The sequence below is a fragment of the Streptomyces sp. NPDC055103 genome (genome assembly GCF_053607625.1).
Window position 1 is genome coordinate 55,564 of sequence record NZ_JBSGTX010000003.1, and the last position, 54,341, is coordinate 109,904.

Genomic DNA, 54,341 nt, shown 5'->3' on the forward strand with positions numbered 1-54,341 from the left:
ACACCCCGGCCCCCGCACTTTCCCTTTGCCGCCCCTCGGGGGCCCCCGGGGGGGGGGGGGGGCGGGGGGGGGGGGGCCCCGGGGGGCCCCGGCCCCCGGTCGCCCTCCGAGTGCGAACAGCGGGCTCCGCCGCCGGGTCAAGGGTGGACGTAGGCCATCGGCTTCGCCGACTTGCCCTTGACGCGGTGGTGGAGGCCGCCACACTCGGAAAGAGGGCGGCCGCACCAGAAGCCCGTCGGAAGCCGTCACCCCACGGGGCCGCCCCCGCGCCTTCTCAGTCGAACCAGCGGTCCCTTGCCAGTTCCGTCGTTCTCGACGGGTCCTCCAGGAGGGCCGCTACCTCGAAGCGGCGGGGCCATTGGCCGGCCGACCAGGCCAGGCCGGCCGCTACGCCTTCCAGGGTGGCGGCGTGGAGGATGCCGTCCGGGGTCACCCGCCAGTCCAGTTCCACGCCCGCCGCGCGGAGTTCCTCGTGTTCGATGTAGGTGGCCGGGGTCGCCGGGCCCAGGAGGGCGTGGACCGAGGGCGGGACCTCGTGTTCCTCGCCCACCGTCGTCACCTCCGCCTCGAACGTCTCGCTCAGGCGGCGGACCTGCAGCAGTTCCGCCAGGTCCGCTGCGCGGGACGGCGCGACCGGGAGCAGAGGGGTGTCCCCGGTGAGGGGAAGCAGGTCCGGGGCGTCCGCCACGAGCGCTTCCGCCGCGTCCACCACCACCAGTTCCCCGTCCACCACCGCCCGCAGCTCGTCCGGGAGCGTGACCTGGTCCGGGTCCAGGTCCGCCAGCGCCGTGTAGAGCGCGTGCAGTTGGGGCGCCGTGACCTCGCGGGTCGGGTCCGCCAGGCGGGCGAGCAGTTCCGCCGCGCCGCCCGGTTCCTCCAGGAGCGCCCCCACCGACGTGCGGACGCCCAGCGCCCGCAGGACCTGCTCGTCGTCGAAGCCGGTCGCGTCGGCGGAGTCGTACAGGCCGATCAGCAGCGGGTCCGAGCCCTCGGCTCGCAGGCCCGCCGGGCGACGGCCGTCCAGGACCGGGTGGTCCCTGAGCCACCACGCCGTGTACGAACGGACCGTCTCCGTCGTGCCGTCCGGGAGGAGGATGCGTACGGGTTGGGTGAGGGCGTCGCGGAGTGGGGGCTGCGCCAGGAGTGCCAGCGCCTGCGGCCAGGCCTCGTCGTCGACCAGGTCCAGGTCCCGTACCGCCACGATCTCCGTCGCCACCGGCGGCACCGGCGACTCCGGCAGGCGGTCCAGGACGTCCTCGCACCACACGTCGACCGCGTCGAGCAGCCCGGCGTCGTCCGGCTCCGGGTAGTCGCCCTCCCTGGGCTCCACCTCGTCCGGGTCGAGCACCAGGTCCGTCGCGCGGATCAGGGTGAAATTCACCAGGACTCCGCAGGCCGCCAAGGGCTGTTCGCCCCAGCGGGACGCCAGGTCCGCCTCCACGTACGCCAGTTCGTCCTCGCGCATGACTGCCGCGAAGGGGGAGCCCGGCAGGACCAGTTCGCCCGCCGGGGAGAGTTCGCCGTCCTCGTCCGGGAGGGCCAGCGCGCCGAGCCACGGCTCCTCGCCCGGGTCGAGTTCCGCGTCCCTGACCAGTGCGAGGACCGTCTCCGCCAGGTCCTCCGCGTCCAGGGTGTCCGCGTCCTCGTCCCAGATCTCCCCCGCGTCGAGGGAGGCCGCGACCGCCGCCCGCACCTGCGGGGTCGTCAGGACCGCGCGGGGCGTGGCCGGCAGGGCGCCCAGCTTCTCCAGGAGCGGGTGCGCCGCCTCCGGGTGCGCCACCTTCAGGCCGAGGCGGGTCAGTTCGGCCGGGGTCCGCTCCTGCGGGAGGAGGACCTGGCGGGGGCCGATCGTCGTCCGGATCCGGACGTCCTCGTCGGCGTCGGCGTCGTTCGCCAGTGGCACCGGGAGGCCTGTCAGCCGGTCCGGGTCGACACCCGCGAGGGAGTCGTAGAGCCGCCACCACCACGTAGGGGCCCGGTCCACGCCGGCCAGCCGGTCGATCGCCTCCGTCAGCGGCACCCGGCCCACCCCGAGCGTACGGAGCTCGGGGCGCCGCTCCAGGCCCGCCGGGAGGAGCGTCGGGAAGACCTCGGCGAGGACGTCGACCGTCTCGGCGCCCGCGCCTTCCACCGCCTCCGCCTCGATCGGGCGGAGCGCGGGGAGCTCTTCGGAGGGGGACGCCGGTGCCAGGAACGCGACCCTCGGCAGCCGGTCGAGGATCGCCTCGCGCAGCGCCCCGTCGAGCGGCCCCTTGCCGAGCGGGCCGGGGACGAGGTCGAGGGTCGCGGTGGTCACCGGGTGCCAGTCGGCGAGGAGTTCGGCGTAAGCGTCGGCCGCGCGCTGCACCAGGAAGTCGGTGAGCGGGCCGGGCGCCGGGTGGCGCCGCGCGGTGTCCAGCGGCAGGGAGGCGATGAGCAGCGCGGGGATGCCGAGGGGCTCGTCGGTGGGCGTCGGGGCGTGCACGACGGGTTCGGTACGGGGGTGGCGCGGGGCGCCCTCCGCGTCCACGGGTACGGCCCAGGTGACGGACCAGTGGGGGCGGAGGCGCTCCTCCACCGGCCGGTCCTTGAGGAGTTCGGCGTCGATGGGCCCGGTGTGGGAGACGGTCCGCCAGCGGTGGGTGCCGGTCGCCGTGTCGTCGATACGGATGTAGCCGTCGTCCTCGGACCGGCGGAGGGTGCGTACGCCTTCCGCGGTCTCCACGACGATCTCCGCGAGGCCGGGGAGCGTGAGGAGCAGCGCGTCGTCGACCGACGCGAGGAGGCGCTCGGCCAGGTCGCGGGCGGCGGCGTCGCGCAGCGGGAGGACGACGACCGTGTCGTAGCCGTCGGGCGCGGTGCCCTCGGCGGGCAGCGGGAGACGCAGGAGGGGTACGTGGCCGTCCCGGCGGCGCAGTTCGTCGCCGAGGCCCGGGCTGTACCGGGCGGACTCGGCGGCGAGTTCACGGGCCTCCGCGAGGGACCAGCGGACGCCGCCGTGCCGGCCGAGGACGGCGGGCTCGTCGGTCACGGCGAGGACGGCGGCGAAGCCGACACCGAAGCGGCCGACGGCACCGGGGCCCTGCTCGCGCTTGGCGGAGGCGCGGAGCGTGGACAGCGACTCGGCGCCGGTGGCGTCCAGCGGGGCACCGGTGTTGGCGGCGGCGAGCATCGCGGGGCTCTCGTCGTCCGCGGGGTGCAGGGTGAGGCGGAGGCGGCCGGTGACGCCGGCGCGGTGGGCGGCGTCGGCGGCGTTCTGGGCGAGCTCCACGACGAGCCGGTCGCGGTAGCCGCCGAGCGCGAGGTCCTCCTCGGCGTTGGCGTCCTCCCGGAACCGGGCGGGCGAGGCGCCCCAGGCGTCGAGCACTCCCCGCCGCAGCCGTGCGGTGCCGAAGGGATCGGTTCCGTCGGTCGTCGTCCGGACGCTGACGCTCACGTCTGACTCCACTCTGCGGGGCGGTGATCGGGGGCCGATCGGGGTGGTGATCACGTACTGATCGGGGGGTGGCGCTGCCGGACCCGAAGGCCCGGGGCCCGAAAGGTACCGCGCTCCGCCCCGCCCCGGCCGCCGGGGCACGACCCCGCCCCGGGGCGCGCGGAAGCACGTCCCGGGGAGTCGTGACGAGTGGCCTTACGAGCGCCGTTACGCGGGGCTCGCGACAGGCGTCACGAGTGCCTCACGCGCGGCCCCACGAGCGCCGTTACGAGTGGCCCAGATCCTCGGAGAAGTCGTCGGGTTCCATCGTCGAGCCGGAGTCCTTGGCCGGGCGGAGCGGGAAGTCGTCCGCGGCCATCGAGTCGAGGACCGGGAGCGCCGGGCGCGGCGGCTTCGGCATGACCGCGGCCTCCGAGTGGCCCCCGCAGCCGTACGCGAGGGAGACGACGCGGCCGTCGGCCGGGGAGAACTCGTTGGCGCAGACGCCGAAGGCCTGCTTCAGCGAGCCGGCGAGCGGTACCAGGAACGCACAGGACTCGCAGGACGCGGGTGCCGCCTGGGCCATCGGGGTCTTCGCGCCGAAGTTCTCGTCCCAGCGGTCCGCGGCCACGTGCAGGCCGTACCGGGAGAGGACCCGGGCCCGGCGCATGCCGAGCTCCTCGGCGACCGAGGCGATCGTGCCCCGCGCGGGGGTACGGGAGACGATCTCGGCGTCCTCGGCGTCGAGGTGGTCCGCCAGCTCCTCCGAGACCGCCGAGTTCGGTGGCGGCGCGTCCTCGCCCGAGTAGCCGGGCTCCAGGCGCAGGTCGTCCTGCTCGGTGGGCAGCAGGTCGCCGGGGCCCATGTCGCCGGGGCGGAGGCGCTCGCTCCACGGCACCCACTCGGGCGCGAGGAGGGCGTCGGCGCCTGGCAGCAGGACGGTTTCGTCAAGGGTGATGTTCTTGGCGCGGGAGGCGCGGGTGACGGTCACCGCCCAGCGCCAGCCGCGGTAGCCGGGCTCCTCGCACTCGAAGAAGTGCGTGACGACCCGGTCGCCCTCCGCGACGACCTCGATGTGCGCGCCCACGATGCCGGGCGCGGCCGCCTCCTCGGCGGCCTCCCGGGCGAGGTCTACCGCCTCGACGCACAGGCGGTCGGGGGTACGCGTGGCTCGCGGGGTACGCGGGGTACCGCTTCGCGTCGTCGCAGCACTCACAGGTCTCGCTTCTCTCCTACGCCGTCTCACGGGTGCGCCGGCCGAGGGGCGGGAGCGAAGCCACGGGCGGCGGGCGGAGCGGACCAGGGGGCCGCATCGACGTCCGCGCACCCGACTTGTCTCGCATGTCTCGGGCACACCTATCGCCATCCATTCTGCGGGATGCCGAAGAGGCGCGCGGCCGAGAACTTCCGCCGGTGACGCGCTACGCACGCTACCCCGTTCGCGGGCCTCCGCCCACCTGCCCGCCTCAAGTGGCCCGGATCCCGGACGGTCCGGGGGCTTGGGGGGACCGGTTCCCGGGCCGATACGGACCGGTCCAGACCCGTCTCGCGAGCGGGCCGATCTCCGGCTCGCCGGGTCGTTTTCCGGCTCGCCGGGGCGTTTTCCGGCTCGGCGACCGCGCCGGAACAGGCTCCATACAGGCTCGCAACCGGCTCAAGTACCGCCGCCGTACCGCTGCCGGACCCCCTCCGTTCGCCGCGCCACGGTTCGTCCGGCTCGCCGGTGGGGCACTATGACGGAGTGGCAGCCGCACGGTCTCCCGCACGATCCGAAGATCATGCCGGACCGCTCAGCCGAGCGGGCCGGAAGGTCGGTCGCGCCCTGCACCTGCCCTTCACCGGGACCGCGAAAGGCATCCGTAAGGCCACCCACGCCCATGGCGCGGGCGAGTCGGGGCTCGGGAAGCTGATCGAGCTGCACGCCGTGAACGGCGCCGGCGACGTCATGATCACCGTCGCTCTCGCCTCCACCGTCTTCTTCTCCGTGCCCACCGACGAGGCCCGCGGCCGCGTCGCGCTCTACCTCGCCGTCACCATGGCCCCCTTCGTCCTCCTGGCCCCCGTGATCGGCCCGCTCCTGGACCGCATCCCGCACGGCAGGCGCGCGGCGATGGCCGGCGCGATGCTGACCCGCGCGGTCCTGGCGATCCTGATGTCGGGCGCGGTCGCCACCGGCGGCCTGGAGCTGTACCCGGCGGCGCTGGGGGTACTGGTGGCCTCGAAGGCGTACGGGGTGGTGCGCAGCGCGGTCGTCCCGCGCCTGCTCCCACCGAAGTTCTCGCTCGTGAAGGCGAACTCCCGGGTCACCCTCGCCGGGCTGCTCGCCACCGGCATCGCCGCGCCCGTCGGGGTGGGGCTGCAGCAGATCGGGCCCCGGTATCCGCTGTACGGGGCGTGCGCGCTGTTCCTGCTCGGGGCGTTCTGGGCGCTGCGGATGCCGCCCAAGGTGGACTCGGCGAAGGGCGAGCGGCGGGCGCACCTGCTGACGCACGGCGAGCGGAAGCCGAGCCTCCGGACGGTCGGTCCTTCGGTCCTGCACGGCCTGGAGGCGAACGCGGCGAGCCGCATGCTGTCGGGTTTCCTGATCTTCTTCCTGGCGTTCCTGCTGCGCGAGCATCCGCTCTCCGGGCAGAGCGCCGCCGTCTCCCTGGGCATCGTGGGTGTGGCGGCGGGCGTGGGGAACGCGTGCGGCACGGCGGTCGGCTCGCTGCTCCGGGACCGGGGGCACGGGCCCGAGGTGATCATCGCCACGATGATCACCGTCGTGTGCGGTACGGCGATCTGCGCGGCCATCTTCTTCGGCGGCGCGATGGTCGCCGTCCTCGGGGCCGTCGCGGGCCTCACGCAGGCCCTGTCGAAGCTGTCGCTCGACGCGCTGATCCAGCGGGACGTGCCGGAGGTGGTGCGGACGTCGGCGTTCGCGCGGTCGGAGACGGCGTTGCAGATGGCGTGGGTGGTGGGCGGCGCGATCGGCATCGCGCTGCCGCTGAACGGCCGGCTCGGCATGGCCGTGGCGGCCGGGATCCTGGCCCTCGGCGCGCTGCTCTCCGTCCGTGGGCTGCTCGCGGCGGCCCGCCGCCGCCCGGGCGGCCCACCGGGGCCGCAGGGCCGTCCCCAGGCACGGGTGGCGTAATACGAGCACGGCGGGGAGGTCTCCCGAGGTCACCGAGCGGCGGCACGCCGTACCCCGGCGTGGCGCGGGCGCGGCGGCCCGATAGCCTTCGGCTCATGACCGTTGCGTTCTTCTCCGGCTCGCGCCGCCGGGCCGCCGTAGCCCTCGGGGCCGTCTCCGCCGGGCTCCTCGTACTCACCGCCTGCGACAAGCCGACTCCGATCGCGACTGTCACGGTCGGGTCCGACTCGATCCACTCCGAGGCCGCCTGCTACAACGACGGCGACGCCATCAAGGAGTCGCAGATCCAGCAGTGCCTCAACAAGAAGGCCGAGAAGTCCATCACCGTGGCGATGGACGACAAGATCCGCTTCGGGGTCGACCCCGAGATCGCGGACAACGGCTGGACGATCTTCCTCGGCGGCCAGCAGGCCGAGCCCGAGCCGTACAAGAAGACCTACCGGACCATTCCGGCCAGCGCCTTCTTCTCCAGCCAGACCGGCGAGGCCACCGACAAGACCCAGGTGACCATCGTCGAGAACACCGGCAAGAAGCTGACCGGTATCTGGCACTTCCAGCTGAAGAAGGAATCCTGACCCGCCGGTGGTCCATCGGACGGTCCACCGGATCCTGATCGTGACGGCCGTGGCGGCGGAGGCGGACTCCGTCGCCGCCGGCCTCGGTCCTGACGCCCCGGACGCGTTTCCGGGCACGGCTCCGGGCACGGGGCTGGACTCAGCCCCAGCCACAGCTCCGGGGACCTCCTGGGAGCCCCTGACGCTCCCGGGCGGTCTCACCCTGCGCCGCCACGCCGACGGAGTCGATCTCCTCGTCGGCGGGGTCGGCCCGGCTGCCGTGGCCGCCGCGACGGCTACGGCACTGGCCCACGCCTCCGCCCCCGCCCACGCCTCCGCGTCTCCGGCGGGTGAGGGCTCCCCGTACGACCTCGTCGTCTCCGCCGGAATCGCCGGCGGATTCGCACCCCACGCCCCGATCGGCACCGTCGTCGTCTCCGAGGCGATCGTCGCCGCCGACCTCGGCGCGGAGACCCCCGACGGCTACCTCGCCGTCGAGGAGCTCGGCTTCGGGCGGTCCACGCACCCCGTACCGCGCTCCCTCACCGGCCCCCTCGCCGCCGCGCTGCGCGCCGGCGCCCGGCCGCACACCGTCGCGCCCGTCCTCACCGTCTCCACCGTCACCGGCACCGCGGGACGCGCCGCCGAGCTGGCCGCGCGCCATCCGACGGCCGCGGCCGAGGCGATGGAGGGCTTCGGCGTCGCCGAGGCCGCCGCCGCGTACGGCGTGCCCGTCGTCGAGATCCGGGCCGTGTCGAACGCCGTCGGCCCCCGCGACCGCGCCGCCTGGCGCATCGGCGAGGCCCTGGACTCCCTCCGGCAGGCGTTCGCCCTGCTGGGCCCCGCTCTCTCCCCGTTCTCCCTGGAGGCGAAGTGAAGCTGAAGATCGCCTACTCGCCCTGCCCGAACGACACCTTCGTCTTCGACGCCTGGGCCCACGGCCGCGTCCCGGGCGCCCCCCGGCTCGACGTGACCTTCGCCGACATCGACGTCACCAACGGCTGGGCGGAGGGCGGCGCCGACGACCACGACGTCCTGAAGGTCTCGTACGCCGTCCTGCCGTGGATCCTCGACGAGTACGCGCTGCTGCCCTGCGGCGGCGCCCTCGGCCGGGGCTGCGGGCCCCTCGTCCTCACCAGGGAGGCGGGCAGCGGGGCCGACCTCGCGGGGAAGACCGTCGCCGTGCCGAGCGAGCGCTCGACCGCCTACCTCCTCTTCCGGCTGTGGGCGGCCGAGAGCGTCCCGGGAGGCGTCGGGAACGTCGTCGTCATGCCGTTCCACGAGATCATGCCCGCCGTCCGCGACGGCAAGGTCGACGCCGGGCTCGTCATCCACGAGGCCCGCTTCACCTACCAGGAGTACGGCCTCCACTGCCTGGCCGACATGGGCGAGCACTGGGAGGCCACGACCGGGCTCCCGATCCCGCTCGGCGCGATCGTCGCCCGCCGCTCCCTGGGCGAGGAGGCCCTGCGGCTGCTCGCCGATTCGGCCCGCGCGTCCGTACGGATGGCCTGGGACGACCCGGTGGCCTCCCGGCCGTACGTCCTGGAGCACGCCCAGGAGATGGACCCGAAGGTGGCCGACCAGCACATCGGTCTCTACGTCAACGAGTTCACGGCCGACCTGGGCGAGCACGGCTACGCGGCGGTCCGCGGGCTGCTCACGCGCGCCGCGGCCGAGGGACTCGTACCGCCCCTCGGCCCGGACGCGCTGGCGTTCCCGTAGAGGACCCGCTCAGACGTCGAGCTGGTCGGCGACCGCGCGCAGCAGGCCGGCGATCTTCTTGCCCTGGGTCTTCTCCGGGTAGCGGCCGCGCTCGAGCGCCGGCGTGATGTTCTCCAGGAGCGTCGTCAGGTCCTGGACGATGGACGCCAGTTCGTCGGGCTTGCGGCGCTGTGCGGCGGCGACGGACGGGGTCGGGTCGAGGATCGTCACGGAGAGCGCCTGGTCGCCGCGCTGACCGGCGACGACACCGAACTCGACCCGCTGGCCTGGCTTCAGTGCGTCGACTCCGGCAGGGAGCACCGACGAGTGCACGAAGACGTCGCCGCCGTCGTCGCGGGAGAGAAAGCCGAAGCCCTTCTCACTGTTGAACCATTTGACCTTGCCGGTAGGCAAAGCACGCACCCCATTCCACCAGTCAGCCGAAACACTGTCGTCGCAGGTCAGGCCGTCCAGCGCTTGCTCGTGCCTGCCGTCGCTCGAAGCCTCCCCAGCTCTGTACCCCCCGTCAAGCAGCTCCACCCATCCCGGCCGGCAGTCGTGGCCGGGATCGATCGCGGCTCGCCGGGGGCGAGAAGGCACGCACATCACAGCACACGCACGGGACCCCCCGAGAGGGGATTACCCCCGGACGCACGACAAACCCTTTGACAGGTCGGGCCTCCGGAGGCGCCGCCAAGACGCTGCCGGATTGTTCCTCCGGCCCGGGAACTACCCTGGCCGGATGCGTACTGAATCCCCCGCCGTACCGGTGAACGACAGCGCCCCGGGTGACGGCCTCGTCAAGGTCGGTGTCGTTCTCTTCGGGGTCGGGGCGGTGGCGACGCTGGTCACGGTGGCTCCGCTGTTCCTCGGGACCGAGCCGTTCCCCACCGTCGCGTACACCGTCTCCATGCTCATGGGCGTCGGATTCGCCGTCGCCGCCGCCGGGGTGCTGCGGTCGATCGCGGCCCAGCGGCGGCAGGCCCGGGAGGGTGCGGCCACGCCGGTTCAGGCGCGGTAGGCCTCCAGCCACTCGCGGAAGTCCGTCAGGTCCGTGAGGACCACGTCCGCGCCGGCCGCGCGCAGCTCCTCGGGGGCGCAGGGGCCGGTCGCCACGGCCACCGCGACGGCGCCGGCCGTGTTCGCGCCGCGGACGTCCCCGACGTGGTCGCCGACGTACACCTGGGCGCCGTGGGCGCGCAGGGCCTCGGCCTTGCCCTCGGCCCAGAGGCCGCCCACGACGGCGTCCGGCTCGATGCCGAGGTGCGTGAGGTGCAGCTCGGCGTGCGGGCCGTTCTTGGCGGTGACGACGATCGTGCGGCCGCCCGCGTCCCGTACGGCCTGGATCGCGTCCCGGGCACCCGGCATCGGCGGCGAGGGCTCGATCGCGTACGCCGGGTAGAGCGCGCGGTAGCGGGCCACCATCTCCGTGACCAGCTCCTCGGGGAACCAGTGCGCCATCTCGTGTTCGAGGGGCGGGCCGAGGCGGGTGACGACCAGGTCGGCGTCGATCTCGGCGCCGGTCTCCGCGGAGAAGGCCTCCCAGGCCGCCTTGATGCCGGGGCGGCTGTCGATCAGCGTCAGGTCGAGGTCGAAGCCGACGGTGAGCGGGGCCGGGGGCGTCGACGGCTGCTGCTGCTGCTGCTGCTGCGAAGGCTTCTCGGTCGTCGTCATGGGGCCATTCTCGGGTACCTCCGGGCCCGGGTGTTCGAATAATCGGTGCTGCTTACACTGAGGCCTGCCTTACCGAACCTCCCAGCTCCCGTATCGAACCTCGCGCCCCCGCTCTTCCGCCGATGGGTCCCCATGCCAGCCGCTTTTCCCTCCAGACGGGTCCTCGCGACCTCGGCGGCTGTCGTCGCCCTGCTGCTCGCCGTCCTCCTCAGCCTCGCCGTGGGCGCCCGCGCCATCGCCCCCTCGACCGTCCTCGACGCCCTGCTGCACGGCGGTACGGGCGACGACGCCGAGGTCGTACGGCAGCTCCGCGTCCCCCGCACCCTCATCGGGCTGATGGTCGGCGTCGCGCTCGCCCTCGCCGGCACCGCGCTCCAGGGCATCACCCGCAACCCGATCGCCGACCCCGGCATCCTCGGCATCAGCCAGGGCTCGTCGGTGGCCGTCGTCCTCGCCATCGCCTTCTTCGGCGTGCACGACCTCAGCGGGTACGTGTGGTTCGCCTTCGTCGGCGCCGCGCTCGCCTCGGTCGCCGTCTACGCGATCGCCTCCGGCGGGCGCGGCGGGGCGACGCCCGTGAAACTGGCGCTCGGCGGGGCCGCGATCAACGCGCTGCTGCTCTCCGTCACCACCGGCGTCCTCACGACGCGGGCCTCGGCGCTCGACGAGTTCCGGTTCTGGCAGATCGGCTCGCTCGACGGGCGCGACGCCGCGATCGTCGGCCAGATCTGGCCCTTCCTGCTGATCGGCGCGGTCCTCGTACTCTCCGTGGCGCGCGGCCTCGACGCGCTCGCGCTCGGCGAGGACGTGGCCAAGGGCCTCGGGCAGCGGGTCGCGACCGTGCGGATCGTCGGCGGTCTCGGCGCGACCGTCCTGACGGGCGCCGCTGTGGCCGCCGCCGGGCCCGTCGCCTTCGTCGGCCTCGCCGTCCCGCACATCGCGCGGGCCGTCGTCGGCTCCGACCACCGCTGGGTGCTGCCGATGGCCGCGCTGATCGGGCCGGTGATGCTGCTCGTCGCGGATGTCGCCGGGCGGATCGTGTTCCCGCCGGGCGAGGTGCCCGCCGGGGTGATGACCGCGCTGATCGGGGTGCCGTTCCTGGTCACCCTGGTGCGGCGGAAGGCGGTGCCGGCATGACGGCCTCCCTGGTGAGGCCCGCCGGGTACGGGCTCGTGCGCGCCGGGCGGGGGTCGTTGCTCGTCCACCGGCGTTCGGCGCTCGTCGCCACCGGGCTCCTCCTGCTGCTGGCCGCCGCCTCCGTCGCGTACCTCTGCGTCGGCGAGCGGTTCGTCGGCCCCTCGGAGGTCGTACGGATCCTCCTCGGGCAGCCGTCGCCTTCCGCCTTCGTCGTGGCGGAGCTGCGCGAGCCCCGGCTCGTCGTTGCCCTCGCCGTCGGCGCCGCCTTCGGGATCGCGGGCGCGCTCATCCAGACCGTCGCCCGCAACCCGCTCGCCAGCCCCGACATCATCGGCATCAGCCAGGGCGCGGGGGCGGTCACCGTCGCCGCGATGACCTTCGGCCTCGCCTCGTACGGCGTGCTGCCGTACGTGTCGATCGCGGGCGGGATCCTCGCCGCCGGGCTCGTGTACGTGTTCGCCTGGCGCGGCGGGCTGCACGCGACCCGCTTCGTGCTCATCGGCATCGGCTTCGCGATCGCGCTGCGGTCCCTCATCACCCTCTTCATGACGAAGGGCGACTACCTCGTCGCCCAGCAGGCCCAGGTCTGGATGACCGGCTCCCTCAACGGGCGGGGCTGGGACGAGTCCGCGCCGATCCGGTGGACGCTGCTCCTGATGCTGCCCGCCGTGCTGTGGGCCGCCCGCGCCCAGCGGACGGTCTCCCTCGACGACGACACGGCGACCGCGCTCGGCGTCCGGCTCGGTCGGGTCCGCCTCGGGCTCGTCGCCGTCGGTGTCGTCCTCGCGTCCGTCGCGACGGGCGTCGCCGGACCGGTCGACTTCGTGGCCCTGCTGGCCCCGCAGATCGCCCGCCGCATGACGCGGACCGCGCAGATCCCGCTGCTCTGCTCCGCGCTCACGGGCGCCGTCGTCGTGGTCGTCGCCGACCTGCTCGCCAGGCGGCTCCTCTCCCCCGTCGAACTGCCCGTGGGTGTCCTCACGGCGGCGGTCGGCGCCCCGTACCTGATCTGGCTCATCGTCCGGAGCCGAACGGAAGGCAAGGCATGACGAGCACGAGCAGCACGAGCGAGAGTGCCGGCAGGGGTGTGGACCGGGGTACGGGCGCGGGCACCGGGACGGGCGCGGGTGCGGGCGCGAGCAGGCTGGCCGCTCGCGGGCTGACGCTCGCCTACGAGGACCGCACCGTCGTGCACGACCTCGACCTCGCGATCCCCGACGGCAAGGTGACCGTGATCGTCGGCCCCAACGCCTGCGGCAAGTCCACCACCCTCCGGGCGCTCGGGCGGCTCCTCAAGCCGGCCGGCGGAGCCGTCCTCCTCGACGGCGAGGAGCTGGCCAAGCTCCCCACGAAGCGCATCGCCCGCTCCATCGGGCTCCTTCCCCAGACGCCCGTCGCGCCGGAGGCGATCACCGTCGCCGACCTCGTCTCCCGGGGCCGCCAGCCCCACCAGGCCTGGTGGAAGCAGTGGTCGGAGGAGGACGAGCGGGCCGTCACGGACGCCATGGCGCGTACGGACGTGACCGCGCTCGCCGACCGGTCCGTCGACGCGCTCTCGGGCGGCCAGCGCCAGCGCGTCTGGATCGCGATGGCGCTCGCCCAGGAGACCGACCTGCTCCTCCTCGACGAGCCCACCACCTATCTGGACATCTCCCACCAGGTGGAGGTCCTCGACCTGGTGCGCCGCCTCAACCGGCTGCGCGCCCGGACCGTCGTCCTCGTCCTGCACGATCTCAACCAGGCCGCCCGGTACGCCGACCACCTCGTCGCCATGAAGGCCGGGTGCGTGGTCGCGGAGGGCCCGCCGGAGGAGGTCGTGACGGCGGAGCTCGTACGGGACGTCTTCGGCCTGGAGGCGGTCGTCGTCCCGGACCCGGTCACGGGCTCGCCGCTGGTGGTGCCGGGGGCGCCGTGGCACGCGGAGACCGGCGCGTAGAGCCGGGTCAGTGCTTGCGGGAGCGCCAGAGGAGGAACAGCGCCGAGGCGACCGCCGCGCCCCGCAGGACCCAGGGCCAGGTCTCGGCGATCGCCGCGCTCATCGCGGGGCCGCCGGGGGCCACGGCCTCGCCCCAGCGGCCCTCGACGCGGCCCCACAGCCAGACCACGCCCGTCGCGGCGGCCAGGCCGGGGACGACGAGGACGGCGCCCTTGACCTCGCCGGGTGTCAGACGGCGGGAGGCGTACGCGATGAGCCAGCCGGCGGCGAGCGCGACGAGCGAGCCGAAGACGGCGCCGCCGAGCAGGAGCAGCGCGGCGAGCAGGACGAAGGGGTTCGCGAGGCGGGGACGGGCGGGGACGGCCTCCGGCTCGTCCAGCTCCTCGTCCTCCTCCAGGTCGGGGGCGGGGGCCGGCTTCCGCCGCAGGACGACGCGGGCGAGACGGCGCCACCGGCGCGGAGCGGCCTCCTCCTCGCCCTCGGACTCCTCCTCGTCGGCCTCGGGGGCCGGGGGCTCGAAGAGGTCCGGCCGCTCGATGCCGCCGACGAAACCCGGGAGCCCCTCGGTCACGTCGATGTCGGTGGCGTGGGTGGCGTCGGTACGCCACCAGTCGGGGTCCAGGCCGCCGCCGGCGCGGGACGACGGCTCGGAAGTGGGGGAAGGCGGGGAGGACGGGGACGGAGGGGACTGCGGGGACTGCTTGGCGGAAGGCTTCACGGACTTCGCGGCAGGCTTCGCGGGCTTGGCAGAAGGCTTGGCAGAAGGCTTGGCGGAAGGCCTCGCGGTCCTCGCCGTACCGGAGCGCGGGGACGGCACAGGTGCCCCGCCCTCCCCCGCGGTCCCGCCCGGGCCGTCCTCCGCCCGTTCCACCACCTCGTCCGGCGTACCCAGCGCACCGAGGATCCCCCGTACCGCCGCCGGGCTCTCCTCGCCGTACGTGGCGCGCTGCCGGTCGATCTCGTTCCGCAGCGTCGACACGAGCCGCGCGCGATCGTCCGCCGGCAGCTGCCGCTGCTGTGCCAGATCGCCGACCCGGCTCAGATAGTCGTAGACCAACTGGTCGCTCTCGATCCCCACAGTGCCCCTCCACAGCCGGTTCGCCCGGTACGCCCCGACGTTAGCGCGCGGGCAGGGGCTAACGTGGTGCGGATGGGGATCGGTGAGCTCGACCGGGAGGCGCACGTGGCCGAAGCAACTGGCGCCGCCGCGGCGCCGCGCACGCTCGCGGAAGCGCTGCGCGCGCGGGGCGACGACGGCCTGGCCGCGCTGCTGCGCGCCCGGCCCGACCTCCTGAGCCCCGTGCCGAACGACCTGACGCAGCTGGCGACCCGTGCCGGTACGCGCGGTTCGGTGATCCGGGCGATCGAGCGGCTCGACCGGTTCGCGCTCCAGACGGCCGAGGCGCTCGCGGTGGCGCCCGACCCGACGCCGTACCCCGTGCTCCTGGCGCTGCTCGCCGGTGACGAGGGCGATCCGGAGATCGAGGCGGCGCTGCCGGGCGCGGTCGCGCTGCTGCGCGAGCAGGCGCTCGTGTGGGGCGAGGAGGAGCGGCTGCGGCTCGTGCGGACCGCTCGGGAGCTGCTCGCGCCGTCGGCGCAGCACCCGTCGCCGACCGGGCTCGGGCCGACGGTCGCCGAGGCCACGTCGGGGATGTCGCCGGGCCGGGTACAGGAGATCATCGCGGCGGCCGGGCTGACGTCGACGCACGATCCGGTGTCGGCGGTGGCGGTGTTGACGGAGCTGTTCACCGACCGGACGCGGATGGGCGAACTGCTCGACACGGCGCCGCCGGAGGCGCTCGCCGTGCTCGACAGGCTGGTGTGGGGCCCGCCGTACGGAGAGGTGACGGCGAACCCGGCGCCGCCTGTGCGCTGGCTGCGCGACCGGGGGCTGCTGCTTCCGGTGTCGCCGCGGACGATGGTGCTGCCGCGCGAGGTGGCGCTGCACCTGCGGGGCGGGCGGGCGCACCGGTCGCCGGAGCCGCTGCCGCCGGAGCCGGTGGTGCGGCGCGAATACCGCCCACAGGTTGTGGACAGCGCCGCCGCCGGGCAGGCGTACGTGGCGCTCGCGACGATCGAGGAGCTGCTGAAGTCCTGGGACCGGGGCGGCCCGCCGGTCCTTCGCGCGGGCGGCCTCGCCGTACGCGACCTCAAGCGGATCGCCGCGGCCCTGGACGTCTCCGAGGCGATCGCCTGCTTCTGGCTGGAGCTCGGTTACGCGGCGGGGCTGCTCGCCTCGGACGGCGAAGCCGACGAGCGGTACGCGCCGACGCCCGCGTACGACGACTGGCTGGACCTGCCGCCCGCCGAGCGGTGGGCGCGGCTCGTCACGCCGTGGCTGAGCGCGACCCGCACGTCCGGTCTGGTCGGCGACCAGGACGCGAAGGGCCGGACCCTGTCGGTGCTCGGCCCTGACCTGGACCGTTCGTCCGCGCCCGAGGTCCGCCACCGGGTGCTGCTTCTGCTCGCGACCCTTCCGCCGGGCGCCGCGGCCGACCCCGAGTCGCTGCTCGCCCGGCTGCGCTGGGAGCGGCCGCTGCGGGGCGCGGAGGGCTCGTCGTCGGCCAGTGGGGCAGGCCTGCGGTCCCGGATCGCGCGGTGGACCCTGGAGGAGGCCGAGCTGCTCGGGCTCACCGGGCGCGGCGCCCTGTCCGGCCCCGCCCGCGCGCTCCTGAACCTGCCGCTCGCCGAGGCCGCGTCGCCCGCCGAGCCGGGCGGCGGGGTGGAGGTTTCGGTGGCCGCGACGCGGGCGGCGACACTGCTCGCGCCGCTGCTCCCCGAGGCCGTCGACCACGTCCTCCTCCAGGCCGACCTGACGGCCGTGGCGCCGGGGCCGCTGCGGCGGCACCTGGCCGACGCGCTGGGGGTCCTCGCGGACGTGGAATCGAAGGGTGGTGCGACGGTCTACCGGTTCACGCCCGGCTCGGTGCGGCGCGCGCTCGACTCGGGGCAGACGGCGACCGACCTGCACGAGTTCCTCTCGAAGCACTCGACGACACCCGTCCCGCAGCCGCTCGCCTACCTCGTGGACGATGTCGCGAGACGCCACGGGCATCTGAAGGTCGGGGCGGCGTCCGCGTACGTGCGGTGCGACGACGACACCGTCCTCGGCGAGATCCTGGCCGACCGGCGGTCCGCGCCCCTGGGCCTTCGCCGCCTCGCGCCGACGGTGCTCGCGGCGCAGACGGACCCGGTGTCGCTGCTCGAAGGGCTGCGGTCGATGGGCTACGCCCCGGCCGCCGAGTCCGTCGAGGGCGACGTCCTGATCGCCCGCGCCGACGCGTACCGCACTCCGGCCCGTACGGCCCCGGTCCCGGTCCCCGACGGCCCGCCTACGCCGGACACCACGCTCCTCGGGGCAGCGGTCAAGGCGATCCGGGCGGGCGACCGGGCGGCGACGGCGGTCCGCAAGGAACCCACGACCCCGACGACCGCCGGCGCCCTCCCCCGCACGTCGGCGGCCGAGACCCTGGCCACGGTCCAGGCGGCCGCGATGACCGGCTCGGCGGTCTGGATCGGCTACGTCAACGCGGAGGGCGCGGCGAGCCAGCGGGTCATCGCCCCGGTCCGCGTGGAGGGCGGCTTCGTGACGGGCTACGACCACACGGCCGACGAGGTCCGCACGTACCCCCTGCACCGCATCACGGGCGTCGCGGAACTGGCGGACGACCAGGTCTAGGGAGTGTCCGACCAGGTGTCCGGCCCTGATCGGCCGGACGGCTCCGGACAGCTCCGGACAGCTCTCCCTAGGAGTCGACGTTCCCGGTGAGGAGCATGACGAGGAAGACCATCCACCCGACCGTGGAGACCATGTAGGGGAAGAGGACGGCGGCCCCCGTACCGAACGCGGCGAGGACGACCCGGGCCCGCCGGCGCCGCCGGGTCCGGGCGAGGAACCAGCTCGGAACGAGCAGCGCGAAGGCGACGACCAGGCTGCCGACCAGCATGAACGGCGCGGCGGCCCACATGTCCTGCGTCCCGGAGACGGCGTACGCGCCCAGGGGCGAGACGAGCGTCCCGACGAGCGGCGCGGCCCACCACCGCGCGTCCGGCTCGTCACCGGCCGCCGCGACGACGAACGACGGGTGGGGTCCGCGGGCGGAGGTGCTCCGGGCGTCCCGGGCGAGGTTCGCGTTCATGTCCCCATCCCACAGCGTCCGCCGTCCCGCCCCCAGCGCGCGCGTACTCATCCGGCGTACGGCGGGTACTCAGGGCGCGGCGCCTCCGGGACGACCGGCCGTCGCCTCGCACCACGCGGGGCTTCGCCGTACAGCTGCCGGAGGAGGGGTCCACGCCCCGCCCAGGATCGGCCGCCATGCGCCACACTGGAGGATTGGCCGCCGTCATCGGGAGCGGCCCGGGAAGGACTGATCGCGCGTAAATGGGCCTCTCATCGTCCAAGCGATCAGGGCGGATGCACATATCTAGCACGCCAGGGCACACAGCGGAAAGCCCCGTCCGGCTGCGTTGCTCGCCATCACCGAGCGGGGCCGCCTGGTGGGCGTCACACGCGCTGCACGCCGCTGGTCGGGACAAGCCACTCTCGCCCCCCACCCTCGGGCCACAAGAACGCCGTGGGGCGCTTGCGGCGCTCTCCGGGTGACTCGGCGGGGTCTTCGTAGTCCCGGATCACGTCACGCAGGATGCCGACCCGCCCGACGCCATCCCTGACCGGCTTGCCGATGTCCGCCCGGGTGACCATCAGTGCCCCTCGGGGTGGCGCCGCATGTAGACGTTGCAGTCGGTCACGGTCGTCCAGTCACCCACGACGCGAGAACGGTCCCGCACGGCTGCCAACTCGACGCAGCCGGCGCAGCCTTCAACGGGGGTCGGCTCCAGGTCCAGTCGCAGCGGCAGTTCAACCGGTGGGGTGCTGTATCGCGTGGGTTCGGTCATGGCGTGAGCGTCACCCACCCTCGCGGACGTATCTCCCCCCGCACGCCGCCCAGTTGAGACGTTCGACGCTAGGGTCGAAGAAAGCCCAAAAGGCCACGGCGAGGGGATTGACTTGAGCGCCGCTCTTCAGTCCGCCTATGGAAGGCGCAGGCATGTCCACGCGCCAGTTAGCGTACCGGGTGGGGGTATCCGCGAAGCAGGTGGAACGATGGCTGAGCAATGCTGATCTGACACCACACGCAAGGAACCGAGCGGACGCCTGTCGGGCGCTGGGAGTGGACGAAGAGATGTTGTGGCCGAAGGCTGTACAGGAACGCGTGAAGACCGGCACCGATCGAGAGCTGGTCCACAGCTACCCGTACCGGTCCGCGTGCCCGTCAACGATCTGGACGGAACTCGTCGAGTCGGCACGCACGGAACTCTTCCTCGCCGGCTACACGAACTACTTCTTCTGGACCCAGGTGCCCCACTTCGCGGACACGATCCGACGCAAGGCCGAGGCGGGGTGCCGAGTGCGATTCCTCGTGGGCGACCCGGACGGCGAGGTGACCCGACAGCGGGAGACAATCGAGGACGTGGCCCTGTCCGTCTCCACCCGCATCAGGATCACCCTGGAGCACCTGGACCGGCTCGGCCCGCTCGAAGGGGTTGAGGCACGCGTCTCCGCCCCACTGGACGCCATCAACCACGTGAGCCTGTCCGTGTTCCGCTTCGATGACGAAGCCCTGGTGACACCGCATCTCGCCCGACTCGTAGGCCATGACTCACCACTCCTGCACCTACGCCGCCACAACAGCGGGGGCATGTTCGACCGATTCGCAGAACACGGCGAGGAACTGTGGGACCGGGCTGCGTCTCGGGGCCCCGAAACCCGTACGTGAACGGACCCGCCACGCCCCTGGCCACCCTTACCCCTCAGATCCGAACACGAGAGAGACCGTCCACCGTCAGGGGAAGACGGCCTCTCCGATCGGGTTGGGCTGCTCGGCTTCGCTCAGCGCCCGGTAGAGCGTCGCGCGGGACACCCCGATGGCGCATGATGACCGCCATGGATAGCGCGGGCGAAAAGATCAAGATCTGGTTCCGGTTCGTTCCCCGCGAGGGATGGTTCCCTCAGGACACTGAGGGCTTGTGGGCCACGAAGCTCAGCGCGGACACGGCTTGCGTGCAGAACACCCCCTTTCTTCAGGACGGGGTGTCCGAGGGCGACACAGTGCGGTTTCAGACCGACCCTGACGGGCTCCACTGGGGTATTGGGCGGGTCAGCGCCTCCGGCAACTGCGCGATTCGCGTCGTAGCCATCCCCTCCGGCCCGCTGGGGCACAGCCCTCTTGCAGTACATCAGCGGCTTTCGCCGTTCGGGCTCGGAGGCGAGGTCTTCAGCGAGGACTTCCCGATGGTGGCCTTCAGCGTGCCGGCCGACGCCGATTTCGCTGGGATCAAAGCACTGTTGACGCGGGGGCAGGAAGAAGGCTGGTGGCACTACGAAGTGGGCTGCGCCACCGAAGCATGGTGGAATGCCTGACCTCTGCGGAATCGCAGCCCCTCTCGCACAAAGGCCCTGATCAGCCATGTGAGAGTTTTCCCTCCCTGCCGCTCTGGCGGGAAGAGGGGAGGGGGTACCTCCCTGGGGCCACGTCCGGCAACACGACACCCCGCCCCCTTCTCGGACTGAGCGCGCTTCGCATCACGCAAGGCTGCCGCTGTCGTCCGTCCTGAGCGCGTCAGCAAAGCGGGCGCCCACGATGACGGGATGACGGATGAGGCCCTTGATCTGTTTTTCTCTTATTTTTCTATGTGCAATCAAAAAAGTAGGGAGAACCGTCATCTCGTCATCGCTCTGCCGCTGAGGGAGTAGCGAGCCGACGGCGACGACAGGGAGCGGGCACGGCCCGCCACCAGGGCTTCCCCAGTGACGGGCCGCGAACGGCGCTCAGGCGGGCTCAGGACAGCTCAAGCTCCCGGGCTACGGCGCGTTGTATGACCGCCTCGACGTCCTTGCCGTCAGCGTCCGCGCGGCGGATCTCGCCGTCCTCGCCGAAGTGGACAGCGAGGCGGGACACGTCGAGCTTCGGGCCGCCCTTCCGGGACATGCCGACTTCCACGAACGCCCCCGCGTTCAGCAGCAGATCACGCTTGCCCGCCGTGTCCGCGTCCTTCCAGAGCTGTGCGTGAGTCCGGCCGGTCGGGATCGCCTCCACTCCCGCAGGCTTCGCGGTGCGCTGCCTCTCGTTCAGCGAGGCCAAGCGCTCCTCCAGCTTGGCGTACTGAGTCGCATACCTCGCGGCGCCCTCATCGCCCTTGAACAGTCCACGGTCGTACCGGTCCTTCTCCAGGTCTTCCAGCGCCTCTCGGGCCTGCCGGATCTGCGGGCGGAAGTCCTCACCCACGTGCTCCACCATGCGCACCACGGGGAACGCGCCGAACTTCTCCAGGAACAACGCCGTGACGTGCTCCTCCATGCCCTCACCCGCGATGCTCACGCCGTAACAGGTGAGCGCAGCGCCCGCCTGACGGGCCTTCAGGCGGCCGATGCACCGATAGCGGATACGACCCTTGGCGACGTACGTGTACATGCGGTTGTGGCACACCGCGCAATAGGCGATCCCCCGCAGCAGGGCCGTTCCCTCGCGTCGCCGGTCGCCCGGATTGGCTCGCCGGCTCAGCTCGTCCTGCAATGCCTGCCAGGTGTCCATGTCCAGGATCGGCGTGCGGTTGACCAGCGGCAGCCCGTCGGTCATCAGGATCGGCTTGCCGTCCTCAATCACCTGCCCGAGCAACTGAGGGTTACCGAGAAGGCTCCGCAGCGTGGAGGGGTACCACCGCTTGGAGTCGCTGCGCTTGCCCGTGGTCTGCCGCGAGGAGTGGCCGGGCGAGGGCTTGTCGGACTCCGTGAGATCCACTGCGATCTTGAGCAGTGAGTCCTTGTCCAGGACCCGTTCGACGATCTCGCGGATCGTCTTCGCTTCCTCGGGGTTGATCTCCAGGACCTTCCCGGCACCGTCGGGGTTGGGGACCACGCAGTAGCCGTACGGCACCCTGCCGCCCGTATAGCGACCCTCCCGGCGCAGGTGCTCGTGGGCGCTGGAGACGCGCATGCCGATCGTGTCGGACTCCAGCTCCGCGAAGACCGCGATCACCTTCGCCATGGCGCGACCCATGGATGACGTGAGGTCCAGGGGTTCGCTGGCGGATGCCAGGGCCACGCTCTCCGCCTGCGTGATCTTCATGATCTCCGCGAAGTCCACCGTGGACCGGGCCAAGCGGTCGATCTTGAAGAACACGATCACGTCGAACTCGGCGAGACGGGACAGGATGCGCTGCAGCCCCGGACGGTCAAGGCCGCGCGAGTAGCCGGACACGTCGATGTCCTCTTCGACGGATATGACCTTCCACCCTCTGGCCTGGCACAACGCCTCGCACGCCGCCCGCTGACGCTCCGGCGAGGTAGACTCTTCTGTTTCCCGCGAAAGGCGGACATAGATGGCCGCGCGCATTCCCGACGCGTTGGCCGGGATGCCCTTGGGGCGACGGGCACGGGGCATGGCCCTGGCCGTGGCAGGCGCAGATGTGGTGTCTGTCACAACACGATCCTATCGCTGGAGGTATGTGTGTCCTGCCTGATCGTCCAAAGCGACAAGACGCTGCTCCTGGAGGTCGACCATGAGCTCGCCGAGGTGTGCCGGCGGGCCATCGCGCCGTTCGCGGAGCTGGAGCGGGCGCCCGAGCACATCCACACGTACCGGCTGACGCCGCTCGGGCTGTGGAACGCGCGGGCCGCCGGGCACGACGCCGAGCAGGTCGTCGACGCGCTCGTCGAGTACTCCCGCTACCCCGTGCCGCACGCGCTGCTCGTCGACATCGCCGAGACCATGGACCGGTACGGGCGGCTGACGCTCTCCAAGCACCCCACGCACGGGCTCGTCCTGACCAGCACCGACCGGCCCGTCCTGGAGGAGATCCTCCGGTCGAAGAAGGTGCAGCCGCTGGTCGGCGCGCGGATCGACGAGGACACCGTCGCCGTGCACCCCTCCGAGCGCGGGCAGATCAAGCAGACGCTGCTGAAGCTCGGCTGGCCCGCCGAGGACCTCGCCGGGTACGTCGACGGGGAGGCCCACCCCATCGAGCTCGCCGAGGACGGCTGGACCCTGCGTCCGTACCAGCGGCAGGCCGTCGACGGCTTCTGGCACGGCGGTTCCGGCGTCGTCGTGCTGCCCTGTGGTGCGGGGAAGACGCTGGTCGGGGCGGGTGCGATGGCGGAGGCCAAGGCGACCACGCTCATTCTCGTGACCAATACCGTCTCCGCCCGTCAGTGGAAGAGCGAGCTCGTGAAGCGGACCTCGCTCACCGAGGACGAGATCGGCGAGTACAGCGGGACCAAGAAGGAGATCCGGCCCGTCACCATCGCCACCTACCAGGTCCTCACGACCAAGCGGAAGGGCATCTACCCGCACCTGGAGCTCTTCGACTCCCGCGACTGGGGTCTCGTCGTCTACGACGAGGTCCACCTGCTGCCCGCGCCCGTCTTCAAGTTCACCGCCGACCTCCAGGCGCGGCGGCGGCTCGGGCTGACCGCGACCCTGGTGCGCGAGGACGGGCGTGAGTCCGACGTCTTCTCGCTCATCGGACCCAAGCGGTTCGACGCGCCGTGGAAGGAGATCGAGGCGCAGGGCTACATCGCGCCCGCCGACTGCGTCGAGGTCCGGGTCAATCTGACCGACTCCGAGCGGCTCGCCTACGCGACGGCCGAGCCGGAGGAGAAGTACCGCTTCTGCGCGACGACGGCGACGAAGCGGAAGGTGACCGAGGCCCTGGTCAAGAAGTTCGAAGGCCAGCAGATCCTCGTCATCGGACAGTACATCGACCAGCTCGACGAGCTCGGCGAGCACCTGGACGCGCCCGTCATCAAGGGCGAGACGTCGAACGCGCAGCGCGAGAAGCTCTTCGACGCGTTCCGTACGGGCGAGATCAGCGTCCTCGTCGTGTCGAAGGTCGCGAACTTCTCGATCGACCTGCCGGAGGCGACGGTCGCGATCCAGGTCTCGGGCACCTTCGGCTCCCGCCAGGAGGAGGCGCAGCGGCTGGGCCGGGTTCTGCGGCCGAAGGCCGACGGGCACCAGGCGCACTTCTACTCGGTGGTCGCGCGGGACACGATCGACCAGGACTTCGCCGCGCACCGGCAGCGGTTCCTGGCGGAGCAGGGGTACGCGTATCGGATCGTCGACGCGGATGAGCTGCTGGCTCCGTAGGGTCTGTCCGTCTCGGTACGCTGACGGCAGGACACGCTCGAAGGCAGGAGGAGGCAGGGATGTCTCACCGGGAGATCTACGAGGTCATGTTCACCGAGGCGGCGGGCACTGCCCGTGACCGGCTGGATCCGGCGCGCCGGGCCTCGTTCGACAAGGCTGTCGAGATCCTCTCGCGCGATCCCTACACGGAGCACTCGCAGCCCATAGGAGTGGGCGAGCAGGACCGGGAGATCCGGCTGACGTCACACATCGTGGCGGAGTACATGGTGTCGCGTGGCCGCCTGCTCCTGGTCGTCCTGCGCATCTTCGACGACGCCGACATCCTGCTCCCCGACGACTGACAGGCGTCCTCCGGTCCCGGCCTCGGGCGGGCCGTAGTCGCCGAGGAGGACGACGCCGGCCGCCGCGCCGCCGAAGGCGCGTATCGCGCGGAACGCGGTGGCGAGCGGGCGGGTGCGGGGTCGGGGAACGGTGGTCACGAGGGTGAAGGTCGTCGCGGTCATGTCTCCATGATGGAATCCGGACATTCCGAACACATCGACCTGGGGGTGGAACCGGGGTCCCCCTCATGGCGGATCCCTACCCCTACGGGTCCGGGGGAGTGAAATAGATTCGCCCCTCGCGCCTGGGCGGAGTTACACTCCCCAGCTTCCCCGCCTCCCTCCGTGGAGCGCCGCCGCCCGGTCGGAAACCGGCGGCCACCTCGACGTGTCCGCGTATCCACCTGCTCGGAGGCTTCACCGTGCCCGTTTCCGACCCCGTTTCGGACCCCGTTTCCAATCCCGCGCTCGATCCCGCGCTCGATCCGCTCGCGCGTGAGCGCGCCCATCTGTCCTCCTCCCGCGCGGCCCTTCGCGCGATGCGCGAGGACGTCGAGGCGCTCGACATCAAGAACGTCACCGCGAACTGGGTCAACTCCGTCGTCCTCGGGCGGCAGATCGAGGACCGGATCAAGGAGCTCGCGGACCTCTCGGACACCCCGCTGTTCTTCGGGCGCCTCGACTACCTGCACACCACGCAGGAGGGGCAGCGCTTCTACATCGGGCGCCGGCACGTCCACGACGCCGACGGCGACCCGATGGTGATCGACTGGCGTGCCCCGGTGTCGCAGCCGTACTACCAGGCGTCGAAGAAGGACCCGCAGGACGTGGGGCTGCGGCGGCGCTTCGGGTACACGGCCGGGGACCTCACCGCGTACGAGGACGAGCACCTCTCCGACCCGGCCGAGCTGGAGCAGACCAGCCGGCTGCTCCAGGCGGAGATCGAGCGGCCCCGCGTCGGCCCCATGCGGGACATCGTGGCGACGATCCAGCCCGAGCAGGACGGGATCGTCCGCTCCGACCTGTCCGGGACGGTCTGCGTGCAGGGCGGACCCGGCACCGGGAAGACGGCCGTGGGCCTGCACCGTGTCGCGTACCTCCTGTACGCGCACCGGGAGCGGCTCGCCCGCACCGGCACCCTGGTCATCGGGCCGAACCGGTCCTTCCTCCACTACATCGAGCAAGTCCTCCCCACCCTCGGCGAGTTGGCGGTCCAGCAGGCGACCGTCGACGACCTCGTCGCGCACGTCGAGGTGCGGGGCACGGACGAGGCGGCGACGGCGGTCGTCAAGGGCGACGCCCGGATGGCGGAGGTGCTGCGGCGCGCGGTCCGTTCGCATGTCTCGCTGCCGAAGGAGCCCCTGATGGTGGTGCGGGGCTCGCGGCGGTGGCGGGTGCCCGCGTACGAGATCGAGGAGATGGTGCGGGAGCTGCTCGACCGGGACATCCGGTACGGGGCGGCCCGCGACGCGCTTCCGCAGCGGATCGCGCACGCGGTCCTGGTGCGGATGGAGGAGGCGGGCGAGGCGCCCGACGACCGGGTGCAGAACGCGGTCGCGCGGAACCCCGCCGTGAAGGCCGTCGTGAAGGAGTGCTGGCCGCTCGTCGAGCCCGCGAAGCTGGTGCTGCGGCTCCTCGGCGACGCCGAGTTCCTGGCGGAGCATGCCGAGGGGCTCCTCACGGAGGACGAGCAGAAGCTGCTGCACTGGGCGAAGCCGGCGCGGAGCGTGAAGACGGCGAAGTGGTCGGCGGCGGACGCGGTGCTGATCGACGAGACGAGGGACCTGGTCGAGCGGACGCACTCGCTCGGGCACGTGGTCCTCGACGAGGCGCAGGACCTGTCCCCGATGCAGTACCGGGCGGTGGGCCGGCGGTGCACGACCGGTTCGGCGACGGTCCTGGGCGACCTCGCGCAGGGCACGACGCCGTGGGCGACGGAGAGCTGGGCGCAGGCCCTGACGCACCTGGGCAAGCCGGAGGCACTGGTGGAGGAGCTGACCGCCGGTTTCCGTGTGCCGCGTGAGGTGATCGCGTACGCCTCACGACTGCTTCCGCACATGTCGCCGGGGCTTGCGGCGGTCGAGTCGGTCCGGGAGAACCCGGGCTCGCTGGCCGTCCGGCACACGGAGGACCCGGAGGCGCTGGACGCCGCCGTCGTCGCGGCCTGTGTCGAGTCCCTGGCCCACGAGGGCTCGATCGGTCTGATCGCCGCCGACGCGCGGATCGCCCCGCTCGCGGAGGCGCTGACGGCCGCCGGTCTCGCGTACCTCTCGCCGGGCGAGGAGACCACCGCCGAGTCCCGGCTGACCCTGGTCCCGGCCACGCTCGCGAAGGGCCTGGAGTACGACTACGTGGTCCTGGACGAGCCGGCGGCGGTCGTCGACGGCGAGCCGGACGAGCGGACGGGCCTGCGGCGGCTGTACGTGGCGCTGACCCGCGCTGTGTCAGGCCTGACGATCCTTCACTCGGCCCCGGTTCCGGAGCAGTTGGGCGCCCTCAGGCTCTAGGGCGGCCGGACGCCCTGGCGGTGAGGAGGCGGAAGCGCATGCCGTGCCGGGCGTACAGCCGCCAGAGTTCGATCACGGCGATCAGGGTGGTCGCGGCGGCGCCGCCGAGGGCAGCAGGACGGTGGCGTCCGCCCAGCGGGTCAGCGGGAAGAAGACGTCCTGGAGTCCTTGTGCCGCTTCGGGACGTGCGTGACCCCCGTCATGCGGCGGATTGTGACAGCGGTGGCCGGAGGACGACATCGTTCCGTCAGGGGAGGCGGCGGAGGACGGTCTCGCGGACGGTCCGGGTGGTGCGGGATCCGGTCAACTCGCCGGGCATCAGGGGGCGTCCGCCGGGTCAGGCGAATTCCGGCAGGACTTCCGACCAGGTCCGGTGGGCGACCGCGGCCAGGACCGGGTTCGTGACGCGGTAGTAGTGCTCGGTCACCAGGCCCCAGCACAGGGCCCAGCCGCGGCCGCGCGCCCAGGTCGCGTCGTCGACCTCCGCGGCCTCGCGGAAGAGGGGGCGGGTCTCGGCGGTGAGGAGCGTCCAGGCGGGCATCGTGTCGCAGGCCGGGTCGCCGACGCCGAGGCCGCCGAAGTCGATGACGGCGCCGAGGCGGCCGTCTCGGGTGAGGACGTTGCCGGGGAGCAGGTCGCCGTGGATCCAGACGGGTGCGCGGTCCCACTGCGGGAGCGCGAGGACCGACTCCCATGCGGCCGTGGCGAGTTCCGCGTCGACGGTGCCGTCGGCGCCGAGGTCGCGGATCGCGCCCTGCATGTGGCCGGCCTCCCAGTCGGTGACCGGGCCGCCGCGGAAGGAGGCCGGTCCGCCGGTCGCGTCGACCGCGCGGAGGGCGGCGCCGAAGCGGCCCAGCTCCACGGCGGCGTGGGCGAGGTCGGCGAGCGGTGCGTCGAAGGCGTCGGCACCGTCGAGCCAGCGGTAGACGGACCAGGGCAGCGGGAACTCCGCGCCGCCTTCGGCCCGCCCCACCGGGACGGGCACGTCCAGCGGCAGGTGCGGGGCGAGGAGCGGCAGCCAGCGCTGCTCCTTCTCGACGTGACGGGCCGCGTACGGGACGCGGGGCAGCCGGACGACGAGGTCGTCGCCGAGCCGGAACATCGCGTTGTCCGTTCCCGCCGAGTGCACCGCCCGCACCGGGAGTGCGGCCCACTCGGGGAACCGTCCGGCGACGAGTCGCCCGACGAGCTCGGTGTCGATGTCGAGCTCGTCGGGTTGCATCTTGCCGGTGGCTGCCATGCCGCGGAGGCTAGCGAGCCCGCCAGTCCCTGGCCACGTGTTTTCCGTGCGGAGGGGGCGGGACAGGGGCCGTACCCGCCACCGGGAGCGGGACCGTACCCCGCCACCGGGAGCGGGACCATACCCCGTACCCCGTACCCCGTACCCCGTACCCCGTCACCCGCCCCGCACGTCCGCCCGTCGTTACGCGTCGACCGCCTCGCGCCAGGCCCGTACCGCGTCCGCCGAGACGGGGGCCGCCCAGCCCTGGGGGCGGGCCGCGCCGCCGATGTGGAAGGCGTCGAGGCCGGCCGCGCGCAGCTCGGGGAGGTGGTCGAGGCGCAGGCCGCCGCCGACGAGGATCTGGGGCTCGTAGCCCGGTTCGCCCGCGCGGGCGGCCTCGGCCTTGAGGGTGGCGAGGCCGTCGTCGACGCCGGTGGCGGAGCCCGCCGTGAGGTAGGTGTCGAGGCCCGGCAGGTCGGCGAGCCGCTTGCGCAGCCCGTCGCGGTCGGCCGTGCGGTCGACGGCCCGGTGGAAGGTCCAGCGGGCGCCGTCGAGGACGGTGATGAGCCGCTCGACGGCGACGAGGTCCGGTGCGCCGTCGGGGGTGAGGAAGCCGAGGACGAACTCGTCGGCGCCGGCCTCGCGGAGCTCGGTGGCCCGGGCCACGAGGGCGTCGATGCCCTCGGGGCCGCCGGCCGAGAATCCGTCGGTGAGCCTGAGCATCACGCGCAGCGGGATGTCGACGGCCGCGCGGATGGCGGCGAAGCCGGCCCTGGACGGGGTGAGCCCGTCCGCCGCCATGTCGGTGACGAGTTCGAGCCGGTCGGCACCACCGGTCTGGGCAGCGACCGCGTCCTCCTCGTCGAGGGCGATCACCTCAAGGACTGCACGGTTGCTCATCGCTGCCCATTCCTCCATGAATGACGGCTACAGGTCTAGTCCAATGACCAGACTAGCCGTGCGTGTGCTCTCCCGCATCGTCCGTGGCCTCACCGGCCGCGGGAGTGGTCGCAGCGGGCGCCGCCACGGGCGCCTTCCCGGGCCCCGCGGTGACCGTGAAGGCCGCCGTGCGGACCTTGCCCTCGTGCTGGAAGTCGAGGAAGAGACGGTACGTCCCCGCGCTGGGCGCCGTCGCGGTGAAGGAGACGTCCGGGCCGGGACCCCCCTCGTTCGGGTGCACGTGGAGGTAGGCGAGGTCGCCGTCGCGCAGGGCGACGAGGTGTCCGTACGCCCCGAGGTAGGGCTCCAGGTCGGTGACGGGCTTGCCGGCCTTGGTGACGGTGAGCTTGAGCTCGCCGGCCTTGCCCGGGTCGAGCGTGCCGCCGAGGCGGACCTGGTAGCCGTCGACGGTCGCGGTCGGGGCGACGGCCGGCATGGGCAGCGGGGTGTACGCGCCGGGTACGGAGAGGTCGGCGCCGAGCGTGATGCCCTTGGCGCCGGGGGCGGCGGGCTTGAAGTCGGCGAAGGCCTTGTAGCCGCCGGCGGCGGGCAGGTCGACGGGGGTCGTCCAGGTGCCGTCCGCGGCCTTCACCGGGTGCAGGTGGCGGAAGGTGTTGAGGTCGCGCGAGGCGACGATGAAGTGCAGTTCCTTGCCGTGCTCGGTGGTGAAGGCGGTGACCTTCCTGCCGGCCGCGTCCTTGATCGAGAACTTCAGGACGCTCTTACCGGTGGCGGGGGTCGGCGTCTCCAGGGCGAGGGTGTAGCCGCTGTCGGAGACCTGGAGTCCGCCGGGGAGGTTCGCCGCGGCGGCGGGCGCGTCCGCGGCGGCGCCCGCCTCGTGGCCGGCGTGGCCGTCGGCGGCGCTCGCGCTGCCGGTCGGCGTCGGGGTGGGGGCGGCGGCGTGGTCGCCGTGCCCGGCCTTCTTCGGCTCCTCGACGGGGCCGACTCCCGTACCGACTCCGTACGCGGCCCCGAAGGTCGCGGCGAGCGCGGCGGCATAGGCAGTGATCTTCAGACCGGTGTTCATGGCTGCTCTCCCGATACGTGGGTCGGTCGGTCGGTACGTGGGGTGGGTGCGCGGGGTGGCGCCGTCACCGTTCCCTGCACTTCACCATACCCCTGGGGGGTATCAAGTCAAGTCGGGGATCCGCTTGCGTCGGATACGGGCGGGGGGTATACATGGAGCGACAACCAGATACCCCCCGAGGGTATCCGGTCCGGAGGAACCGACCGAGGAGAAGCCATGGGCTCCTGCTGCACCCCTGACAACAGCTGCTCGACCAGCGCCACCGACACGACCACGGTGGCCGTCGCCGAGAGCACCACGACCGTCTACGCCGTCTCCGGCATGACCTGCGGCCACTGCAGGACCGCGATCACCAAGTCCGTCAGCGCGCTCGACGGCGTCATCACCGTCGACGTCGACGTCACCGCCGGCCTGGTCACCGTCACCACCGGCGGCGAGCCGGACGACGCCGCGATCACCGCCGCCGTCGACGACGCGGGCTACGAGCTGACCGGCCGCGCCTGAGCCGCAAGACCCCGGCCGCCGGGACCCGCCCACCACGCCCGGGTCCCGGCCCCCGCCCCGTACTCACGAGGAGCAGTACTCATGACAACGACGACACCTGGCACGGCTCAGGTCGAGCTCGCCATCGGCGGCATGACCTGCGCCTCGTGCGCGGCCCGCATCGAGAAGAAGCTCAACCGCATGGACGGGGTCGAGGCCACCGTCAACTACGCCACCGAGAAGGCCAAGGTCACCTTCGACGCCGACATCGACGTCGCCGCGCTGATCGCGACCGTCGAGGCCACCGGCTACACCGCCGCCGAGCCCGCGCCGCCGAAGAACGAGACGGCCGGCGGCCCCGAGGGGCCCTCCGACGAGGAGAAGGCCGACGAGGAGCTGCGGCCCCTCAGGCAGCGGCTGATCACCGCCACCGTGCTCGCCGTGCCGGTCATCGCGATGGCGATGATCCCGGCCCTGCAGATCGAGTACTGGCAGTGGCTGAGCCTCACGCTCGCCGCGCCGGTCGTCGTCTACGCCGCCTGGCCCTTCCACCGCGCCGCCTGGACCAACGCCAAGCACGGCGCGGCCACCATGGACACCCTGATCTCCGTCGGCACGATCGCCGCGTTCCTCTGGTCGCTGTGGGCACTGTTCTTCGGGACCGCCGGTACGCCGGGGATGACGCACCCCTTCGAGTTCACTATCGCCCGTACCGACGGCGCCGGGAACATCTACCTGGAGGCCGCCGCCGGCGTCACCGCCTTCATCCTGGCCGGCCGGTACTTCGAGGCCCGCTCGAAGCGCAAGGCGGGCGCCGCGCTCAAGGCGCTGATGCAGCTGGGCGCCAAGGAGGTCACCGTCCTGCGGGGCGGCCAGGAGGTCACCGTACCGACCGCCGACCTCCAGGTCGGGGACCGTTTCCTGGTCCGCCCGGGCGAGAAGATCGCCACCGACGGCACCGTCGTCGAGGGTTCCTCCGCCGTGGACGCCTCCATGCTCACCGGAGAGTCCGTCCCGGTCGAGGTCTCCGTCGGCGACTCCGTCACCGGCGCCACCCTGAACGCCGGCGGCCGCCTCGTCGTCGAGGCCACCCGCGTCGGCTCCGACACCCAGCTCGCCCGGATGGCGAAGCTCGTCGAGGACGCGCAGAACGGCAAGGCCGCGGCCCAGCGCCTCGCCGACAGGATCTCGGCCGTCTTCGTCCCGATCGTCATCGCGCTCGCGCTCGGCACCCTCGGCTTCTGGCTGGGTACGGGACAGGGCCTGACCGCGGCCTTCACCGCCGCCGTCGCCGTCCTGATCATCGCCTGCCCCTGCGCCCTCGGCCTGGCCACCCCGACCGCCCTCATGGTCGGCACCGGCCGCGGCGCCCAGCTCGGCATCCTCATCAAGGGCCCCGAGGTCCTGGAGACCACCCGCAAGGTCGACACGATCGTCCTCGACAAGACCGGCACCGTCACCACCGGCCGGATGACCCTCATCAAGGTCCACACCGCCGAGAACGTCGACGAGAAGGACGTCCTGCGGCTCGCGGGCGCCCTGGAGCACTCCTCCGAGCACCCGATCGCCCAGGCCGTCGCCACCGGCGCCGCCGCCAGGGTCGGCACCCTGCCCACCCCCGAGGACTTCGCCAACATCCCCGGTCTCGGCGTCCAGGGCGTCGTCGACGGCCACGCCGTCCTCGTCGGCCGCGAGAAGCTCCTCGACGAGTGGGCCATGACCCTCTCGGCGGACCTCAAGACCGCCAAGGACACGGCCGAGAAGGCCGGCAGGACCGCGATCGCCGTGGCCTGGGACGGCGAGGCCCGCGCGGTCCTCGAAGTCGCCGACGCCGTCAAGGAGACCAGCCCCGAGGCCATCCGCCGGCTGCGCGCCCTCGGCCTCACCCCGATCCTGCTCACCGGGGACAACAAGGCGGTCGCCGAGGCCGTCGCCGCCGAGGTCGGCATCGACGAGGTCATCGCGGAGGTCATGCCGCAGGACAAGGTCGACGTCGTCAAGAAGCTCCAGGCGGAAGGCCGTTCGGTCGCCATGGTCGGCGACGGCGTCAACGACGCCGCCGCGCTCGCCCAGGCCGACCTGGGCCTGGCGATGGGCACCGGCACGGACGCCGCCATCGAGGCCGGCGACCTGACCCTCGTCCGGGGCGACCTGCGGGCCGCGGCGGACGCGATCCGGCTCTCCCGCAAGACGCTCGGCACGATCCGCTCGAACCTCTTCTGGGCCTTCGCCTACAACGTGGCCGCCCTGCCGCTCGCCGCGGCCGGACTGCTCAACCCGATGATCGCCGGGGCCGCGATGGCCTTCTCCTCGGTCTTCGTCGTCGGCAACAGCCTGCGCCTGCGCGGCTTCCAGGCCGCCGACCGCTGACGAACTCCCCAGGGGGTGTCCGGCGGATCAGTGCCGGACACCCCCTCCGCGCCCATCTCCGAGGAGCCTGCCGTGGCCGGTTACGGACAGCACAAGGAAGACATCATCAGACGCCTGAGGCGCATCGAGGGCCAGGTCAGGGGGGTGCAGCGGATGGTCGACGAGGACACCTACTGCATCGACGTCCTCACCCAGGTGTCCGCCATCAACGCGGCCCTCCAGTCCTGCGCGGTGGCCCTCCTGGACGAGCACCTCAGCTGCTGCGTCACCGAGGCGATCGCCCAGGGCGGGGACCAGGCGAAGGTGAAGGTGGGCGAGGCCTCGAAGGCCATCGCCCGGCTCATCCGGACCTGACGAAGTACGAAGCGGTGTCAACCGCCCTTGCGTGAAGGGCACTCAGCGGACAGCCGGACGCTCAGGCGGAGACAGAGCCCGAGCACCTGCCGGAGGAGCACCAGCTCCGCCGAACCGGGAAGACCGGGGCCGCAGAGCTTCACGCAGGGGCGGTTCTTCACGAGGGTGGCCAGAAGGGTCGTCATACCCCCACCATACCCACGGGGGGTATACCTGATCGGGTGAGGCGGCCCGTACGATGAGCCGCCCAGGGGGAAGGGGATCCACGTGCGCCGGCTGGGAGAGCTGGAGGCCGAGATCATGGACCGGCTGTGGGCCTGGCAACGGCCCGCCACCGTCCGCGAGATCGTCGACGACATCAACCGGGGACGCCGGGTCGCCTACACGACCGTCATGACGGTCGCGGACATCCTGCACCGCAAGGGCTGGCTCCGCCGCGAGAAGGCGGGCCGGGCCTGGCTGTACGAGCCCGTCCGCAGCCGGGAGGAGTACACGGCCGGACTGATGCGGGACGCCCTCGGCGACAGCCAGGACCGCCCTGCCGCCCTCCTGCGGTTCGTCGAGGTCATCTCGGACGAGGACATGGCCGCCCTGGACGCGGCCCTCCGCGCCGCCAGGGCCGGCACCGCCGAGGGCCGTGCCGCGGGCGGTGGCGCGTGAACCATCACGCCCTCGTCCCCCTCGGGCTCGTCCTGCTCACCGGCTGCCTCGTGCCCTGGCTCGTCGTCCGGGCCCGCTGGGCCCAGCAGGCGCCCCGCCTCGCCCTCGCCGTGTGGGCCGCGTGCGGTGCGGTCTTCACCGGCGCGAGCGCCCTGCTGCCCGCCCAGATGGTCCTGTCCGGCGAGAGCAGCCACCGCCTCACCGACATGCTGCTCACCCTCCGGCTCCCCACGCCCGACCAGCTGTCCCACCTCGAAGGCCGTGAGCGGCTGGCGCTCGCGATCGCCCTCACCGTCGTCTCGCTGCCCGGCGCCGCCTTCCTGAGGAGGCTGGCGCGGGCCCGGCGGGTGCGCGTGCGGCACGCGGAGGTGCTGCGGCTCGTCGGACGGTACGACACCGCCCTGCGGGCCACCGTCCTCGACGACGACCGGCCCGCCGTCTACTGCCTGCCGGGCCGCTCACGTCGCGTCGTCGTCTCCTCCGGAGCGGTGGACACACTGACGTCCGCCCAGCTCGCGGCGGCCCTCGCGCACGAGCGGGCGCACATCACGGGGCGGCACCATCTCCTCGTCGCGGCGACGGAGGCCTTCGCGGCCGTCTTCTCGCGCCTCCCGCTCGCGCGGCACGGCGGGACGTCCGTACCACTGCTGCTCGAAATGGCCGCGGACGACCGGGCGTTACGGCGGTGTACGCGCGACGCGCTCGCCACGGCGCTGTACGCGCTGGCCTCGGGGCGTGCGCCACGGTCCGCGTTCGCGGCGGGCGGCCCCTCGGCGGCGCTGCGGATGCGGCGCATCCTCACCCCGTACAGCGCGGGCCACCCCGTACTGCGCGGACTGTTCACCATCGCGTCGGCGGCGCTCGCGATGGCACCGCTGGTGATCGCCTGCTGTTCCTTCCCCCGCTAATTCACTCGCTCCACCGTCCGGCATCCCGAACACCGCTAATTACTAAGCGAATTCGTAGATTTCGCATCGGTCACGGTCAACTTAACAGACGGCTATTGTGGGTACGTTGGGGCTCTGGCTCGGCACGTCGAAGGGTACGAAACCTATGCAGCTGGCTGGCGTTCGGACGGCCGCGGCCGGCGATGCGACGACGATATCCAGGCTGCTCGCGGGCGTCATTCGGAGCAGTTACACGGGAATCCTGGACGAAATCCCGATGCGGCGGCTGATCTCGGCGCAATGTGCGCTCCCCCGCATCCGCGCGGAAATTGAAATTCCGGGGGGCGCGCCCGGCTGGCTCGGCTGGCTCGTCGCGACCGACCCCGAGGGCGTGGTCGTCGGCGTCGCCGCGGGCGGGGTGCCCGTGCCGGGCGAGGGCGAGGTGTACGCCCTGGCGGTGGCGGACGGATCCCGCCGCCGCGGAGTGGGTACGGCCCTGCTGGCCGCGGCCACGGACCGGATGCGGAGCTACGGCGCCCACGACCAGCGCGTCGAACTCCCGACGGAGAGCGACCCGGCAGTGCCCTTCTACACCCGGATGGGCTTCGGCGCCCTCAGCCCCACCCGCTGGGGCCGCGCGGTCTGACGCGAGCACCCGGCCCGAGCACCGCCCGCGCACCGGCCCGAGCACCGCCCGCGCGCCGGCCCCGCACCGGCCCGAGCACCGCCCGCGCGCCGGCCCCCACACCGGATCGCACCGCCCGCCCCGCCCGCCCCACCCTCCCCACGCAAGCCCGCGCGACCGTCGAACGGGCGGCCGTGGCAGATCCACGCCATCGCGTGTTCACGCAGCCCGATCCGGTGGATCGGTGCTCCCCCGCCAGGTCAGGATGGGTCCAGCGGCGCGGTCCCGGCGGCACGGGTACCTCGTCCGGACGGCATGGACCGAGCGAGCCCCTGGAGGAGCGATGCACACACCGAGCGGCATTTCCCTGCCCGTCGTGCCCGCAGCGCTCGCGCCGGTCCTGCCGTCCCGATACGACCGGGAGCGGGAGCCCGCTCCCGGGGCCGGCATCAGGGTCAAGTCCGACACCCTGCCCGGTCTGGAGTCGGTCTCCCCCGCCGACGAGGGCTCGGTCTGGCTGCACGACGCACTGCTCGGCCCGCACAGCGCGGACATCGTCCGGTACCTCAGCCTCGCCCGCTCCACCGGCGGACCCGTTCTGGACCTCGGCTCCGGCGCCGGGCGGCTCGCCGTCCCGTTCGCCCGGCACGGCTTCGCCGTGGAAGCCGTGGACCGGGACGCCTCGGCCTTGGAGCGCCTCGAAGGCTGGGCACGCCGGATCGGTCCGCAGGTCGCCGAGCTCGTCGTCACCCACCGGGCCGACCTCACCGAGCTGCGCCTGGACGGGAGTTACCGGCTGGCGCTCCTCGCGGGCGCGATGGTCACGGCCGTCCCGCCCGCGCACCGGCCGGAGCTGCTGCGCGAGGTCGCCTCCCACCTGGAGACGGGCGGGGCGCTCGCCCTCGACTACACCTCGCACCAGCTGCCGGGACTCATCGCGGAGCCGCGCAGGACCTGGGCGTTCCAGGTGCCGCGCTTCGACGGGATCGACGAGTGGGTGGTGGCGCGGCAGGTCTTCGACCTGCCGTCGATGAGCGAGCGGATCACGTACTACACGGCCCGCACCGGCAAGCTCTCCACCGAGCGGGTCGTGCTGACCACCGACAAATGGATCGTGGATCCCGAACGGCTCGCGGCCGAACTGCACTCGGCCGGCCTGCACATCGAGGGCCGCCGGCGCCACCGGATCGACGACCGGACGGAGAGCGTCCTGCTGGTGTGCAGGACGGACGACTGAGGCGGACGCCTGACGAGGTTGACGGGCAAGAGGTACGATGCCCACAAACGTTTGAGCCGACCAGGTGGCGGGCGGAGAAGATGGCAGTCGTGGAAGAGCTGACGGGCCGCGAGGCGGTGATCCAGCGCCTGCGCGACGTCGGGCTGCGAGTCACGGGCCCGCGCCTGGAGGTGCTCACGGTGCTCGCCGCCGGTGGCCATCTCGACGTCGAGGCGATCACCACGACCGCGCGCGAGCGGCTCGGCACGCTGACCAGCCAGGCCGTGTACGAGATGCTGCGGCACTTCCAGGAGACCGGCCTGGTCAGCAAGTTCGACCGCCCCGGCCTGCCCGCCGTCTTCGAGATCTCCGGCCCCACGCACCAGCACGCACTGTGCGTCGTCTGCGGCCGGGTGGAGAACGTCGACGCGGCCGCGCCGAAGCCGCCCCGTGGCGCGCTGCCGGAGTGGCGGGTCGAGGACGCCGAGATCGTGTTCAAGGGCCTGTGCCCCGACTGCCGGGCGAACGACCCCGCCGCCTAGTGCGTCTCCGACGGGCCGGGGCAGGGGTCGCGAGCACCGCCGCGAACCGTCCTGAGCTGCGGTGAACCCCGTGCGCGCCGTTCGAATCTATGGCAGGGTCTAGCGGGGCGATTCAACAGGATCCAGGGGGATCCGAGGGGAGTCTGCTGCGTCGTGTCCAGAAACACCGCCGTGGCCCGTACGGGCAGCGAACAGGCTCTCGCCGTCTACCAGCAGCTCCGCGCCCGTCCGGAGACGACCTTCGACGAGGTCGCGGACCGGCTGGAGCTCTCCGCCGAGGAGCGGGAGCGATGTCATGACGAGCTCGTCTCCTTAGGACTGACCGCCCCCTCCCTCGACACGAACGCCGTCGTGGACCCCGATGTCGCCCTGCTGCGGCTGCTGCGCCGGGAGCGCGACCGGCTCCAGGAGCGGCTCGCCGCGACCAGCCGCGCGCACACCGCCCTCGAAGCCCTCGCCGGACCGTTTCTGCGGGCCGGGGCCACCCCACGCGGGGAGATCGAGGTCGAGATCGTCGACGACCCCCACCGTGTGCGGCGGAGCCTCGCGGACCTGACGAACTCCGTTCGGACGGCCGCGCACTTCATGCACACCGGCTCCGTCCGCCGCGAGGAGCTGCCGGGCGAGCTCGCCCAGGACCGCCTGTGGGCCGACCGCGGGGTCCGGATCCGGGCCATGTACAGCCGGCGGGCGGCCTCCGTACCGGAGATGGCGCAGCACCTGGAGGAGCGGGCCGCGCTGGGCGTGGAGGTCCGGCTCGCCTCCGTCGTCCCGATGAACATGGTCCTCGCCGACGAGAACTTCGCGCTCCTGCCGACCGATCCGCACGACCCGTCCTCCGCCGCGATCCTGGCGCGCGGCCCGGGTCTCGTCCGCTCGTATCTCGCCCTGTACGAGTACTGCTGGACGGCGGCCGCCCCGTACGGCGAGGAGGAGGAAGCGGAGAAGGGCGGCGACGGGCTCTCCGATCAGCAGCGGGCGGCGCTCCTCATGCTCGCCTCCGGCATCAAGGACGAACAGATCGCCCGGAATCTGGGGGTCTCGCTGCGGACGGTGAGCCGGCTGCTCTCCGAGGTGATGCAGGAGCTGGGGGCGGCGAGCCGTTTCGAGGCCGGCGTGAAGGCGGCCCGGCTCGGCCTGCTGGACGGCGAGGGCGCCGAGCGGGGCGTGTAAAGACGGGATACCACCGGGGAGTTCGGATGACGCACGATGGATGCCTGACCGGTCCGACCGGTCGGATCGGCATGACGGACGGCCGCCCAGCCGTGTGACAGGGTGACGGCGGCGCGACTCGAGGGAACAGGGGGTCACTTCGCCTTGATCACCACCGGCGGCGGTACGGGTACGGGGAACGGGACCGAGCGCTCGGAGGGATCACCCGACGCGGTGGTGAACCTCTACCAGGAACTGCGCAGACGCGGGGTGTCCAGCCTCGGCGAAGTGGCCGCCCACCTCCGGCTCCCGCCCGAGGAGTACGAGCGATGTCGGTCCGAACTGACGGACCTCGGACTCATCGTGCCGACCAACCCGGCCCAGCACGGCGCCCGCACCGAACTCCGGTCGGGGCCCCGGCCGGGCGAGGACGGCGGACAGCAGGGCGCCGTACAGCAGGACGACGGGCAGCAGGACGGCGACACGGTCGCGGTGATCGACCCGGAGATCGCGCTGCTCCGGCTGCTGCACCGGGAGCGGGAGCAGCTGCGCGAGCATCTCGACGAGGCGGACCGCGCGTACGGCACGCTGGAGACCTTGGCGGGGGCGTTCCTGCGGGCCGGTTCCCTCACGCGGTCGGACGCCGACGTGGAACTCCTCAGCGACTACCGCCGGATCCAGCAGGTCCTCGAGGACATCACGGACGTCATCCAGCACAGCCTGGCGTCGATGCACCTGACGTCGCTGAAGCGCGAGGTGGGCGAACGGGTGCTGAGCCGGGACCGGCGGCAGATCGAGAACGGGGTGCGTGTCCGCGCCATGTACAGCGAGAGCGTCTGCGCCTCGCCGGAGGTGGCGGAGCATCTGCGGCGCCGGGTCGAGGCCGGGGTGGAGGTGCGGATCGCGTCGGCGGTCCCGATGCCGCTGATCATCGCGGACGCGCAGTTCGCCGTGGTGCCGGTCGATCCGGCGGAGCCGGCGGCGGGCGCGGTACTGGCCAGGGGCCCCGCCCTGGTCCGCTCGTATCTCGCGCTGTACGAGCACTGCTGGCACACGGCCCTGCCGTACGGGGACGGATCCGCCCCGGACCGGGGCGGCGACGGGCTTTCGGAGCAGCAGCGGGCGGCGCTGAGCATGCTCGCCTCCGGCATGAAGGACGAGAAGATCGCGCGCGGACTCGGGGTGTCGCTGCGGACGGTGAGCCGCATGCTCTCCGAGCTGATGCAGGAGATGGGCGCGACGAGCCGGTTCGAGGCCGGGGTACGCGCCTACCGGCTGGGCTGGGTCGACTGAGCGCGGGATTTCGCCGAGCGGTTCGGCCCCGGTGCCGGGGAGTGGGAAATGGCTCCGCGGCCGCCCCTTTCCCAGGGCGGCCGCGGAGCCTTTCTTTCGGATTCCCGACGACTCAATTGGCAGATATCGGCGCCGGGGAGACCTTGTCCCACTCGTTTCCGTTGGACGGGGACGGCGTGGGGGTGGGGGTGGGCTCGGCGGTGGTCCCGTCGGACACACCGTCCGCCACCACGTACTGGGGGGCCGAGACCGCGCTGGGGGCCGCCGCCAGGGCCGCGCCGCCGGCAACGGCGAGACACGCGGCCGTGGCGAGGGCGAACTGACGGACGATCCTGCGGGTCCCCGTGGCGTGCTCAGCAGACATGATTCCTCCAGGAATGGGAATGTGAATTCCGCCTTCCGGGGCCCGTGCCGCCGGGCGTTCCCTGAAGACATCTCCATTCTGTCCCCGCCCCGGAATCCGATCCAGGGATTCTCTGTGCGTGGACCCGCCATGGCGTGGATGCGTCAATACGCCTTCACAGCAACGGAATTGAGAGATCCGGAGCTCGCCATATCTTTGGTCGAACCAAAAGAGGTGCTAGACTTGAGCTACGGCCTTCTCGTTCCTCCAGGAGAGAGGGGCCGCCGGGGCAGGGGCGTGCCGCCGCCCCTGCCCCACCCCCTGCCCCAGCCCCTCCGCCAGCGCTCCCCGGTACACCTCGACGGTCCGGGTGGCGGACGCGCGCCAGCTCATCCCGCGCGCGTGACGGACCGCCGCCTCCCCCATCGTCCGCACCGCCTCCGGGTGCGCGGCGAGCCACCGCAGCCGGCGCGCGTACTCCACCGGGTCGTGGCCCTCCACCAGCAGCCCCGTCACCCCGTCCCGCACCGCCGTCGGCAGTCCGCCGACCGCCGCCGCGAGCACCGGGGTCCCACAGGCCTGCGCCTCCAGGGCCACCAGACCGAAGGACTCGCTGCGCGAGGGCACCACGAGCACGTCCGCCGCCCGGTACCAGTCCGCTAGGCATGACTGCGGTACGGGAGGGCAGGCCCGCAGCACATCGGTGACGCCCAGCTCCCCCGCCAGCTTCCAGACCGTCCCCTCACGGGTCGCGCCCGAGTGGCCGCCCACCACCGGCACCAGGAGCCGTGGGCGCAGCCCCGGCTCCAGCCGCAGCAGCTCGGCGACGGCCCGGACGAGCACGTCGGGGCCCTTCAACGGCTGTATGCGGCCGGCGTAGAGCGGAACGAACGCGTCGGCGGGGAGCCCGAGCCGGGCCCGGGCCGCCGCCTTCCCTCCCCCGGGCCCCTCCGCCCCGGGGGTGCCCCCGGCCGGGCGGAAGGTCCGCAGGTCCACCCCCGGCCGGACGACCTCCGTCCGCTCCTCCGCCGCCCCGTACAGCGCGCGCAGCGCCTCCGCCTCGTCGGTCGTGTTGGCGATCAACCGGTCGGCGGAGCCGACGACCTGGAGCTCACCCCGGACACGGAGCTCGGGCTCGGGGGTGTCGCCTTCGGCGAGCGAGGCGTTCTTCACCCGGGCCAGGGTGTGGGCGGTGTGCACGAGCGGGATCCGCCAGCCGACCGAGGCGATCCGGCCCGCCTGGCCGGAGAGCCAGTAGTGCGAGTGGACCAGGTCGTAGCGCCGGTCCTCCTTCAGCAGCGCCAGGGAGAAGGGCACGACCAGGTCCGGCATGGCCTCCTTGGGCAGCGGGCCGCGCGGCCCCGCGTACAGATGGCGGACCCGGACGCCCGGGGCGAGCTCGACGAGCGGGGGCAGGCCCTCGCCCCGGCAGCGGGTGAACAGGTCGACCTCCACGCCCTGTTCGGCGAGGGCGCGGGAGAGTTCGACCATGTAGACGTTCATCCCGCCGGCGTCCCCCGTCCCGGGCTGGTGGAGCGGAGAGGTGTGGACGCTGAGCATGGCGACGCGCAGGGACACGTGGAGCTCCTGTGGGAGTGGGGGGCCACGTGCCCCTGCGCGTCGCTCGCGCGCACGGTCACGCGGCAGGGTGGGATGTCGACGTGCTGATGTACTTAGTTGCTTAGTAGTTCGAAGTTGCTCAGTGGTTCGAAGGGGTCAGAACCCGAAGACCGGGCCCGAAGGGGGTGCGAGCCGGGTCCCCGGGAGGGGGCCCATCAGCGCGTGCCAGTCGATCGGCCTGCCCGGCTCCACCTGGAGCGCCGCCGCGAGCCGGTCAGCGCCCTCCGGCATCACCGGCCGCGCCCACGCGGAGAGCGCCGACGCCACCGCCAACTGCGCGGCCAGCGCCGGCAGATGGCGGCAGGACGTGCTGGGACGGCACCGCTCGTGGGCGTTGACGTGCCCGAAGTCGGCCACCGAGCGGACCATCTCGTCGAGGACGGCGACCGCCCGGCGCGGGTCGAAGGCGTCGGGGCCGTACGCCTCGCGCAGATCGTCCACGCCCCGGTGGAGCCGCCGCTCCAGGATCTCCCAGCCGGTGCCGCCGGGCAGCGCCTGCGGGGCGAGTCCGCCGCACTCCTCCCGCACGGAGGAGAAGAGCCGCCCGAGCCAGCTGTTCCAGCTCTCGTCCAGCTCCCGGCGGGCGGCCGCGAGCCGCTCCCGGTGGAAGACCGTGCGGCGGCCCAGCGGACGGGCCTGGAGGACGTGCCGGCGCAGGGTGTCGGAGCCGTACTCGGTGAGCAGGTCGAGCGCCCAGACGTTGCCCTCCTGCACGCCCTCCTCGATGACGTACGACTCGTTGACGTTGAAGTCCTGCGGCAGCTTGATGTCCTGCGCGAGGAGCAGCACCGGCAGCAGCACCGCGTGGCAGAAGGCGTGCCCGAAGCCGCAGAAGTGGATGGCGCGGCGGGGCAGCGGGCCGTTGGTGTCGTAGCCGAAGAGGTGCATCGCGGCGGCCTCGAAGCAGCCGTCGATCCGGTGGTCGGGGAAGCCGTCGACCGGGACCGGCAGGCCCCACTCGGCGGGGTGGCCGACGGCGATGTCCGGCAGCCCGTCCTCGACGAGCGACTCGCACAGGGCGGCGAGCCGGGGCGGGAGCCCGGCCGTCGCCCAGTACTCGGCGAGCGTGTCCCGGAAGGGCTCCAGGGGCACGTACAGGCGGCGGCAGCGGCGGGCCACCGCCGGGGTCTCGCAGACCGCGCAGCGCGCCGAGATGAGGTCGCCGCCGTCGTTGGGGCGGGCGCACTCGTGGCACATGCCGCCGTCGCTGTCCGCGCCGCAGTGCGGGCAGCTGCCGGTGGCGTGCGCCCCGTACAGCCAGCGCTCGCACGGCTCGCAGTAGGGCAGCAGGCGCGTGCGCGGGGCGATGACCCCCTGCGCGAACAGTCTGCTGAAGAGGTCCTGCACCCAGCGTCCGTAGCCCTTGTCGCGCCGTGGGCGCACGATGTGGTCGAACTCCACGCCCGAGCGCAGCCAGTCGGCGGTGATCGCGGCGCGGTAGCCCTCGGCGACCTCCTCGGGCTTGCGGTGGTGGCGCAGCGCGCGGACCTCGACGGAGCTGGCGTGATCGGCGGTGCCGGTGGTGAACCGGACCGCCTCCCCCTCGGCGCGCAGGTAGCGGGTGAGGACGTCGGCGGCGACGTACGGCCCGGCGAGGTGGCCGATGTGGAGTTCGCCGTGGGTGGCGGGAGGAGTCGCGGTGATCCAGACGGGGGTGCTCATGGGACTGGGACCTCCTTGACGCTGCGGTGCGGGGCTTCAGCGGTCAGCGGGGCTCGAAGTGGAAGGAGCGGATGAAGCAGTCGCGCGGCTGCTCGACGGCGTAGACGATGCATTCGAAAAGGGCCTGGGTGGTCAGCTTCTCGTCGGGTGCTATTCCGTCCGGATTCGATCCGTCCCATTCCGCGAAACGCGGGTCCGAGGTGGAGAAGTCGGGCGGGAAGAGCGAGAAGACCCGGACCCCGGAGGGCCGCAGCCGGCGCGAGAGGATGTCGGCGAAGCCGGCCTGCGCGCTCTTCGCCGCCCAGAACGCCTCGTGGGCGTGGCCCGCGGAGGCGCCCTCGGCGTCGCGGACGGCGACCATGTTGACGATGTCGGGCCGCAGCGAGCCGCGCAGCAGCGGCAGGAAGTGCTTGACCATGAGGACCGTGCCGCCGGCCGTCGACTCGATCGTCTCGACGATCTCGGCGTCGCTCGCCGCCTCCAGGTCCATGCCGTCGAGCCAGCGGGCTCCGTTGTTGACCAACAGGTCGACCCGGTCGGTGCGTTCGCCGACGCGGGCGGCGAACTCGCGGATCTCGGCGGGCTTGCTCAGGTCGCATCCGAAGGCGTGGATACGGTCACGGGCCGAGCCCATGACTTCGGTACGGGTGCGTTCGGCGGCCTCGACGGTCCGCGCCGAGACATAGACCTCGGCGCCGAGATGCGCGAATCCGACGGCGAGCGCGCGACCGAAATAGCGGGACGCTCCGGTCACGACGACACGCAGATTCTCGAATTTCATGTGTGTCTGCTCTCCCCACGGATACCGATGGCCGGTCCATTTCAGCGTGGCAGAGAAAGGACACCGTGAGCCCGGTGAGAGGGGTGCGCGTTCACGCCGTTGCGTGGATACGCCACGGCAGTTCCAGCCTGCCGATGACCTTCGCGCGCTTGTGGTGGACGCGGACGCGGTCGGGCGCGGCGGAGACGGTGACGGTACCGCCGGGGGTGCGGACGGGGCCGGTGGGGGCGGGGACGACCGTACCGTCGAGGGCGCCGGCGGCGGCGAGGGCGGCGGCGCCGGTGAGCGCCAGCCGGGGGTGCCAGCCGCCGACGGTGAGGGCGCGGACGGAGAGCGTGCCGGGGCCCGCGGTGCCTTCCGTGGAGGCGGTGAAGGCGGCGATCTTGGGGAGCGCGGAGTGGGGCGGGTGGCCGAGGACGCGGGCTGCCTCGGCCCGGAGCGCGAGGAGCCGGTCGTGGAGGGCGTCCTGGTCCTCGGGGAGGTGGCGGGCGTCGACGAAGACGTACGGGTTGCCGTACCGCACGAGGGAGACGGGGATCCCGCGGAGGAGGTCGACGGGCCGGCCGGTGGGGAGGGTGCCGGGCGCGGTGGGGGCCTTGAGGAAGCTGAGGGTGTACGCGTCGGCGCCGTGCGGCTCGGGCTCGCACAGCACCGTGTCCCCTGTCGTCACGGCCCGGACGGTGACGGGCCCGGGGCGGCTTTCGGCGACGACACAGGCGAGGAGGGAGTGCCCGCAGCCGGCCCGGAAGTCGAAGGCGCCGCCGGGGAGGGCCTGCACGAAGCGGTAGTCGAGGCCTCGGCGGGCGGGACGGGCGGCGGGGGTGGCGATGGCGGGAGCGAGGCCTGGACCGGGGCCTGGACCGGGGGCGGGGTCGGGGTCGGGGTCGGGGCCTGGACCCGGGCTGGGGCCGGCGGCGGGGCCGTACAGGGCGATCTTGTGGAGGTCCGCGTACGCCGTCCCGGCGAGTGCGTGACGCAGGCGCGACAGTTCCGCGCCCAACGCCAATGCCCCGACCGGCAGTTGGTCGAGGCGTACGACGAGGGTGGGGCCGGGCGCGTCCTCGGCGCGGACGACGGTGGCGAGGACGCGCCCGGGGGTCTCGGCGGCCCCGCCGAGCGCCCCCGGGGCGGGCTCGGGACGGGAAGGTCCCGGAGTGTCACGCCGCACAGCCCACCGGGATCCGCATGCCCTGTACGACCTCCGTCCACAGCTCGTGGACGGCGAGGCCCCAGAGGGCCAGGGCGTCGTGGTGCGAGGGGCGTTCGAGCTGGCGGGCGAGGAGCTTCTGCACCCGGTCGGCGCGGACCTTGCCGCCGAGGACGAGCCGGGCCGGGGAGAGCAGTTCGCGGACGGTGTCGAGGAGCGGGCTGCCGGGCGCGAGCATCGCCGCGAGCGGGAGCGTGAAGGGCTGCTTGGGGCGGCGGAGGACACCTGCCGGAAGCAGCTCGGCCCCGGCCTCGTACAGCGCGCGCTTGCCCGTCCGCGCCGCCGTCGGCAGGGCGCGGGCGTGGGCGACGACGGAGGGCTGACAGAAGGGCATCCGGGCCTCGACGGCCCAGGCCATGGAGAGGTGGTCGACGCGCCGCAGGTGGTACGCGGGGAGCCGCCAGCGGGTCTCGAAGGCGGTCATCGCGGTCAGCCGGTCCTCGCCGACGGCCTCGGCGGAGCGCAGCTCCTGCTCGATGCGGTCGGCGGCGGAGCCCTGATCGGCGATGTGCGCGCGGTAGTTGGCGGTGTAGAGGTGGTCGCGGAGCAGGCGCGGCGCGGCCGAGAGGGCGTCGGCGTAGGCGCCGGCCCAGTCGGATCCGGCGGGGGCGGTGAGCGCGGCGCGCATCCGGTCGTAGCCGCCGAAGAGTTCGTCGGCGCCGTCGCCGGCGAGCGCGACGGTGAAGCCGTTCTGTCGGACGGCGCGGAAGAGCGCGTACGTGGAGAGGGTGATGGGGTCGGCGTTGGGCTGGCCGAGGTGGCGGACGGTCCGGGTGAGGAGGGAGGAGAGCTCGTCGGGGTCGACGGAGACCTCGTGGTGGACGGTCCGGGCCCGGCGGGCGACGGAGCGGGCGAACGCGGCCTCGGAGTCGGGCCACTTGCCCCGGTAGGTCAGGTGGAAGGTGTGCAGCGGCGGGGCGTCGGTCTCGCGGGCGTGCTCGGCGGCGAGCGCGGTGACGAGGCCGGAGTCGAGGCCGCCGCTGGTGATGGCGCAGACGGGCACCTCGGCGTGGGCGAGCCGCCGGACCTCGTGGCGCAGGAGGTCCTGGGTGTCCGGCGCGCCGCCGAGGGGGGCGGCGGCCCGGGGGCCCCGGCGGCGCACGACGGGGGCGGACCCCGGCCGTACGAGGGCGGTCGCGCCGGGCGGCAGGACGCTGACGCCGTCGAGCGCGGTGTGCGTGGAGAAGGAGGTGCGGGTGGCGAGGACGGTGTCGAGGGCGTCGTCGCGCGGGGAGATCCGTACCCCTTCGAAGGCGAGGAGGGCGGGGATCTCGGAGGCGAAGCGGGTGGAGCCGTCGTACGGATCGTGGTGGAAGTAGACCGGCTTCATGCCCATGTCGTCGACGGTGAGGACGAGTTGGGCGCTGCCGGGGCGCAGGTCGAGGATCGCGGCGGCGAACATGCCGTCGAGGTGCTCGGCGAAGGCGGGGCCGTACTCGGCGTAGAGCGCGGGGAGCACGGTGCCGTCGCAGCGGTCGGGGAAGCGGTGGCCGCGGGCGGCGAGCGTGCGGCGCAGCTCGGCGTGGTTGTAGATCTCGCCGTTGAGCACGGCGAGGATGCCGGGGAGGTGCGGCAGCCGGTAGGGCTGCTGCCCGCCGCACGGGTCGGTCACGGCGAGCCGGTCGCAGCCGAGCGACCAGCCGGGCCCGCTGAGCACGTGGTGCTCGTCGGGGCCGCCGTGGCGCTGGCGGGCCGAGACCGCCGCGAGCTCGGCGGGGTCCGGGCGGTCCGCTCCCGCGGCGATGGTGCCGAGAATCCTGCACATGGCGGTCGCCTCCGTATTCCGAAGTCGTACTTCCGAGGTCGCGCTTCCGACGTCACGCGCCCGAAGCCACTGTCCATCTCACACTGGTCGCACCCAATGATTTGAATCTACCAACTTTTTGAATGGCGCGTAAGTGCCATGTCCAGTTCACGCCACGGGTTGGCCTTGCGACGCTCCCGCCGCCCCAAGAGGCTTGCCTCATGAGGGACATGGAGGATTTCGAGAGCGGTCGCGGCGCACCCGCGTCCCTGCTGGTCGTGGCCGCGCACCCGGACGACATCGAGTTCTGCGTCAGCGGCACCGTCATGCAGTGGATCGAGCGCGGCACCCGTGTCACGTACTGCATCGTCACGGACGGCGGCGCCGGCGGTTACGACGAGCAGCTCCCCCGGCAGGCGATGGCGGATCTGCGCCGCGCCGAGCAGGTCCACTCGGCGAAGCTCAGCGGCGTCGCCGACGTCCGCTTCCTCGGCTACCCCGACAGCTTCGTCGAGGCGTCCGTGGAGCTGCGGCGCGACCTGTGCCGGGTCATCCGCGAAGTACGCCCGCAGCGGGCCATCATCCCGTCCCCCGAGATCAACTGGGCGCGCGTCGCCGACCTCCACCCCGACCACCGCGCGGTCGGGGACGCCTGCCTGCGCGCGATCTACCCCGAGGCGCGCAACCCCTTCGCGCACGCGCAGCTCCTCAAGGAGGAGGGCCTGGAGCCGTGGACGGTCCACGAACTGTGGCTGATGACGGGCCCCACCCCGAACCAGTACGTCGACGTCACCCCGGTCTTCGAGCGCAAGGTCCAGGCCCTGCGCATCCACACCTCCCAGACGGCCCACTTCGACGACCTGGCCGGCCTGCTCCGCGACTGGCTCGGCGAGCACGCGACGGCGGGCGGGTTACCCCCGGGCCGGATGGCGGAGGCCTTCCAGATCGTGCACATCGACTGAGCGCTCCCCCCTGTGCCGTTCTTGTGAGGCCATGGACCGCGTGAGACGGTCTTCGCCCAACGTCCGGTTCACCAGGGGGAGTTCCGAGATGGCGATCGAACCGACAGCGGACGAGCGAAGCCTCATCGACCAGTACGGCCTGGACTGGATCGAGGCCGACGAGGACCGGTCATCCGCGGCGGCCGACGCCCTGCGGTCCTACGCGTCGTCCCTGGAGGACGACGGGGTCAAGGCGACGAAGGCCGTGCAACGCCTGCTCTCCAGCGGGAAGGGCGAGGCCATGAACGCGCTCGAGGAGCACTGGTCCCGCGTCAACGCCTTCTTCGGGCAGGCGAACAGGGCAGCCGTCGTTGGGGCCGCTTCGGCCGGCTGAGCTGAGGCGTGTACGGCTGGTCAGCGGCGCCAGAACAGGTGGTGCGTCACGCTGCCGCCGGGACTGGGGACGGCCTCGTGGTGGAAGCGGTCGAACAGCTCGTCGGGCGCTTCCCAGAGCCGCGCCCCGGAACCGAGCTTCACCGGTGAGACCGCCACGTGCAGGGTGTCGACGAGGTCGGCGTCGAGGAACTCGCGGATCGTGGTGGCCCCGCCGCCCAGCCGGACGTCCTTGCCTCCCGCCGCTTCCCGCGCCCGGGCGAGGACCGTGGCCGGGTCGTCGTCGACGAAGTGGAAGGTGGTGTCGGAGAGCGTGAACGACGGCCGCTTGTGGTGGGTCATGACGAACACCGGCGTACGGAACGGGGGTTCGTCACCCCACCAGCCGCGCCACTCGTGATCGGCCCAGGGCCCCCGCTGGGGGCCGAACTTGTTGCGGCCCATGATCTCGGCGCCGATGTTCCGCGCGTAGTCACGCGTGAAGTAGTCGTCGAGCCCGCGGCTGCCCCCGGGGTCGGTGCGCATGGGCCAGCTCGCCGTGGCGCCGGCCCACGAGAACATGTCGCCGGGTTCGGCGTGGCCGAAGGGCCTTTCCAGGCTCTGGCCCTCACCGGCACCGAACCCGTCACTCGAGACGTTGAAGTTCTGGACTCTCAGCAACTGGACCACGGGGCTCTCTTCTCTCGGCGGACTGCTCGGCGGACTGCTCAGCGGACGACGTCGAAGACCTGCTTCTGCAGGCCGTTGGCGTAGGCCTCGTGCTCCACGAGCTTCAGCTTCTGCGTGTCCTTGTCCGTGGCGCTGAAGAGCCGCTTGCCCGCGCCGAGGAGGAGCGGGAAGACGAGCAGGTGGTAGCGGTCGATCAGGCCGGCGTCCGACAGCGCGTGGTTCAGGGTGGCGCTGCCGTGGACGATGATCGGGCCGCCCTCGGTCTCCTTCAGCGCGGCGACCTCGTCGAGCGTGCGGAGAATCGTGGTCTCGCCCCAGTTCGAGACGAGGTCGTCCTCGGTGAGCGTGGTGGAGACGACGTACTTCGGCATCACCTTGTAGTCGGCGAAGTCCTCCATGTCGGGCCACACGGGGCTGAACGCCTCGTAGCTGGTCCGGCCCAGCAGGATCGCGGCGGACTCCTTCTGCTCCCGCTCCTTGATCTCGAAGGCCTCGGGCAGGAACTCGATGTCCTTGAAGGTCCAGCCGGAGTTCCGGTAGCCGGGCTCGCCGCCCGGGCCCTCCACGACGCCGTCGAGGGAGACGAAGGCGGTGCTGATGAGAGTGCGCATGTCGGATCCTCGAAATCTCGGTGGCTCGGTGGCCTCGGTGGCCTCGGTGGCCTCGGTGCCTCGGTGCCTCGGTGTGCAGTTGTGAGCTATGACCGTGGACCGCGCGAAAACTCATCGGTCCGTACGCGAGCTTACGATCGGATCATGTCGATGCAGCGGAGATCGTCCCTGTCCTTGTGGTCGCGCGACTCGCTCCTGTCCGTCGGGTCCGTGGGCTCGACGCTCTCGATCGGCTCCGTCGGGTCCTTCCTCTCCGTCGGCTCCGTCGGCTCCGCGCTGTCCGTCGGCTCCGTCGGCTCCTGGGCGAGCACCGGCTCGCTGCTGTCCGCCCGCTCCTGCTGGTCGGTCCTCTCCTACCGCTCCCGGCGGGGAGTCCTCGCCACGGGCGCGGTCCTGGCGGTCGCCGGGGCCGTCGCGGGGACGGTCTCGCTGGCGGCGGCGGGGGCGCGGCGCGGCCGCTGAGCGGTCGGGCGGTAGCGCGGGCGGTCGGGCGGTAGCGCGGGCGGTCGGGCGGTCGGGCGGTCGGGCGGTCAGAGCGTTTCGGCCACGCCCGGGCGGAGCCTGCGGAGGCGGCCCTCCAGGTCCGGGGCCTCGAAAGCCTCCGCGATACGGGCCGGGTCCTCCGTGAAGTGGGACCAGGAGTCGTAGTGGAGCGGGATCACCGTGCGCGCGCCGAGGGTGCGGGCCAGGGCCGCGCCTTCGCGCGCGCTCATCGAGAAGGCCAGGTCGCCGGTGGCCGGGAAGTGGGCGTCACCCAGATGGAGGAAGGCGGTGTCGATCGCGAAGCGTTCGCCGATCTCCGCGAGGGCCTCGTGGCGGACGGTGTCGCCGGAGAGGTAGAGAGTCCGCTCCTCCCCGCGCTCCCCGTACTCCGCCTGCTGGCCGGACTCGACGTACTCGACGTACTCGACGTACTCGCCGTACTCGACGACGAAGCCCGTGACCGGGCCGGTGACCTGCTCCGTGCCCTCCGGGCCGTGTCGGGCGGGGGTCGCCGTGACCCGGACCGTCGTCGCGCCGGCCGTGACCTCGCGGGTCTCCCAGGGCGCGAGCCCCTCCGCGCGGCCGCCGAGGCGTTCGGCGGCCTCCGGGGTGGTGAGGATCCTCGCCGCCCGGCCGAGGACCTCGCGGCCGGACCGGTCGAGGTTGTCGGCGTGCTGGTCGTGGGAGAGGAGGACCAGGTCGACGGGCGGCAGCCGGTCGGCGGCGAGCGCCGGGCCGGCCGTGCGGTGCAGCGGGCGGGCCGCCGGGTAGTCGGCGGGGGCCGGATCGAGGGCCGGGTCCGTGAGGACGGTGAGGTCGCCGATCCGGAGCAGGACGGTCGCCGTCCCCACGTACGTCACCGTGGCCGGGACCGGAGCCGTAACACCGGTCTGTGCGGGAGTCGTTGCCGGGTCGGTCATGCCCGGGAGGCCTTCGCCGCGTCGATCTTGACCTGGAGGCTCGTCAGGAGGCCCTGGACCAGCTCGATCGTGGCCTCGTCCGTGAGGTTGCCCTCGGCGTCGAAGCGCTCGTGCGAACGGAACACCTGCACCTCCGGCTTCACGACCACGTCGGTGTCCGTCCAGACGAAGACCTGACGCAGGGCGAGCTGCGCGCGGACGGTGCCGAAGTTGGTGGGCGCGGCGCCGAGGATCGCGGTGGGCTTGCGCAGCAGGGGCACGGCCTCGGTGGCGCTGCCGGTGCTCAGCCAGTCGAGGGCGTTCTTGAGGACGCCGGGGACGGAGTAGTTGAACTCCGGTGTGGCGATGAGCAGTCCGTCCGCCTCCAGGACGCGCCGGCGGAGGTCGTTCACGACGGCCGGGCGCAGCTCGGGGTTGTCGAGGTCCTGGTCGTACGGCGGGATGTCGCGCAGACCCTCGTAGATCTCGATCTCCTGGCCGGTGTTGAACTTCCGTGCGGCATGGAGGAGTCGGGTGTTGTGCGAGGCGGCGCGGATCGAGCCGGAGATGGCGAGGACCGTGGAAGTGGGCGTGGACGCGGTCATGGTGGTTCCCCCTCGGAAACGGTGTGCCGGATATCGACGAGCAAGAAGCTAAACCGATCGGTTCAGTCTGTCAACAGAACGGTTCAGTCTTGACAGTGAACTGAATGGTGTAGTTCATTCGACGCATGGCCACCCACACGACCGACCCCGTCGCCGGCACCTCCCCCGCCCTCACGAGAGCCGGTCCCGGCCGGGCGGGCGGCGGCCTGTTCCTCGCCCTGCTCGCCGCGCCCGCCGCGATGGGCGTGTCCGGCCCGACCCTGGCCCTGCCCGAGGCCGCCCGCGGACTCGCCGTCTCCCCGGGGACGGCGGCCTGGCTGCTGACGGCGTACGGGATCGGCATGGTGGTCGGTACGCCCCTGCTGTCCGCCGTGGGCGGGCGCCGCGGCCCCGCCGGGACCGTCCGGACCGGCGCGGCCGTCCTCACCCTGGGCGCGGCCCTCGCCCTCGTCGCCCCGAACCTCCCGCCGGCCGTCGCCGGGCGCGCCCTGGAGGCGGCGGGCGCGGCCGGCCTCAATGTCGCGGCCTTCCAGATCGCCGGCCGGGACCGCTCGGGCCGGGCGGCCGGAATCGTCGCGATCGGCAGCGCGGTCGGCGGCACGTCGGGACTCTTCGTCGGCGCGGCCGTCGCCGGGACACTCGGCTGGCGCGCGACCCTGGCGCTCCCGCTCCTGAGCCTGCTCGCCCTCGTGCCGGCACTGCGCCTCGCGGGCCGCGCGGCACCGAAGGCCGACCCCGGAAGCGAACGAGCCCGAACGCGTACCGCCGAACTCCCCCGCCCCCTCCGCCTCCCCCGCCCCCTCTGCCTCTTCCGCCCCCTCCGCCTCCCCCGTCTCCCCCTCGACGTCCTGCGCGACCCCGCCTTCCGCGCCGCCGCCGGGCTCATGCTCGCGCTCTCCACCGTCAACTTCGCCCTGCTGTACGCGGCTCCGCGCCGGGTCGCCGGCCTCACCGGCTGGACGGTCGTGGAGACCGGCGCGGCGGCCTCGATCGCGACCCTGGTGGGGGCCGTGCTCTCCTGGCAGCTGATCCGCGCCGCACCCGCCCTGGGCGCGCGCCGGATGCGGCTGCTGCTCGCTGCCGGGTCCCTGACGGCGGCCGCCCTGGCCGCGTTCGCGCCCTGGACGGCGGTGGTCCTGATCGGCTCGGCGACCAGTTCGCTCGTCACGGCCGGCGGTCAGGGGCTGCTGACCGGCGCGGCGACCGGACGGCTCCCGGAGGCCCGGCACGGGACGGCGATCGGGCTGTTCAACCTCGCGTTCCTGATCGGGGTGGCGGCGGGCCCGGCGCTGGCGGAGGCTCTCCAGAACGCGCCCTGACCGGCCACCCACCCCCTACGACCACACACCGTCCACCCACCCACGGGCACCCGCCCGCTCACCCACACCAGGAGCTCCGATGTCCCTCCTCCACCCCTCCTACCCGGCCCCCCGCTACTTCGGCGAGCAGGGCGAACTCAGCGCCCTCTTCCGGCCCGCCACCGCCGCGCCCGACTTCGTCTCCGGGCCCGGGCCCGGCGGCACCGCGTACCACTACCTGTCCACGACCACCTCGACCGACGGCGAATACGGCCTGTACCGCGTCGAGATGGGGCCCGAGGCGGGCGGTCCGAGCACCCACTTCCACAAGGCCATGTCGGAGGCGTTCTTCGTCCTCTCCGGCAGCGTGCGGCTGTTCGACGGGGAGCAGTGGGTCACGGCGACCTCCGGCGACCACCTCTACGTCCCCGTCGGCGGACTGCACGCCTTCCGCAACGACGCCGCCGAACCGGCCTCGATGCTCATGCTGTTCGCCCCCGGCGCGCCCCGCGAGGAGTACTTCGAGGCGCTCCCGCGGCTGGCCGACCTCAGCGACGCCGAGCGGACGGAGTTCTGCGAGCGCCACGACAGCTTCTTCGTGTAGGCGCACGGCCGCACCGGGCAGCCGGGCAGCCCGGCAGCCGGCCGCACCGGGCGACCAAGCGCATCCGACAGCCCGAGCTTTGCAGACCAAACCGTTCAGTTCATATACTGGCGGCCCCCGCCACCACAGCTAAGGACACCGCCCATGGACGCCCAGGGCGCCATCGACGAGTACGGCATCCCGATCATCCCGGACCCCGCCGACGCGGCCTCGCGCAAGCGTCAGGCGATCATCGACGCCGCGCTCGCCGAGTTCCTCGCCGAGGGCTACTCCGCGGCCTCGATGGACGCGATCACCCGCGGCTCGGGCGTCTCCAAGGCGACGATCTACAAGCACTTCGGCAGCAAGGAGCGCCTGTTCCTCGCCGTCATCGGCGGTGTCCTGCCGAAGACGTACGCCGATCTGGAGCCGGTCAACTCCACCATCGCCGACGCCCCCGACCTGCGGGCCGCACTCGTCCGGCTCACCACCGACTGGGCGCGGATCCTGCTGCGGCCCGACATCATGTCGCTGCGACGCCTGGTGATCGGCGAGATAGACCGATTCCCGCAGCTCGGCCAGCTCTGGTACCGGGTCAGCTACGACATGAACAACGGCCCGCTCGTCGAGGCCTTCACCGAGCTGAACGCGCGGGGCACGCTCGACGCGCCCGACGCGAAGCTCGCCGTGCAGCAGCTCGTCGCGGTGACGGTGGGCGTGCCGCAGCTCGTCCGTACCTTCTCGCCCGACGCGGCGATCGAGGACGCCGAGCTGACGCGGGTGATCAGCTCGGGAGTGGATCTGTTCCTGGCGCGGTACGCGACCGGCGCCTGAGGGTCCTGACCCTGGCCCACACCAGGAGCGCCGCCGCCCAGGCGCCCGTCGTCAGGATCTGGGTGCGGCTGCCGGCGTCGCCGAGCATGAAGAGCAGCACCGCCCCGATCCCGGCGAGGGCCGCCACCGCCCGTCCGGAAGGACCGTGCAGGCGCAGGTGGGAGGCGGCGATCAGCGCCCAGACGACGAGGATCGCGGCGCCGATGGAGTTGAGCAGGAACGGGAAGACCGTGCGCGGCCAGAGCAGGCTGAGGACGACCGAGACGAAGCCGAACGCGGCGGAGGCGAGGACGGCCGCGTACGGGACCCCCTTCCGCAGGCGGCCGAGCGGGCGGGGCGCGTCGCCGCGCCCGACGAGGGCGTACAGCATGCGTGAGGAGCCGTAGATGTTGGC

53 protein-coding genes (1 of these 53 running past the window's edge) are annotated in these 54,341 nt (G+C 72.9%); 30 read left to right on the top strand and 23 right to left on the bottom strand.

All coding sequences use genetic code 11. The annotated features are described in order from the left end of the window. Window positions 1-274: 274 nt before the first annotated feature. Both ACWFR1_RS03325 and ACWFR1_RS03330 read right to left on the bottom strand, forming a co-directional pair. Entirely contained in the window at window positions 275-3,427 is a 3,153-nt protein-coding gene (locus ACWFR1_RS03325) for a sacsin N-terminal ATP-binding-like domain-containing protein (protein ID WP_453545908.1), read from the bottom strand. A 253-nt stretch (window positions 3,428-3,680) separates the two neighbouring features. Further along, window positions 3,681-4,610, bottom strand: coding sequence for a DUF3027 domain-containing protein (locus tag ACWFR1_RS03330; RefSeq protein WP_453545910.1), 930 nt, complete (start codon window positions 4,608-4,610; stop codon window positions 3,681-3,683). Between the two features lie 525 nt (window positions 4,611-5,135). Between ACWFR1_RS03330 and ACWFR1_RS03335 the strand changes: the two genes are divergently transcribed. From ACWFR1_RS03335 to ACWFR1_RS03350, 4 genes are all read left to right on the top strand, one after another. Continuing rightward, on the top strand, window positions 5,136-6,527 hold the full coding sequence (locus ACWFR1_RS03335; RefSeq protein WP_453545912.1) for an MFS transporter: 1,392 nt from the start codon (window positions 5,136-5,138) through the stop codon (window positions 6,525-6,527). Window positions 6,528-6,622: 95 nt separating this feature from the next. Further along, window positions 6,623-7,102 (top strand): DUF2771 domain-containing protein, encoded by a 480-nt coding sequence (locus tag ACWFR1_RS03340; protein WP_453545914.1) that lies wholly within the window; start codon window positions 6,623-6,625, stop codon window positions 7,100-7,102. Window positions 7,103-7,109: 7 nt separating this feature from the next. Continuing rightward, window positions 7,110-7,958, top strand: a complete 849-nt coding sequence (locus tag ACWFR1_RS03345; protein WP_453545916.1) for a futalosine hydrolase — start codon at window positions 7,110-7,112, stop codon at window positions 7,956-7,958. Then, a complete protein-coding gene (locus ACWFR1_RS03350; RefSeq protein ID WP_453545918.1) occupies window positions 7,955-8,806 on the top strand; it encodes a 1,4-dihydroxy-6-naphthoate synthase in 852 nt (283 codons plus the stop codon). Before ACWFR1_RS03345 ends, ACWFR1_RS03350 begins: the two co-directional genes overlap by 4 nt. A gap of 9 nt (window positions 8,807-8,815) precedes the next feature. Here the strand turns inward: ACWFR1_RS03350 and ACWFR1_RS03355 are convergent, their stop codons facing one another. Next, window positions 8,816-9,199 carry a cold-shock protein gene (locus ACWFR1_RS03355; RefSeq protein WP_376395963.1) on the bottom strand — a complete coding sequence of 128 codons (384 nt, stop codon included), beginning with the start codon at window positions 9,197-9,199 and terminating at the stop codon, window positions 8,816-8,818. A gap of 328 nt (window positions 9,200-9,527) precedes the next feature. Here ACWFR1_RS03355 and ACWFR1_RS03360 point away from each other — a divergent pair, with 328 nt between their 5' ends. Then, entirely contained in the window at window positions 9,528-9,806 is a 279-nt protein-coding gene (locus ACWFR1_RS03360) for a hypothetical protein (protein ID WP_453545920.1), read from the top strand. Here the strand turns inward: ACWFR1_RS03360 and ACWFR1_RS03365 are convergent. Continuing rightward, window positions 9,794-10,459, bottom strand: a complete 666-nt coding sequence (locus tag ACWFR1_RS03365) for an HAD family hydrolase (RefSeq protein ID WP_453545922.1) — start codon at window positions 10,457-10,459, stop codon at window positions 9,794-9,796. The two genes, ACWFR1_RS03360 and ACWFR1_RS03365, sit on opposite strands and share 13 nt — an antisense overlap. 132 nt (window positions 10,460-10,591) lie before the next feature. On the opposite strand from ACWFR1_RS03365, the gene ACWFR1_RS03370 reads away from it, so the two are divergent. From ACWFR1_RS03370 to ACWFR1_RS03380, 3 genes are read left to right on the top strand one after another with little or no spacing between them, the layout of a single operon-like run. Next, window positions 10,592-11,596, top strand: a complete 1,005-nt coding sequence (locus tag ACWFR1_RS03370) for a FecCD family ABC transporter permease (RefSeq protein WP_453545924.1) — start codon at window positions 10,592-10,594, stop codon at window positions 11,594-11,596. Beyond that, window positions 11,593-12,645 (top strand): FecCD family ABC transporter permease, encoded by a 1,053-nt coding sequence (locus tag ACWFR1_RS03375; protein WP_453545926.1) that lies wholly within the window; start codon window positions 11,593-11,595, stop codon window positions 12,643-12,645. The genes ACWFR1_RS03370 and ACWFR1_RS03375 overlap by 4 nt, the downstream gene beginning before the upstream one ends. Then, window positions 12,642-13,532: an ABC transporter ATP-binding protein gene (locus ACWFR1_RS03380; RefSeq protein WP_453545928.1), complete on the top strand. Its 891-nt coding sequence runs from the start codon at window positions 12,642-12,644 to the stop codon at window positions 13,530-13,532. Before ACWFR1_RS03375 ends, ACWFR1_RS03380 begins: the two co-directional genes overlap by 4 nt. Before the next feature lie 7 nt (window positions 13,533-13,539). Here the strand turns inward: ACWFR1_RS03380 and ACWFR1_RS03385 are convergent, their stop codons facing one another. After that, window positions 13,540-14,610, bottom strand: a complete 1,071-nt coding sequence (locus ACWFR1_RS03385) for a hypothetical protein (protein WP_453545930.1) — start codon at window positions 14,608-14,610, stop codon at window positions 13,540-13,542. 72 nt (window positions 14,611-14,682) lie between these two features. Here ACWFR1_RS03385 and ACWFR1_RS03390 point away from each other — a divergent pair, with 72 nt between their 5' ends. Next, complete coding sequence (locus ACWFR1_RS03390; RefSeq protein ID WP_453545932.1) at window positions 14,683-17,211, top strand: helicase-associated domain-containing protein; 2,529 nt, start codon at window positions 14,683-14,685, stop codon at window positions 17,209-17,211. Between the two features lie 67 nt (window positions 17,212-17,278). Here ACWFR1_RS03390 and ACWFR1_RS03395 read toward each other — a convergent pair whose 3' ends face one another. Together ACWFR1_RS03395 and ACWFR1_RS03400 are read right to left on the bottom strand one after the other, a co-directional pair. Beyond that, entirely contained in the window at window positions 17,279-17,671 is a 393-nt protein-coding gene (locus ACWFR1_RS03395; protein WP_453545934.1) for a hypothetical protein, read from the bottom strand. Between the two features lie 562 nt (window positions 17,672-18,233). Beyond that, window positions 18,234-18,428 (bottom strand): hypothetical protein, encoded by a 195-nt coding sequence (locus tag ACWFR1_RS03400; protein WP_453545937.1) that lies wholly within the window; start codon window positions 18,426-18,428, stop codon window positions 18,234-18,236. A gap of 287 nt (window positions 18,429-18,715) precedes the next feature. On the opposite strand from ACWFR1_RS03400, the gene ACWFR1_RS03405 reads away from it, so the two are divergent. Both ACWFR1_RS03405 and ACWFR1_RS03410 read left to right on the top strand, forming a co-directional pair. Next, window positions 18,716-19,309: an XRE family transcriptional regulator gene (locus ACWFR1_RS03405; protein WP_453546213.1), complete on the top strand. Its 594-nt coding sequence runs from the start codon at window positions 18,716-18,718 to the stop codon at window positions 19,307-19,309. 155 nt (window positions 19,310-19,464) lie between these two features. Further along, window positions 19,465-19,953 carry a DUF4265 domain-containing protein gene (locus ACWFR1_RS03410; RefSeq protein WP_453545939.1) on the top strand — a complete coding sequence of 163 codons (489 nt, stop codon included), beginning with the start codon at window positions 19,465-19,467 and terminating at the stop codon, window positions 19,951-19,953. A 418-nt stretch (window positions 19,954-20,371) separates the two neighbouring features. Here the strand turns inward: ACWFR1_RS03410 and ACWFR1_RS03415 are convergent, their stop codons facing one another. Next, a complete protein-coding gene (locus tag ACWFR1_RS03415) occupies window positions 20,372-21,925 on the bottom strand; it encodes a recombinase family protein (protein WP_453545942.1) in 1,554 nt (517 codons plus the stop codon). Between the two features lie 114 nt (window positions 21,926-22,039). Here ACWFR1_RS03415 and ACWFR1_RS03420 point away from each other — a divergent pair, with 114 nt between their 5' ends. From ACWFR1_RS03420 to ACWFR1_RS03430, 3 genes are all read left to right on the top strand, one after another. Next, a complete protein-coding gene (locus tag ACWFR1_RS03420) occupies window positions 22,040-23,677 on the top strand; it encodes a DNA repair helicase XPB (protein ID WP_453545944.1) in 1,638 nt (545 codons plus the stop codon). Window positions 23,678-23,736: 59 nt separating this feature from the next. Then, a complete protein-coding gene (locus ACWFR1_RS03425) occupies window positions 23,737-24,018 on the top strand; it encodes a hypothetical protein (RefSeq protein WP_453545947.1) in 282 nt (93 codons plus the stop codon). Window positions 24,019-24,419: 401 nt separating this feature from the next. Beyond that, on the top strand, window positions 24,420-26,504 hold the full coding sequence (locus tag ACWFR1_RS03430; protein ID WP_453545949.1) for a HelD family protein: 2,085 nt from the start codon (window positions 24,420-24,422) through the stop codon (window positions 26,502-26,504). Between the two features lie 337 nt (window positions 26,505-26,841). On the opposite strand, the gene ACWFR1_RS03435 is transcribed toward ACWFR1_RS03430, so the two are convergent. The 3 genes from ACWFR1_RS03435 to ACWFR1_RS03445 all read right to left on the bottom strand — a co-directional run bounded on the left by ACWFR1_RS03435 (window position 26,842) and on the right by ACWFR1_RS03445 (window position 29,692). Then, complete coding sequence (locus ACWFR1_RS03435) at window positions 26,842-27,744, bottom strand: aminoglycoside phosphotransferase family protein (protein WP_453545951.1); 903 nt, start codon at window positions 27,742-27,744, stop codon at window positions 26,842-26,844. A gap of 183 nt (window positions 27,745-27,927) precedes the next feature. Beyond that, window positions 27,928-28,626, bottom strand: a complete 699-nt coding sequence (locus tag ACWFR1_RS03440; RefSeq protein ID WP_453545953.1) for a copper homeostasis protein CutC — start codon at window positions 28,624-28,626, stop codon at window positions 27,928-27,930. Window positions 28,627-28,678: 52 nt separating this feature from the next. After that, on the bottom strand, window positions 28,679-29,692 hold the full coding sequence (locus ACWFR1_RS03445; RefSeq protein WP_453545955.1) for a hypothetical protein: 1,014 nt from the start codon (window positions 29,690-29,692) through the stop codon (window positions 28,679-28,681). A gap of 216 nt (window positions 29,693-29,908) precedes the next feature. On the opposite strand from ACWFR1_RS03445, the gene ACWFR1_RS03450 reads away from it, so the two are divergent. From ACWFR1_RS03450 to ACWFR1_RS03460, 3 genes are all read left to right on the top strand, one after another. Then, complete coding sequence (locus ACWFR1_RS03450; protein ID WP_453545957.1) at window positions 29,909-30,196, top strand: heavy-metal-associated domain-containing protein; 288 nt, start codon at window positions 29,909-29,911, stop codon at window positions 30,194-30,196. Between the two features lie 81 nt (window positions 30,197-30,277). Beyond that, the gene (locus tag ACWFR1_RS03455) at window positions 30,278-32,545 is read left to right on the top strand and encodes a heavy metal translocating P-type ATPase (RefSeq protein WP_453545959.1); all 2,268 of its coding nucleotides are present in this window, start codon (window positions 30,278-30,280) and stop codon (window positions 32,543-32,545) included. Window positions 32,546-32,617: 72 nt separating this feature from the next. After that, the gene (locus ACWFR1_RS03460; RefSeq protein ID WP_051494446.1) at window positions 32,618-32,899 is read left to right on the top strand and encodes a metal-sensitive transcriptional regulator; all 282 of its coding nucleotides are present in this window, start codon (window positions 32,618-32,620) and stop codon (window positions 32,897-32,899) included. A gap of 17 nt (window positions 32,900-32,916) precedes the next feature. On the opposite strand, the gene ACWFR1_RS03465 is transcribed toward ACWFR1_RS03460, so the two are convergent. Further along, a complete protein-coding gene (locus ACWFR1_RS03465) occupies window positions 32,917-33,084 on the bottom strand; it encodes a hypothetical protein (RefSeq protein WP_453545962.1) in 168 nt (55 codons plus the stop codon). An 82-nt stretch (window positions 33,085-33,166) separates the two neighbouring features. Between ACWFR1_RS03465 and ACWFR1_RS03470 the strand changes: the two genes are divergently transcribed. The 7 genes from ACWFR1_RS03470 (at window position 33,167) to ACWFR1_RS03500 (ending at window position 39,274) form a co-directional block, all read left to right on the top strand. Further along, a complete protein-coding gene (locus ACWFR1_RS03470; protein ID WP_453545964.1) occupies window positions 33,167-33,559 on the top strand; it encodes a BlaI/MecI/CopY family transcriptional regulator in 393 nt (130 codons plus the stop codon). Next, window positions 33,556-34,467 carry a M56 family metallopeptidase gene (locus ACWFR1_RS03475; RefSeq protein ID WP_453545966.1) on the top strand — a complete coding sequence of 304 codons (912 nt, stop codon included), beginning with the start codon at window positions 33,556-33,558 and terminating at the stop codon, window positions 34,465-34,467. The genes ACWFR1_RS03470 and ACWFR1_RS03475 overlap by 4 nt, the downstream gene beginning before the upstream one ends. A 256-nt stretch (window positions 34,468-34,723) precedes the next feature. After that, entirely contained in the window at window positions 34,724-35,092 is a 369-nt protein-coding gene (locus ACWFR1_RS03480) for a GNAT family N-acetyltransferase (protein ID WP_453545968.1), read from the top strand. Window positions 35,093-35,414: 322 nt separating this feature from the next. Beyond that, on the top strand, window positions 35,415-36,308 hold the full coding sequence (locus ACWFR1_RS03485) for an SAM-dependent methyltransferase (RefSeq protein ID WP_453545970.1): 894 nt from the start codon (window positions 35,415-35,417) through the stop codon (window positions 36,306-36,308). 80 nt (window positions 36,309-36,388) lie between these two features. After that, window positions 36,389-36,829, top strand: a complete 441-nt coding sequence (locus ACWFR1_RS03490) for a Fur family transcriptional regulator (protein ID WP_453545972.1) — start codon at window positions 36,389-36,391, stop codon at window positions 36,827-36,829. 153 nt (window positions 36,830-36,982) lie between these two features. Continuing rightward, a complete protein-coding gene (locus tag ACWFR1_RS03495) occupies window positions 36,983-38,002 on the top strand; it encodes a LuxR C-terminal-related transcriptional regulator (protein ID WP_453545975.1) in 1,020 nt (339 codons plus the stop codon). Window positions 38,003-38,146: 144 nt separating this feature from the next. Then, on the top strand, window positions 38,147-39,274 hold the full coding sequence (locus ACWFR1_RS03500) for a LuxR C-terminal-related transcriptional regulator (RefSeq protein WP_453545977.1): 1,128 nt from the start codon (window positions 38,147-38,149) through the stop codon (window positions 39,272-39,274). Between the two features lie 112 nt (window positions 39,275-39,386). On the opposite strand, the gene ACWFR1_RS03505 is transcribed toward ACWFR1_RS03500, so the two are convergent. The 6 genes from ACWFR1_RS03505 to asnB form a co-directional block, all read right to left on the bottom strand. Further along, window positions 39,387-39,638 carry a hypothetical protein gene (locus ACWFR1_RS03505; RefSeq protein ID WP_453545978.1) on the bottom strand — a complete coding sequence of 84 codons (252 nt, stop codon included), beginning with the start codon at window positions 39,636-39,638 and terminating at the stop codon, window positions 39,387-39,389. Window positions 39,639-39,854: 216 nt separating this feature from the next. Continuing rightward, window positions 39,855-41,177 carry a D-inositol-3-phosphate glycosyltransferase gene (gene mshA / locus ACWFR1_RS03510; protein ID WP_453546216.1) on the bottom strand — a complete coding sequence of 441 codons (1,323 nt, stop codon included), beginning with the start codon at window positions 41,175-41,177 and terminating at the stop codon, window positions 39,855-39,857. A gap of 156 nt (window positions 41,178-41,333) precedes the next feature. Beyond that, window positions 41,334-42,899 carry a class I tRNA ligase family protein gene (locus ACWFR1_RS03515; protein ID WP_453545980.1) on the bottom strand — a complete coding sequence of 522 codons (1,566 nt, stop codon included), beginning with the start codon at window positions 42,897-42,899 and terminating at the stop codon, window positions 41,334-41,336. 43 nt (window positions 42,900-42,942) lie between these two features. Further along, window positions 42,943-43,680 (bottom strand): SDR family oxidoreductase, encoded by a 738-nt coding sequence (locus tag ACWFR1_RS03520; RefSeq protein ID WP_453545983.1) that lies wholly within the window; start codon window positions 43,678-43,680, stop codon window positions 42,943-42,945. Window positions 43,681-43,771: 91 nt separating this feature from the next. Further along, a complete protein-coding gene (locus ACWFR1_RS03525; protein WP_453545985.1) occupies window positions 43,772-44,848 on the bottom strand; it encodes a PrpF domain-containing protein in 1,077 nt (358 codons plus the stop codon). Continuing rightward, window positions 44,838-46,652 (bottom strand): asparagine synthase (glutamine-hydrolyzing), encoded by a 1,815-nt coding sequence (asnB, locus tag ACWFR1_RS03530; RefSeq protein WP_453545988.1) that lies wholly within the window; start codon window positions 46,650-46,652, stop codon window positions 44,838-44,840. Before asnB ends, ACWFR1_RS03525 begins: the two co-directional genes overlap by 11 nt. Before the next feature lie 209 nt (window positions 46,653-46,861). Here asnB and ACWFR1_RS03535 point away from each other — a divergent pair, with 209 nt between their 5' ends. After that, window positions 46,862-47,593, top strand: coding sequence for a PIG-L deacetylase family protein (locus ACWFR1_RS03535; RefSeq protein ID WP_453545990.1), 732 nt, complete (start codon window positions 46,862-46,864; stop codon window positions 47,591-47,593). A gap of 88 nt (window positions 47,594-47,681) precedes the next feature. Further along, a complete protein-coding gene (locus tag ACWFR1_RS03540) occupies window positions 47,682-47,966 on the top strand; it encodes a hypothetical protein (RefSeq protein WP_453545992.1) in 285 nt (94 codons plus the stop codon). A gap of 20 nt (window positions 47,967-47,986) precedes the next feature. Here ACWFR1_RS03540 and ACWFR1_RS03545 read toward each other — a convergent pair whose 3' ends face one another. Beyond that, window positions 47,987-48,634 (bottom strand): dihydrofolate reductase family protein, encoded by a 648-nt coding sequence (locus ACWFR1_RS03545; RefSeq protein ID WP_453545995.1) that lies wholly within the window; start codon window positions 48,632-48,634, stop codon window positions 47,987-47,989. Window positions 48,635-48,672: 38 nt separating this feature from the next. Further along, window positions 48,673-49,245 (bottom strand): dihydrofolate reductase family protein, encoded by a 573-nt coding sequence (locus tag ACWFR1_RS03550; protein ID WP_453545997.1) that lies wholly within the window; start codon window positions 49,243-49,245, stop codon window positions 48,673-48,675. A gap of 144 nt (window positions 49,246-49,389) precedes the next feature. Between ACWFR1_RS03550 and ACWFR1_RS03555 the strand changes: the two genes are divergently transcribed. After that, window positions 49,390-49,707 carry a hypothetical protein gene (locus ACWFR1_RS03555; RefSeq protein WP_453545999.1) on the top strand — a complete coding sequence of 106 codons (318 nt, stop codon included), beginning with the start codon at window positions 49,390-49,392 and terminating at the stop codon, window positions 49,705-49,707. A gap of 68 nt (window positions 49,708-49,775) precedes the next feature. Here the strand turns inward: ACWFR1_RS03555 and ACWFR1_RS03560 are convergent, their stop codons facing one another. Further along, window positions 49,776-50,648, bottom strand: a complete 873-nt coding sequence (locus ACWFR1_RS03560; protein ID WP_453546001.1) for an MBL fold metallo-hydrolase — start codon at window positions 50,646-50,648, stop codon at window positions 49,776-49,778. Next, complete coding sequence (locus ACWFR1_RS03565; protein WP_453546003.1) at window positions 50,645-51,232, bottom strand: NADPH-dependent FMN reductase; 588 nt, start codon at window positions 51,230-51,232, stop codon at window positions 50,645-50,647. Before ACWFR1_RS03565 ends, ACWFR1_RS03560 begins: the two co-directional genes overlap by 4 nt. A gap of 125 nt (window positions 51,233-51,357) precedes the next feature. Here ACWFR1_RS03565 and ACWFR1_RS03570 point away from each other — a divergent pair, with 125 nt between their 5' ends. The 3 genes from ACWFR1_RS03570 to ACWFR1_RS03580 all read left to right on the top strand — a co-directional run bounded on the left by ACWFR1_RS03570 (window position 51,358) and on the right by ACWFR1_RS03580 (window position 53,947). Further along, entirely contained in the window at window positions 51,358-52,551 is a 1,194-nt protein-coding gene (locus tag ACWFR1_RS03570) for an MFS transporter (RefSeq protein ID WP_453546005.1), read from the top strand. Between the two features lie 79 nt (window positions 52,552-52,630). Beyond that, the gene (locus tag ACWFR1_RS03575; RefSeq protein ID WP_453546007.1) at window positions 52,631-53,134 is read left to right on the top strand and encodes a cupin domain-containing protein; all 504 of its coding nucleotides are present in this window, start codon (window positions 52,631-52,633) and stop codon (window positions 53,132-53,134) included. A gap of 144 nt (window positions 53,135-53,278) precedes the next feature. Next, on the top strand, window positions 53,279-53,947 hold the full coding sequence (locus ACWFR1_RS03580; protein ID WP_453546010.1) for a TetR/AcrR family transcriptional regulator: 669 nt from the start codon (window positions 53,279-53,281) through the stop codon (window positions 53,945-53,947). Here the strand turns inward: ACWFR1_RS03580 and ACWFR1_RS03585 are convergent. Next, window positions 53,898-54,341: the end of an amino acid permease gene (locus ACWFR1_RS03585; RefSeq protein WP_453546013.1), read on the bottom strand. The gene runs 846 nt beyond the window's last position; 444 of the gene's 1,290 nt are visible here — the last part of the coding sequence; its start codon lies off the right edge, out of view; its stop codon occupies window positions 53,898-53,900. The two genes, ACWFR1_RS03580 and ACWFR1_RS03585, sit on opposite strands and share 50 nt — an antisense overlap.

Excerpts from the sequence above, each read along its gene's own strand:
- ACWFR1_RS03520 (WP_453545983.1), bottom strand. The coding sequence starts at position 43,680 with ATGAAATTCGAGAATCTGCGTGTCGTCGTGACCGGAGCGTCCCGCTAT.
- ACWFR1_RS03380 (WP_453545928.1), top strand. The coding sequence starts at position 12,642 with ATGACGAGCACGAGCAGCACGAGCGAGAGTGCCGGCAGGGGTGTGGAC.
- ACWFR1_RS03580 (WP_453546010.1), top strand. The coding sequence starts at position 53,279 with ATGGACGCCCAGGGCGCCATCGACGAGTACGGCATCCCGATCATCCCG.
- ACWFR1_RS03415 (WP_453545942.1), bottom strand. The coding sequence starts at position 21,925 with ATGCGCGCGGCCATCTATGTCCGCCTTTCGCGGGAAACAGAAGAGTCT.
- ACWFR1_RS03395 (WP_453545934.1), bottom strand. The coding sequence starts at position 17,671 with ATGAACGCGAACCTCGCCCGGGACGCCCGGAGCACCTCCGCCCGCGGA.
- ACWFR1_RS03535 (WP_453545990.1), top strand. The coding sequence starts at position 46,862 with ATGGAGGATTTCGAGAGCGGTCGCGGCGCACCCGCGTCCCTGCTGGTC.
- ACWFR1_RS03425 (WP_453545947.1), top strand. The coding sequence starts at position 23,737 with ATGTCTCACCGGGAGATCTACGAGGTCATGTTCACCGAGGCGGCGGGC.
- ACWFR1_RS03365 (WP_453545922.1), bottom strand. The coding sequence starts at position 10,459 with ATGACGACGACCGAGAAGCCTTCGCAGCAGCAGCAGCAGCAGCAGCCG.
- ACWFR1_RS03370 (WP_453545924.1), top strand. The coding sequence starts at position 10,592 with ATGCCAGCCGCTTTTCCCTCCAGACGGGTCCTCGCGACCTCGGCGGCT.
- ACWFR1_RS03405 (WP_453546213.1), top strand. The coding sequence starts at position 18,716 with ATGTTGTGGCCGAAGGCTGTACAGGAACGCGTGAAGACCGGCACCGAT.
- ACWFR1_RS03490 (WP_453545972.1), top strand. The coding sequence starts at position 36,389 with ATGGCAGTCGTGGAAGAGCTGACGGGCCGCGAGGCGGTGATCCAGCGC.
- ACWFR1_RS03360 (WP_453545920.1), top strand. The coding sequence starts at position 9,528 with ATGCGTACTGAATCCCCCGCCGTACCGGTGAACGACAGCGCCCCGGGT.
- ACWFR1_RS03550 (WP_453545997.1), bottom strand. The coding sequence starts at position 49,245 with ATGCGCACTCTCATCAGCACCGCCTTCGTCTCCCTCGACGGCGTCGTG.
- ACWFR1_RS03485 (WP_453545970.1), top strand. The coding sequence starts at position 35,415 with ATGCACACACCGAGCGGCATTTCCCTGCCCGTCGTGCCCGCAGCGCTC.
- ACWFR1_RS03340 (WP_453545914.1), top strand. The coding sequence starts at position 6,623 with ATGACCGTTGCGTTCTTCTCCGGCTCGCGCCGCCGGGCCGCCGTAGCC.
- ACWFR1_RS03440 (WP_453545953.1), bottom strand. The coding sequence starts at position 28,626 with ATGAGCAACCGTGCAGTCCTTGAGGTGATCGCCCTCGACGAGGAGGAC.
- ACWFR1_RS03480 (WP_453545968.1), top strand. The coding sequence starts at position 34,724 with ATGCGGCGGCTGATCTCGGCGCAATGTGCGCTCCCCCGCATCCGCGCG.
- ACWFR1_RS03505 (WP_453545978.1), bottom strand. The coding sequence starts at position 39,638 with ATGTCTGCTGAGCACGCCACGGGGACCCGCAGGATCGTCCGTCAGTTC.
- ACWFR1_RS03465 (WP_453545962.1), bottom strand. The coding sequence starts at position 33,084 with ATGACGACCCTTCTGGCCACCCTCGTGAAGAACCGCCCCTGCGTGAAG.
- ACWFR1_RS03400 (WP_453545937.1), bottom strand. The coding sequence starts at position 18,428 with ATGACCGAACCCACGCGATACAGCACCCCACCGGTTGAACTGCCGCTG.
- ACWFR1_RS03410 (WP_453545939.1), top strand. The coding sequence starts at position 19,465 with ATGATGACCGCCATGGATAGCGCGGGCGAAAAGATCAAGATCTGGTTC.
- ACWFR1_RS03570 (WP_453546005.1), top strand. The coding sequence starts at position 51,358 with ATGGCCACCCACACGACCGACCCCGTCGCCGGCACCTCCCCCGCCCTC.
- ACWFR1_RS03445 (WP_453545955.1), bottom strand. The coding sequence starts at position 29,692 with ATGAACACCGGTCTGAAGATCACTGCCTATGCCGCCGCGCTCGCCGCG.
- ACWFR1_RS03455 (WP_453545959.1), top strand. The coding sequence starts at position 30,278 with ATGACAACGACGACACCTGGCACGGCTCAGGTCGAGCTCGCCATCGGC.
- ACWFR1_RS03565 (WP_453546003.1), bottom strand. The coding sequence starts at position 51,232 with ATGACCGCGTCCACGCCCACTTCCACGGTCCTCGCCATCTCCGGCTCG.
- mshA (WP_453546216.1), bottom strand. The coding sequence starts at position 41,177 with ATGCTCAGCGTCCACACCTCTCCGCTCCACCAGCCCGGGACGGGGGAC.
- ACWFR1_RS03450 (WP_453545957.1), top strand. The coding sequence starts at position 29,909 with ATGGGCTCCTGCTGCACCCCTGACAACAGCTGCTCGACCAGCGCCACC.
- ACWFR1_RS03555 (WP_453545999.1), top strand. The coding sequence starts at position 49,390 with ATGTCGATGCAGCGGAGATCGTCCCTGTCCTTGTGGTCGCGCGACTCG.
- ACWFR1_RS03375 (WP_453545926.1), top strand. The coding sequence starts at position 11,593 with ATGACGGCCTCCCTGGTGAGGCCCGCCGGGTACGGGCTCGTGCGCGCC.
- ACWFR1_RS03540 (WP_453545992.1), top strand. The coding sequence starts at position 47,682 with ATGGCGATCGAACCGACAGCGGACGAGCGAAGCCTCATCGACCAGTAC.
- ACWFR1_RS03390 (WP_453545932.1), top strand. The coding sequence starts at position 14,683 with ATGGGGATCGGTGAGCTCGACCGGGAGGCGCACGTGGCCGAAGCAACT.
- ACWFR1_RS03575 (WP_453546007.1), top strand. The coding sequence starts at position 52,631 with ATGTCCCTCCTCCACCCCTCCTACCCGGCCCCCCGCTACTTCGGCGAG.
- asnB (WP_453545988.1), bottom strand. The coding sequence starts at position 46,652 with ATGTGCAGGATTCTCGGCACCATCGCCGCGGGAGCGGACCGCCCGGAC.
- ACWFR1_RS03435 (WP_453545951.1), bottom strand. The coding sequence starts at position 27,744 with ATGGCAGCCACCGGCAAGATGCAACCCGACGAGCTCGACATCGACACC.
- ACWFR1_RS03560 (WP_453546001.1), bottom strand. The coding sequence starts at position 50,648 with ATGACCGACCCGGCAACGACTCCCGCACAGACCGGTGTTACGGCTCCG.
- ACWFR1_RS03515 (WP_453545980.1), bottom strand. The coding sequence starts at position 42,899 with ATGAGCACCCCCGTCTGGATCACCGCGACTCCTCCCGCCACCCACGGC.